Origin of the sequence: Thioalkalivibrio sp. AKL17 (assembly GCF_000377885.1) — a bacterium.
In the GTDB taxonomy this organism is placed as follows: Bacteria; Pseudomonadota; Gammaproteobacteria; order Ectothiorhodospirales; family Ectothiorhodospiraceae; genus Thioalkalivibrio; species Thioalkalivibrio halophilus.
Window position 1 is genome coordinate 375985 of sequence record NZ_KB898766.1, and the last position, 54110, is coordinate 430094.

General features: G+C 69.0%; 59 protein-coding genes, 2 tRNA genes, 1 other RNA gene and 1 riboswitch (2 of these 63 only partly in view). Of the genes, 41 read left to right on the forward strand and 21 right to left on the reverse strand.

Going from position 1 to position 54110, the window contains the following annotated elements; translation table 11 throughout:
* The 5 genes in view from D577_RS0107890 to cobJ are tightly spaced (each overlapping or abutting the next) and all read left to right on the forward strand, a layout consistent with a single transcriptional unit that may run on beyond the window.
* A protein-coding gene (locus D577_RS0107890; RefSeq protein WP_018946968.1) for an ABC transporter permease crosses the window boundary here: on the forward strand, window positions 1-44 show its 3' end. The gene continues 742 nt to the left of window position 1, outside the view; 44 of the gene's 786 nt are visible here — the last part of the coding sequence; its start codon lies off the left edge, out of view; its stop codon occupies window positions 42-44.
* Complete coding sequence (gene cobG, locus D577_RS0107895; RefSeq protein ID WP_018946969.1) at window positions 41-1465, forward strand: precorrin-3B synthase; 1425 nt, start codon at window positions 41-43, stop codon at window positions 1463-1465. The genes D577_RS0107890 and cobG overlap by 4 nt, the downstream gene beginning before the upstream one ends.
* The gene (locus tag D577_RS0107900) at window positions 1452-2093 is read left to right on the forward strand and encodes a precorrin-8X methylmutase (protein WP_018946970.1); all 642 of its coding nucleotides are present in this window, start codon (window positions 1452-1454) and stop codon (window positions 2091-2093) included. Before cobG ends, D577_RS0107900 begins: the two co-directional genes overlap by 14 nt.
* Window positions 2090-2875, forward strand: a complete 786-nt coding sequence (locus D577_RS0107905) for a precorrin-2 C(20)-methyltransferase (RefSeq protein ID WP_018946971.1) — start codon at window positions 2090-2092, stop codon at window positions 2873-2875. The genes D577_RS0107900 and D577_RS0107905 overlap by 4 nt, the downstream gene beginning before the upstream one ends.
* Complete coding sequence (gene cobJ / locus D577_RS0107910) at window positions 2872-3642, forward strand: precorrin-3B C(17)-methyltransferase (protein WP_018946972.1); 771 nt, start codon at window positions 2872-2874, stop codon at window positions 3640-3642. Before D577_RS0107905 ends, cobJ begins: the two co-directional genes overlap by 4 nt.
* Here cobJ and D577_RS0107915 read toward each other — a convergent pair.
* Entirely contained in the window at window positions 3615-4433 is an 819-nt protein-coding gene (locus tag D577_RS0107915) for a cobalt-precorrin-6A reductase (protein WP_018946973.1), read from the reverse strand. The genes cobJ and D577_RS0107915 overlap by 28 nt on opposite strands.
* A gap of 4 nt (window positions 4434-4437) precedes the next feature.
* Between D577_RS0107915 and D577_RS0107920 the strand changes: the two genes are divergently transcribed.
* Genes D577_RS0107920 through cobM form a run of 3 tightly spaced genes read left to right on the forward strand, consistent with a single transcriptional unit; the run spans window position 4438 to window position 6895 of the window.
* On the forward strand, window positions 4438-5673 hold the full coding sequence (locus D577_RS0107920; protein WP_026288975.1) for a bifunctional cobalt-precorrin-7 (C(5))-methyltransferase/cobalt-precorrin-6B (C(15))-methyltransferase: 1236 nt from the start codon (window positions 4438-4440) through the stop codon (window positions 5671-5673).
* 29 nt (window positions 5674-5702) lie between these two features.
* Window positions 5703-6131, forward strand: a complete 429-nt coding sequence (locus D577_RS0107925; protein WP_018946975.1) for a cobalamin biosynthesis protein — start codon at window positions 5703-5705, stop codon at window positions 6129-6131.
* Window positions 6131-6895 (forward strand): precorrin-4 C(11)-methyltransferase, encoded by a 765-nt coding sequence (gene cobM, locus D577_RS0107930; RefSeq protein WP_018946976.1) that lies wholly within the window; start codon window positions 6131-6133, stop codon window positions 6893-6895. Before D577_RS0107925 ends, cobM begins: the two co-directional genes overlap by 1 nt.
* Window positions 6896-6996: 101 nt before the next feature.
* On the opposite strand, the gene D577_RS0107935 is transcribed toward cobM, so the two are convergent.
* Window positions 6997-7563, reverse strand: coding sequence for a cytochrome c (locus D577_RS0107935; protein ID WP_018946977.1), 567 nt, complete (start codon window positions 7561-7563; stop codon window positions 6997-6999).
* A gap of 19 nt (window positions 7564-7582) precedes the next feature.
* The gene (locus D577_RS0107940) at window positions 7583-8698 is read right to left on the reverse strand and encodes a porin (protein WP_026288976.1); all 1116 of its coding nucleotides are present in this window, start codon (window positions 8696-8698) and stop codon (window positions 7583-7585) included.
* Between the two features lie 395 nt (window positions 8699-9093).
* Window positions 9094-9326: riboswitch (cobalamin riboswitch) on the reverse strand.
* 173 nt (window positions 9327-9499) lie between these two features.
* On the opposite strand from D577_RS0107940, the gene D577_RS0107945 reads away from it, so the two are divergent.
* Window positions 9500-10501, forward strand: coding sequence for a cytochrome-c peroxidase (locus D577_RS0107945; RefSeq protein ID WP_018946979.1), 1002 nt, complete (start codon window positions 9500-9502; stop codon window positions 10499-10501).
* A gap of 113 nt (window positions 10502-10614) precedes the next feature.
* Here the strand turns inward: D577_RS0107945 and D577_RS0107950 are convergent, their stop codons facing one another.
* Entirely contained in the window at window positions 10615-11064 is a 450-nt protein-coding gene (locus D577_RS0107950; RefSeq protein WP_018946980.1) for a DUF4399 domain-containing protein, read from the reverse strand.
* 131 nt (window positions 11065-11195) lie between these two features.
* Between D577_RS0107950 and gltX the strand changes: the two genes are divergently transcribed.
* The 4 genes from gltX (at window position 11196) to D577_RS0107970 (ending at window position 13073) form a co-directional block, all read left to right on the forward strand.
* Window positions 11196-12602 (forward strand): glutamate--tRNA ligase, encoded by a 1407-nt coding sequence (gene gltX / locus D577_RS0107955; protein ID WP_018946981.1) that lies wholly within the window; start codon window positions 11196-11198, stop codon window positions 12600-12602.
* 43 nt (window positions 12603-12645) lie between these two features.
* Window positions 12646-12721: transfer RNA gene (locus tag D577_RS0107960), tRNA-Ala, on the forward strand.
* 24 nt (window positions 12722-12745) lie between these two features.
* Window positions 12746-12973 carry a hypothetical protein gene (locus D577_RS0107965; RefSeq protein WP_024329038.1) on the forward strand — a complete coding sequence of 76 codons (228 nt, stop codon included), beginning with the start codon at window positions 12746-12748 and terminating at the stop codon, window positions 12971-12973.
* A 24-nt stretch (window positions 12974-12997) separates the two neighbouring features.
* A tRNA-Glu gene (locus tag D577_RS0107970) sits at window positions 12998-13073 on the forward strand.
* A 66-nt stretch (window positions 13074-13139) separates the two neighbouring features.
* Here D577_RS0107970 and D577_RS0107975 read toward each other — a convergent pair.
* The gene (locus tag D577_RS0107975; protein ID WP_018946982.1) at window positions 13140-13589 is read right to left on the reverse strand and encodes a bacteriohemerythrin; all 450 of its coding nucleotides are present in this window, start codon (window positions 13587-13589) and stop codon (window positions 13140-13142) included.
* A 408-nt stretch (window positions 13590-13997) separates the two neighbouring features.
* Here D577_RS0107975 and D577_RS0107980 point away from each other — a divergent pair, with 408 nt between their 5' ends.
* Both D577_RS0107980 and D577_RS0107985 read left to right on the forward strand, forming a co-directional pair.
* Window positions 13998-14618: a class I SAM-dependent methyltransferase gene (locus D577_RS0107980; protein ID WP_018946983.1), complete on the forward strand. Its 621-nt coding sequence runs from the start codon at window positions 13998-14000 to the stop codon at window positions 14616-14618.
* 74 nt (window positions 14619-14692) lie between these two features.
* Window positions 14693-14923 carry a putative motility protein gene (locus D577_RS0107985; RefSeq protein ID WP_018946984.1) on the forward strand — a complete coding sequence of 77 codons (231 nt, stop codon included), beginning with the start codon at window positions 14693-14695 and terminating at the stop codon, window positions 14921-14923.
* A gap of 60 nt (window positions 14924-14983) precedes the next feature.
* Here the strand turns inward: D577_RS0107985 and D577_RS0107990 are convergent, their stop codons facing one another.
* Both D577_RS0107990 and D577_RS0107995 read right to left on the reverse strand, forming a co-directional pair.
* Window positions 14984-15595, reverse strand: coding sequence for a YceI family protein (locus D577_RS0107990; RefSeq protein WP_018946985.1), 612 nt, complete (start codon window positions 15593-15595; stop codon window positions 14984-14986).
* A complete protein-coding gene (locus D577_RS0107995; RefSeq protein WP_018946986.1) occupies window positions 15592-16365 on the reverse strand; it encodes a CDP-alcohol phosphatidyltransferase family protein in 774 nt (257 codons plus the stop codon). Before D577_RS0107995 ends, D577_RS0107990 begins: the two co-directional genes overlap by 4 nt.
* 80 nt (window positions 16366-16445) lie before the next feature.
* On the opposite strand from D577_RS0107995, the gene D577_RS0108000 reads away from it, so the two are divergent.
* Genes D577_RS0108000 through D577_RS0108015 form a run of 4 tightly spaced genes read left to right on the forward strand, consistent with a single transcriptional unit; the run spans window position 16446 to window position 19772 of the window.
* Complete coding sequence (locus D577_RS0108000) at window positions 16446-17450, forward strand: zinc-binding alcohol dehydrogenase (RefSeq protein WP_018946987.1); 1005 nt, start codon at window positions 16446-16448, stop codon at window positions 17448-17450.
* A gap of 14 nt (window positions 17451-17464) precedes the next feature.
* Window positions 17465-17863, forward strand: a complete 399-nt coding sequence (locus D577_RS0108005) for a 6-carboxytetrahydropterin synthase (RefSeq protein ID WP_018870196.1) — start codon at window positions 17465-17467, stop codon at window positions 17861-17863.
* Entirely contained in the window at window positions 17860-18921 is a 1062-nt protein-coding gene (locus D577_RS0108010) for a glycosyltransferase family 4 protein (protein ID WP_018946988.1), read from the forward strand. Before D577_RS0108005 ends, D577_RS0108010 begins: the two co-directional genes overlap by 4 nt.
* Window positions 18918-19772 carry a class I SAM-dependent methyltransferase gene (locus D577_RS0108015; RefSeq protein WP_018946989.1) on the forward strand — a complete coding sequence of 285 codons (855 nt, stop codon included), beginning with the start codon at window positions 18918-18920 and terminating at the stop codon, window positions 19770-19772. Before D577_RS0108010 ends, D577_RS0108015 begins: the two co-directional genes overlap by 4 nt.
* Before the next feature lie 6 nt (window positions 19773-19778).
* Here the strand turns inward: D577_RS0108015 and fabA are convergent, their stop codons facing one another.
* Window positions 19779-20291, reverse strand: coding sequence for a 3-hydroxyacyl-[acyl-carrier-protein] dehydratase FabA (gene fabA / locus D577_RS0108020; RefSeq protein WP_018870193.1), 513 nt, complete (start codon window positions 20289-20291; stop codon window positions 19779-19781).
* A gap of 94 nt (window positions 20292-20385) precedes the next feature.
* On the reverse strand, window positions 20386-20700 hold the full coding sequence (locus D577_RS0108025; protein WP_018946990.1) for a hypothetical protein: 315 nt from the start codon (window positions 20698-20700) through the stop codon (window positions 20386-20388).
* Window positions 20701-20900: 200 nt separating this feature from the next.
* On the opposite strand from D577_RS0108025, the gene D577_RS0108030 reads away from it, so the two are divergent.
* From D577_RS0108030 to mnhG, 9 genes are all read left to right on the forward strand, one after another.
* A complete protein-coding gene (locus D577_RS0108030) occupies window positions 20901-22277 on the forward strand; it encodes a hypothetical protein (RefSeq protein WP_018946991.1) in 1377 nt (458 codons plus the stop codon).
* Window positions 22278-22394: 117 nt separating this feature from the next.
* The gene (locus D577_RS0108035) at window positions 22395-23084 is read left to right on the forward strand and encodes a TIGR04211 family SH3 domain-containing protein (protein ID WP_018946992.1); all 690 of its coding nucleotides are present in this window, start codon (window positions 22395-22397) and stop codon (window positions 23082-23084) included.
* A gap of 116 nt (window positions 23085-23200) precedes the next feature.
* The gene (locus D577_RS0108040) at window positions 23201-25504 is read left to right on the forward strand and encodes a putative monovalent cation/H+ antiporter subunit A (protein ID WP_018946993.1); all 2304 of its coding nucleotides are present in this window, start codon (window positions 23201-23203) and stop codon (window positions 25502-25504) included.
* A complete protein-coding gene (locus tag D577_RS0108045) occupies window positions 25501-25926 on the forward strand; it encodes a Na+/H+ antiporter subunit B (protein WP_018946994.1) in 426 nt (141 codons plus the stop codon). Before D577_RS0108040 ends, D577_RS0108045 begins: the two co-directional genes overlap by 4 nt.
* Entirely contained in the window at window positions 25923-26276 is a 354-nt protein-coding gene (locus D577_RS0108050; RefSeq protein WP_018946995.1) for a Na+/H+ antiporter subunit C, read from the forward strand. Before D577_RS0108045 ends, D577_RS0108050 begins: the two co-directional genes overlap by 4 nt.
* Window positions 26273-27787 carry a Na+/H+ antiporter subunit D gene (locus D577_RS0108055; RefSeq protein WP_018946996.1) on the forward strand — a complete coding sequence of 505 codons (1515 nt, stop codon included), beginning with the start codon at window positions 26273-26275 and terminating at the stop codon, window positions 27785-27787. Before D577_RS0108050 ends, D577_RS0108055 begins: the two co-directional genes overlap by 4 nt.
* Window positions 27784-28257: a Na+/H+ antiporter subunit E gene (locus D577_RS0108060; RefSeq protein WP_018946997.1), complete on the forward strand. Its 474-nt coding sequence runs from the start codon at window positions 27784-27786 to the stop codon at window positions 28255-28257. The genes D577_RS0108055 and D577_RS0108060 overlap by 4 nt, the downstream gene beginning before the upstream one ends.
* On the forward strand, window positions 28257-28538 hold the full coding sequence (locus tag D577_RS0108065; protein ID WP_018946998.1) for a monovalent cation/H+ antiporter complex subunit F: 282 nt from the start codon (window positions 28257-28259) through the stop codon (window positions 28536-28538). Before D577_RS0108060 ends, D577_RS0108065 begins: the two co-directional genes overlap by 1 nt.
* Window positions 28531-28929, forward strand: coding sequence for a monovalent cation/H(+) antiporter subunit G (gene mnhG, locus D577_RS0108070; protein ID WP_018946999.1), 399 nt, complete (start codon window positions 28531-28533; stop codon window positions 28927-28929). The genes D577_RS0108065 and mnhG overlap by 8 nt, the downstream gene beginning before the upstream one ends.
* Before the next feature lie 150 nt (window positions 28930-29079).
* On the opposite strand, the gene D577_RS0108075 is transcribed toward mnhG, so the two are convergent.
* Window positions 29080-29529: a hypothetical protein gene (locus D577_RS0108075; protein ID WP_018947000.1), complete on the reverse strand. Its 450-nt coding sequence runs from the start codon at window positions 29527-29529 to the stop codon at window positions 29080-29082.
* A 217-nt stretch (window positions 29530-29746) separates the two neighbouring features.
* On the opposite strand from D577_RS0108075, the gene D577_RS0108080 reads away from it, so the two are divergent.
* From D577_RS0108080 to D577_RS0108095, 4 genes are all read left to right on the forward strand, one after another.
* The gene (locus tag D577_RS0108080; protein WP_018947001.1) at window positions 29747-30415 is read left to right on the forward strand and encodes a metalloregulator ArsR/SmtB family transcription factor; all 669 of its coding nucleotides are present in this window, start codon (window positions 29747-29749) and stop codon (window positions 30413-30415) included.
* 51 nt (window positions 30416-30466) lie between these two features.
* The gene (locus D577_RS0108085) at window positions 30467-31786 is read left to right on the forward strand and encodes an MFS transporter (RefSeq protein WP_018947002.1); all 1320 of its coding nucleotides are present in this window, start codon (window positions 30467-30469) and stop codon (window positions 31784-31786) included.
* 146 nt (window positions 31787-31932) lie between these two features.
* A complete protein-coding gene (mazG, locus tag D577_RS0108090) occupies window positions 31933-32772 on the forward strand; it encodes a nucleoside triphosphate pyrophosphohydrolase (protein ID WP_018947003.1) in 840 nt (279 codons plus the stop codon).
* 92 nt (window positions 32773-32864) lie between these two features.
* Window positions 32865-33596 (forward strand): ferredoxin--NADP reductase, encoded by a 732-nt coding sequence (locus D577_RS0108095; RefSeq protein WP_018947004.1) that lies wholly within the window; start codon window positions 32865-32867, stop codon window positions 33594-33596.
* A gap of 4 nt (window positions 33597-33600) precedes the next feature.
* Here the strand turns inward: D577_RS0108095 and nadC are convergent, their stop codons facing one another.
* Genes nadC through D577_RS0108110 form a run of 3 tightly spaced genes read right to left on the reverse strand, consistent with a single transcriptional unit; the run spans window position 33601 to window position 36751 of the window.
* Complete coding sequence (gene nadC / locus D577_RS0108100; RefSeq protein WP_018947005.1) at window positions 33601-34494, reverse strand: carboxylating nicotinate-nucleotide diphosphorylase; 894 nt, start codon at window positions 34492-34494, stop codon at window positions 33601-33603.
* The gene (gene xseA, locus D577_RS0108105; RefSeq protein ID WP_018947006.1) at window positions 34491-35990 is read right to left on the reverse strand and encodes an exodeoxyribonuclease VII large subunit; all 1500 of its coding nucleotides are present in this window, start codon (window positions 35988-35990) and stop codon (window positions 34491-34493) included. Before xseA ends, nadC begins: the two co-directional genes overlap by 4 nt.
* A complete protein-coding gene (locus D577_RS0108110) occupies window positions 35987-36751 on the reverse strand; it encodes a DUF4197 domain-containing protein (protein ID WP_018947007.1) in 765 nt (254 codons plus the stop codon). Before D577_RS0108110 ends, xseA begins: the two co-directional genes overlap by 4 nt.
* 152 nt (window positions 36752-36903) lie before the next feature.
* On the opposite strand from D577_RS0108110, the gene guaB reads away from it, so the two are divergent.
* Together guaB and guaA are read left to right on the forward strand one after the other, a co-directional pair.
* Window positions 36904-38364, forward strand: a complete 1461-nt coding sequence (gene guaB, locus D577_RS0108115; RefSeq protein WP_018947008.1) for an IMP dehydrogenase — start codon at window positions 36904-36906, stop codon at window positions 38362-38364.
* A gap of 65 nt (window positions 38365-38429) precedes the next feature.
* Window positions 38430-40007 (forward strand): glutamine-hydrolyzing GMP synthase, encoded by a 1578-nt coding sequence (gene guaA / locus D577_RS0108120; RefSeq protein ID WP_018947009.1) that lies wholly within the window; start codon window positions 38430-38432, stop codon window positions 40005-40007.
* An 85-nt stretch (window positions 40008-40092) separates the two neighbouring features.
* Here guaA and D577_RS0108125 read toward each other — a convergent pair whose 3' ends face one another.
* The 4 genes from D577_RS0108125 to D577_RS0108140 form a co-directional block, all read right to left on the reverse strand.
* On the reverse strand, window positions 40093-42222 hold the full coding sequence (locus tag D577_RS0108125) for a hypothetical protein (protein WP_018947010.1): 2130 nt from the start codon (window positions 42220-42222) through the stop codon (window positions 40093-40095).
* Between the two features lie 242 nt (window positions 42223-42464).
* Window positions 42465-43316, reverse strand: coding sequence for an HDOD domain-containing protein (locus D577_RS0108130; RefSeq protein WP_018947011.1), 852 nt, complete (start codon window positions 43314-43316; stop codon window positions 42465-42467).
* Window positions 43317-43440: 124 nt separating this feature from the next.
* The gene (gene gorA / locus D577_RS0108135) at window positions 43441-44835 is read right to left on the reverse strand and encodes a glutathione-disulfide reductase (protein ID WP_018947012.1); all 1395 of its coding nucleotides are present in this window, start codon (window positions 44833-44835) and stop codon (window positions 43441-43443) included.
* Between the two features lie 184 nt (window positions 44836-45019).
* Window positions 45020-45769 carry a glutathione peroxidase gene (locus D577_RS0108140; RefSeq protein ID WP_018947013.1) on the reverse strand — a complete coding sequence of 250 codons (750 nt, stop codon included), beginning with the start codon at window positions 45767-45769 and terminating at the stop codon, window positions 45020-45022.
* 305 nt (window positions 45770-46074) lie between these two features.
* Between D577_RS0108140 and ffs the strand changes: the two genes are divergently transcribed.
* The 6 genes from ffs to D577_RS0108165 all read left to right on the forward strand — a co-directional run bounded on the left by ffs (window position 46075) and on the right by D577_RS0108165 (window position 50325).
* An RNA gene (gene ffs, locus D577_RS14045) (signal recognition particle sRNA small type) lies at window positions 46075-46171 on the forward strand.
* 95 nt (window positions 46172-46266) lie between these two features.
* Complete coding sequence (gene dnaX, locus D577_RS0108145; protein ID WP_018947014.1) at window positions 46267-48150, forward strand: DNA polymerase III subunit gamma/tau; 1884 nt, start codon at window positions 46267-46269, stop codon at window positions 48148-48150.
* Window positions 48147-48473, forward strand: coding sequence for a YbaB/EbfC family nucleoid-associated protein (locus D577_RS0108150; protein WP_018870167.1), 327 nt, complete (start codon window positions 48147-48149; stop codon window positions 48471-48473). Before dnaX ends, D577_RS0108150 begins: the two co-directional genes overlap by 4 nt.
* An 11-nt stretch (window positions 48474-48484) precedes the next feature.
* The gene (gene recR, locus D577_RS0108155) at window positions 48485-49075 is read left to right on the forward strand and encodes a recombination mediator RecR (protein WP_018947015.1); all 591 of its coding nucleotides are present in this window, start codon (window positions 48485-48487) and stop codon (window positions 49073-49075) included.
* A gap of 35 nt (window positions 49076-49110) precedes the next feature.
* Window positions 49111-49455, forward strand: coding sequence for a histidine triad nucleotide-binding protein (locus tag D577_RS0108160; RefSeq protein WP_018947016.1), 345 nt, complete (start codon window positions 49111-49113; stop codon window positions 49453-49455).
* Between the two features lie 87 nt (window positions 49456-49542).
* Complete coding sequence (locus tag D577_RS0108165; RefSeq protein WP_018947017.1) at window positions 49543-50325, forward strand: hypothetical protein; 783 nt, start codon at window positions 49543-49545, stop codon at window positions 50323-50325.
* 36 nt (window positions 50326-50361) lie between these two features.
* Here the strand turns inward: D577_RS0108165 and rsgA are convergent, their stop codons facing one another.
* From rsgA to D577_RS0108180, 3 genes are read right to left on the reverse strand one after another with little or no spacing between them, the layout of a single operon-like run.
* Window positions 50362-51294: a ribosome small subunit-dependent GTPase A gene (rsgA, locus tag D577_RS0108170; protein ID WP_018947018.1), complete on the reverse strand. Its 933-nt coding sequence runs from the start codon at window positions 51292-51294 to the stop codon at window positions 50362-50364.
* Between the two features lie 18 nt (window positions 51295-51312).
* Window positions 51313-51648, reverse strand: coding sequence for a 4a-hydroxytetrahydrobiopterin dehydratase (locus D577_RS0108175; protein WP_018947019.1), 336 nt, complete (start codon window positions 51646-51648; stop codon window positions 51313-51315).
* Between the two features lie 6 nt (window positions 51649-51654).
* On the reverse strand, window positions 51655-51960 hold the full coding sequence (locus tag D577_RS0108180; RefSeq protein ID WP_018947020.1) for a cytochrome c: 306 nt from the start codon (window positions 51958-51960) through the stop codon (window positions 51655-51657).
* 131 nt (window positions 51961-52091) lie between these two features.
* On the opposite strand from D577_RS0108180, the gene orn reads away from it, so the two are divergent.
* Window positions 52092-52661, forward strand: coding sequence for an oligoribonuclease (orn, locus tag D577_RS0108185; protein ID WP_018947021.1), 570 nt, complete (start codon window positions 52092-52094; stop codon window positions 52659-52661).
* Here orn and nadB read toward each other — a convergent pair.
* Window positions 52628-54110, reverse strand: partial view of an L-aspartate oxidase gene (gene nadB, locus D577_RS0108190; protein WP_024329067.1) — the 3' portion only. It continues 167 nt past the right edge of the window; only the last 1483 of its 1650 coding nucleotides appear in the window; its start codon lies off the right edge, out of view; the stop codon is at window positions 52628-52630. The two genes, orn and nadB, sit on opposite strands and share 34 nt — an antisense overlap.

Here is a 54110-nt window from a genome sequence, read left to right on the forward strand (position 1 = left end):
GGGCCTGGTATCTGCTGGCCCACAGCCGGAGGCTGCGCTCATGAACCGTCCGGCGGCGCCGCAGCCGCCGCGGGTACGCGGGGCCTGCCCCGGGGTGGCGGCGCCGATGGCCACCGGGGACGGCTATCTGCTGCGCCTGCGCCACCCGATCGGGGGGCTGGGGGCGGCCGCGGCGCGGGTGCTGGCGGACACCGCGCGGCGGCTGGGCAACGGCGAACTGGAACTGACCCTGCGCGGCAACCTGCAGCTGCGCGGCGTGGCGGCCGGCGACCTGGACGCGGCGCGCGCGGCCCTGGCCCCCACCGGTCTGGTGGATGCGCAGGCGGAGCGCGAGGCGCGGCGCAACGTGCTGGCGGCGCCGGTGCCGGACCTCGACCCGGAGGCGGTGGATGTGCTGGCGCTGGCGCGCGCGGTGAGCGCCGCGATCGTCGACGCGCCCGCGCTGCGGGGCCTGCCGGCCAAGGTGGGCGTGGTGGTCGACGGTGGCGGGCGTGCCTCGCTGCGCGGGGTGCCGGCGGATCTGCGTCTGGATCCGCTCGCCGGCGCGGGGCCTCGTTTCCGCCTGGCGGCCGGAGGCACCGCGGCCACGGCGACCCCGCTCGGCGAGGTGTCGGCGCAGCACGCCCCGGCGGCGGTGGTGCGCACCCTGTGCGCGTTCCTCGAGCAGCGCGCCGTGCTGGATCCGCCGCCGGGGCGGTTGCGTGACGCGGTGGGCATGCCCGGGAGCGAGGCGCTGCGCCTGCCGGGCGCGGAGAGGGAGACGCCGGGGGCGGTCGCCAACGCCGACACGCCGGTGCGCGTCGGGGGCTGGCTCGGCGCGGCGGCCGGCGGGGCGTGGGTGGGGGCGGTCTTCCCGTTCGGCGTGATCGACGCCGACCGGCTGCAGCGGCTGGCCGCGTGGCTGGAGCCGCACGGCGGCGGCCTGCGCCTGACGCCGTGGCGGGCGCTGCTGGCGACCGGCGTGGCCGCGGAGGCCGCCCCGGAGCTGCAGCGCCTGCTGCGGGAACTGGGCGCGGTGACCGAGCGGGCGGACCGGCGCCTGGCGGCGGATGCCTGTGTCGGGCGGCCGGGCTGCGCCTCGGCGCACATCGCCGCGCGCAGCGAGGCGGCCGCGCTGGTGCAGCGCATGCCGACCCTGGCCGCGAGCGGGGTGCGGCTGCAGGTATCCGCCTGCGACAAGCGCTGCGCGGCGCCGCCGCGGACGGATGGCGGGGTGGTCGAGTGGATCGCGCGGCCGGACGGCCATGCCGTGGTGCTGCGCTCGCGGCCCGGTGCGGCCCTTGAATGGAGCGGGCTGGCCCCGGCGCAGGCGCGCGTCCGGATCGCGGCGCTGGAGCGGGCGTTCGCCCGTCAACGCAATGCTGGAGAGGAGTTGCAGACCATGCTGGAACGGATCGGGCCCGAGGCCTGGAATGCCGCGGTGGACGCGGCGCTGTGCGAGGAGGACGAACGTGACGGAGACTGAGGCCTGGCGCTACGAGCGCGACGGGAAGGCGATCTATGCGGAGTCGTTCGCGATCATCCGCGCCGAGGCGGACCTGGAGCGTTTCCCGGCGGATCTGGTGGCGGCGGTGGAACGCATGATCCACAGCTGCGGCATGCCCGATCTGGCGCAGGACATCCGCTTCTCGCCGGGTGCCGGCAGCGCGATCCGGCAGGCGCTGGAGGCCGGGGCCCCGGTGCTGTGCGACAGCGAGATGGTGGCCCACGGCATCACCCGCGCGCGCCTGCCGGCAGACAACCCGGTGCGCTGCACCCTGCGCGATGCGCGCGTGCCGGAGCTGGCGCGCGAACTGGACCACACACGCAGCGCGGCGGCGATGGAGCTGTGGCGTCCCGAGCTGGCCGGCGCCGTGGTGGCCATCGGCAATGCCCCCACCGCGCTGTTCCGCCTGCTGGAGATGCTGCGCGACGGCGCGCCGCGCCCGGCGGCGGTGATCGGCATCCCGGTGGGCTTCGTCGGCGCGGTGGAGAGCAAGCAGGCGCTGGCGGACAACCCGTTCGGGCTGGAATACCTGACCGTGGCCGGGCGCCGCGGCGGCAGCGCGATCACTGCCGGGGCGGTCAACGGCCTGGGGAGGGAGCCGGCATGAGTGCGGCGGACACGAGCGGGCCCGGAACGGTCGAACCCGGAACGATCGAACCCGGGGTGCTCTGCGGGGTCGGCACCGGCCCCGGGGACCCCGAACTGATGACCTTCCGCGCCGCGCGGCGCATCGCCGAGGCGCCGGTGGTGGCGTATTTCTGCAAGCGCGGGACCACCGGGCAGGCGCGGCGCATCGCGGATGCGCACATCGGTCCCGGGCAGATCGAGGAGGCGCTGGAGTATCCGGTGACCAACGAGATCGCCCACGAAGAGGAGAGCTACCGCAGCCGCATCGAGGCGTTCTTCGACCAGTGCGCCGAACGCCTGGCGGCCCATCTGGAGGCCGGCCGTTCGGTCTGCGTGCTCAACGAGGGCGATCCGTATTTCTACGGTTCGTTCATGCACGTGCACCTGCGCCTGCGCGAGCGCTTTCGCAGCGAGGTGGTGCCCGGGGTGATCTCGCCGATCGCCGCGGCGGCGCAACTGCCGGCGCCGCTGGTGATGCGCGACGACACCCTGAGCGTCGTGCCGGGGACGCTGCCGGAGGCGGAACTGGAGGCGGCGCTCGCGCCCGCGCAGGCTGCGGTGATCATGAAGCTCGGCAAGCAGCTGCCGAAGATCCGCCGCGTGCTGGAGCGCCTGGGGCTGACCGCGCGCGCCTGGTACATCGAACGCGCGAGCTTTGACGAGGAACGCGTGCGGCCGCTGGCCGAGGCGCTCGAGGAGACGCCCGGGGAGGCGCCGTATTTCTCCCTGATCGTGATCCACGGCGAGGGGGTACGGCGATGAGCGGGCGTCTGACCGTGGTCGGGGTCGGGCCGGCGGGCCCCGAATGGATCACGCCGGAGGTGGCCGCGCTGCTCGCCGATGCCACCGATCTGGTGGGCTACGGGCCGTACCTGGAGCGCGTGGCCGGGGCGCATCACCGCGTGCATGCCTCCGACAACCGCGAGGAACTGGCGCGCGCGGCGCATGCGCTGGACATGGCCGCCGAGGGGCGCGATGTGGCGGTGGTCTCCGGGGGGGATCCCGGGGTGTTCGCGATGGCCGCGGCGGTGTTCGAGGCCCTGGAGGGCGCGCCGCCGGGCCGCTGGGATGCGGTGGCGGTGGAGGTGCTGCCCGGGGTGTCGGCGATGCAGGCGGCCGCGGCGCGGCTGGGGGCGCCGCTGGGCAACGATTTCTGCGCGATCTCGCTGTCGGACAATCTCAAGCCGTGGTCGCTGATCCGGCGCCGGGTGCGGCTGGCGGCCGAGGCCGACTTCGCCATGGCCTTCTACAACCCGATCTCGCGCGCGCGACCGTGGCAGCTGGGTGCGGCGCTGGACATCGTGCGCGAGGTCCAGGGCCCGGACACCCTGGTGGTGCTGGCCACCGCGGTGGGCCGCGGCGAGCGGGAGGAGCTGCGGGTCGCCACCCTCGGCGAGGTGGATCCGGCGGCGGCCAACATGAGCACGCTGGTGATCGTCGGTGCCGCCTCCACCCGGGTGCTGGAACGCCCCTCCGGCCGGCGCCATGTGTACACCCCGCGCTATGTCGAGTCGGCGGAGTCGCGGTGAACGCGCGCGAGGCCTTCCAGCCACTCCAGGGCCGCCTGCGGGGCGTGGAAGCGGGGTACCCCGGGGGCGTCCGGCGGCCGGTCCACCATCACCACCGGGATGCCGCGTTCGCGCGCGGCCTGCAGCTTGGGGGCGGTGGCCGCGCCGCCGCTGTCCTTGGTGACCAGCACGTCGATGGCGTGGGTCTCCAGCAGCCGGTGCTCGTCGGCCAGGCTGAACGGGCCGCGGGCCCGCAGCCAGGTGACCCGGGGCAGCGCCGGCGGCGGTTCCGGCGGGTCGATGGTGCGGATCACGTAGTCCAGCTCGGGTGCGGCCGCGAAGGCCTCCAGGTGCTGGCGCCCGGTGGTGATGAGCACGCGCCGGCCGAGGCCGGGGAGCGCGCGGGCGGCGGCCTCCAGGTCGGACACGCGCAGCCAGTGATCCCCGGGGCCGGCCTGCCACGGCGGCCGGGTCAGCCGGGCCAGGGGTACGCCGGCGTGGCGCGTGGCGGCGACGGCATTGGCCGACATCTGCCGCGCGAACGGGTGGGTGGCGTCGACCACGGCGTCGATGGCGTGGTCGCGCAGCCAGGCGGCAAGGCCCTCGGCGCCGCCGAACCCGCCCGTGCGCCGCGGCAGTCGCGAGGGCGCCGGTTTGCGCGTGCGTCCGGCCAGCGACACGGTGGCGTGCAGCCGCGGGTGGCCGTCCAGCAGCGGTTCCAGCGCCGCGGCCTCGGTGGTACCGCCCAGCAGCAGGATCTGCCGCGGGCGCGCTGCCCGGGGGGCGGTATCGGTGGATGAACGGGAGCTCATGAGGATGACCAGTCTAGCCACGAACGAGGAGCGAGCGCCATGGCTGAACATCGTCGGTGTGGGCGCGGAAGGGCTCGCCGGGCTGGCCCCGGATGCCCGCATGGCGCTGGACACGGCGGCGACGGTGATCGGCGGCGCCAGGCATCTGGAGATGCTGCCGGAGCGGCCGGGGCAGGAGCGCCTGGTGTGGCCGTCGCCGCTGGAGACCGCACTGGACTGGATCGAGGCGCGCGCCGGGCAGCCGCTGTGCGTGCTCGCCAGTGGCGACCCCTTCTGGTTCGGGGTGGGCGCGACCCTGTTGCGGCGTTTTCCGGTCGTGCAGACCTGCGTCTGGCCGGCGCCCTCGGCGTTCAGCCTGGCCGCCGCGCGCATGGGCTGGCCGCTGCAGCAGACCCGCTGCCTGTCGGTGCACGGCCGGCCGATGGAGGCGCTGCGGCCCTGGCTGCATGACGGCGCGCGACTGCTGGTCCTGAGCCGCGACGGGGATACCCCGGCGGAACTGGCGCACTGGCTGACCGGGCTCGGCTTCGGCGATTCCACCCTGACCGTACTGCAGTCGCTGGGCGCGGACCGCGAGGCGGTCGTCCGCGCGCGCGCCGGGGCCTGGCCGGAGGTCGCGATCGAGGCGCTGAACACCGTGGCGCTGGAGTGCCGGGCCGATCCGGCGGCGCAGGTGCTGGCGGCCAGTGCCGGCCGGCCGGAGGCGCAGTTCGAGCAGGACGGACAGATTACCAAGCGCGAGGTGCGGGCGGTGGCGCTGGCCCTGCTGGCGCCCGGTCGCGGCGAGCGGCTGTGGGACGTGGGCGCCGGCTCCGGTGCCATCGGCATCGAGTGGATGCTGGCGGATCCGGCCAACACCGCCGTGGCCATCGAGCCGCGTGCGGAGCGCCTGGAACGCATCGCGCGCAACGCGAGCACGCTGGGGGTGCCGGCGCTGCGTCCCATCCATGGGCGGGCGCCGGAGGCACTGGGAGACCTGCCGCCACCCGACGCGATCTTCATCGGCGGCGGGCTGACCACGCCGGGGCTGGTGGAGCACTGCATGGACCAGCTGGGCCCGGGCGGGCGGCTGGTCGCCAGCAGCGTGACCGTGGAAGGGGACGCGGTGCTGGCGGCGGCGCACGAGCGCCACGGCGGCGAGCTCACGCGGATCAACGTCAGTCGCGCGGAGCCGCTGGGCGGCATGGCCGGCTGGCAGCCGCTGCGGCCGGTGACCCTGTGGTCGCTGCGCCGGAGCTGAGGGAAACGCCGAGCGGGGCGCGTGTCCGGGTGATCCCCGGCGTCGGCTTCGCCTCGGCCTGCACGGCCGGCGAGCTGGAGGCGCTGGTCCGCGAGGTGCTCGCCGAGGCGCACGCCATGTTGCGGGCGGGGGGCGGCGAGGCGATCGAGATCCGGCAGCTGGCGGCCCCGGGGCACAAGGGCGACAGCCCGGTACTGTGGACGGCCGCGCGCGACCTGGAGCTGGAGCCGGTGTTCGCGTCGGCGGTCGCGCTGGCCGAGCACGACGCTGCCCTGTCCACGGACTCCTCGCGCTCGCGTGCCGTCGCCGGGGTCGGTTCGGTGGCGGAGGCGGCGGCCCTGGCGGTGGCCGGCGACGGGGCGCGCCTGCTGCTGCCGCGGCGGCTCTCCGCGCGGGCGAGCTGCGCGGTCGCGGTGCGCACGGTGAACGGGACGGACGAGCTTTTCGAGGAGGGGTGATGACGGTTCATTTTGTCGGAGCGGGGCCGGGTGCGGCCGATCTGCTGACCTTGCGCGGGCGCGATCGCATCGCGGCCTGCCCGGTATGCCTGTACGCCGGTTCGCTGGTGCCGGAGGCGGTGCTGGAGCATGCCCCGGAGGGGGCGCGCGTGGTCAACACCGCGCCGCTGACGCTGGACGCGATCATGGAGGAGATCGAACGCGCCCACGCGGCGGGCCAGGACGTGGCGCGCCTGCACTCCGGCGATCTTTCGGTCTACAGCGCGCTGGGCGAGCAGATCCGCCGGCTGGAGGCGGCCGGGATCGATTACAGCATCACGCCCGGCGTGCCGGCATTCTCCGCCGCCGCCGCCACCCTGGGGCGGGAACTGACGGTTCCGGAGGTGGCGCAGTCGGTGGTGCTGACGCGCACGCCGGGACGGGCGTCCTCCATGCCGGAGCGCGAACGGCTGGCGAGCTTTGCCGCCACCGGGGCGACCCTGGCGATCCACCTGTCGCTGCACAATATCGAGACCGTGGTCGAGGACCTGCGGCCGCACTATGGCTGCGACTGCCCGGTGGCGATCGTCTTCCGCGCCAGCTGGCCGGACGAGACCGTGGTGCGCGGTTCGCTGGGGAATATCGCGGAACGGGCGCAGGCCCTGACCACACGGCGCTCGGCGCTGATCCTGGTGGGCCCGGCGCTGGACCCGGGGGATTTCCGCGACAGTGCGCTGTACGACCCGGCGCATGTGCGCCGTTACCGCGGCATGGACGGGGACTGAGCGGCGCGTCCCGGATCGTCAGCAGGCGGGGATGCCCCGGTCACAGGCAAGGACCGGGACCGCCGGGCGGCGGCCCCGGTTTCCGCGTTTTCCCGCGTAGTTCAGCGGCGGCGGAAGTTGTCGTGGCAGGCGAGGCACTGGTGGCGCACGCCGTTCAGGGCCTCGGTGGCGCGTAGCTGAAAGCCCTCGTCCTCCAGGTCGGAGGCCGCCTCGACCTTGCGTTGCAGTTCAGTGGTGGCCTCGCGGTACGCCGCCTTGTAGTCGGCGAACTCCGGGTCCTCCCAGGCCGCGGGCAGGGTCCCGGGTTCGCCGTCGGGCGCCGGTGTCTCGCGGGCGAACCAGGTGTCGATGTCGGCGGCCCCGCGCGCGAGTTCGTCGGCCAGCTCGGGCAGACGTTCGGCGAACGGTGCGTCGTAGCGCAGGATCTGCTCGATGCTGCGGTAGGTGGCCGAGGTGCCCTGCATGTTCTGCTGACGGAAGCGCTGGAAGGCCTCGGTGGCGTCCACACCGGCCGGGTCGTCCAGGGTCTCCGCGTAGTCTTCGCCCCAGGGGCCCGGCATCGGCACGCTGATCTCGTCTTCCGCGCCGGCGGTACCGGTCGCTGCGAGCAGCAGGACCAGCGACAGGCCGGCCGTCAGCGGCCGGCGCGTGGATGGCATCCGTTTCATGGCGATTCTCCCTGTTCGTTCAGAAGCGGAACTGGTGCTGCAGGTGCAGCTGCCAGTTCGAGGTGTCGGTGTCGCGGTCCAGCCACATGAGCTGGGTCTTCTGCCGCTGCCCCCGGTGGTACCAGTTGAGGCCGGCGCCCCATTCGCGCTGCCAGCGCTCGTCCCCGTCCAGATCGTCGCCGGCGTCGTGGCGCAGTACCGCGTGGCGGGCGGCGAACTCGAGGCCCTCCAGCGGCAGCGACTGCGCCAGTTCCAGTTCGGCCCCCAGGTCGTGGTAGCTCGCGGTGCGGTCGGGGGAGACATCGCGGCGGAAGGCCGCTAGCGACAGCGAGGTATGGCCGAACTTGACCACCGCGTCGGCGGTGGCGGTGACCCAGTCGGCGCGCTGCCGGTCGACCGTGTCTTCCTGCCCGCGGCTCCAGTCACGCAGGTGGTTGCGGCTGGCGGCCTGCAGGCCGGCGCCCAGGGCTACGGTTCGCTCCACGGCCCGGCCCACCGTGGTGTTGTCGCGCGGGACCGACCCCACCGGGGCCCAGGCGCCGCGGGCGCTGAACAGGTGTCCGGAGGTGGAGGGCCGGTCGTCGCGCTGATCGAGACGGCCGCGGCCATCGAATATCCCGACCGCCCAGGCACGGTCGTCGCCCGCGCCACCCAGCAGGGCGAGCCCGGTATCGCGTCCGGCCGGGATCTCGAACTGGTTGCCGGCGATGCTCAGTTCGGTGAACAGGCGGTTGGGACCGCCGATGTCCCGCGCCAGGCCGAAAGGCACGGTGAACTGGCCCGCCCGCAGGCTCAGCGATTCGCCCGGGCCGTATTCCAGCCAGACGTCACGCATGGACACCTCGCCGTTGCTGAAATCCGGCTGCAGGCGAAAGCTCAGTTCGGGGTGAAACAGGGTGCCCGAGGTGTCCAGCCAGGCGCGCCGGAAATCGAATTCGCTGCTGGAGTCGTCCGGATCATGTTCGTAGCTGTAGCGGCCCAGGATCAGCGGGTCCAGGGTGACCTGCAGGTCGTCCTCCGCGTCGCCGAATTCGAAACCGGCCTGCGCCGGCGCGATGCCCGTGGCCGTCACCAGGCACAGGGTAGCCAGGGCCGGCACGGCAGGCCGCCCCGGTCGGAGATGGATAGCTTTCATTGTTGTGATGCTCCCTTGGGGAGACACTGATTGCATCGCACGCCCGCGTTGGTACCTCCTGTTTTCCGAGACAAGGCGCGTCGTGCAGCGGGTAGTGGTTCTACCCGCAAGCGGCGCAACGCAGGACCGGGGAACATGAGGCACCAACCCCGAAGGGGCTCGGCCGCTTTTGCGCGCGCACGGCGTTGCGGCTCCCTTGTGCAGAATGACTGCACGGCGGTCACCGCGCCTTGTTCGCACGCAAAAGCGACTCGAGCGCGGGCGTGCGATGCAATCAGTGTCTCCCCGGGCGCGCGACCCCGCACGCCGTGGATGAAACGACGCCGGCAGTCGGGCAAGGGAGCAGGGGGAAGGGGGCGGACACGCCGGCCCCGTCCCGCTCGGCCGCCCGCCGCGGCGTCGGGTTTCCTCCAGGCCGGTCTCCGGACTCGCGAAGGGGGTGCAGGGCATCCCGGGCGGATCGCCTTCCCGCGGGCATCCCGTGGATGCGCCGCAGTGGCACTGGATCCGCCTGTCTCCGCCTACCGTTGCGGGGGCAGTGCCGGCATTGCGAACGTTCATTCACGCACCGGCTTCCCGATTATCCCCGGCGTTACAACGCCGGGGCACCTGAAGGCGAGCGGACTCTAACCGGGGGGAGGCGTCGCTGCAAATCGCCGACAGGTTGATCCGTGTCAACTTTAAGCGGGATTACGCTGCCAGGGGCCCTTCTACAGCAAACACTTCTTTTAGACTGAGTCCACGCATTCTCTTCCGCGCCCCGGCAGGGGATGTGTCCGCCAAAATAAAAAGGAGTGCACCATGCAGAACAACCGCATCTTCCGTGGCCTGCTGCTGTCGGCCTGTACTGCGGTGGCCCTGGGGCTGTCCGCCCCCGCGTTCGCCGGTGACTACGACGAATACCGTGACATGTTCGAGCCGCTGCCGGCCCTGCCGCCGATCCCGGCCGACAATTCCCTGACCGACGAGAAAGTGGAGCTGGGCAAGTTCCTGTTCTTCGAGCCGCGGATCTCCAGCTCGGGCGTGATCTCCTGCGCCACCTGCCACAACCCGGCGCTGGGCTGGGGCGACCGCATCCCGCGCGCGGTCGGCCACGACGGCCAGGTCGGCGAGCGCAACAGTCCGACGGTGCTGAACTCCGGCTTCTTCGAGGCCCAGTTCTGGGACGGCCGCGAAGATGACCTGGAAGGCCAGGCCCTGGGTCCGATCCAGGACGCCGTGGAAATGGCGATGCCGCTGGAAGAGGCGATCGCGCGCCTGGAGGAGTTCCCCGAGTACATCGAGATGTTCGACGCGGCGTACCCGGACTATGACGGCGACAACGTCGTGAACACCGATCACGTGGCCAAGGCCCTGGCTTCGTTCCAGCGCACCCTGAATACGCCGAACTCCGATCTGGACCGCTGGCTGGTGGGTGACGAGGATGCGATGACCGAGCAGCAGAAGCGCGGCATGGCCCTGTTCGCGGACAACGGCTGCGTGGCCTGTCATCGCGGCCCGGCGCTGACCGACTCGAATTTCCACCGGATCCAGGTGCCCGGCTCCGAGGACAAGGGGCGCTATCTGGTGACCGGGGAGGAACGCGACAAGTACGCCTTCAAGACCCCGACGTTGCGCAACGTGGCCCTGACCTACCCCTACATGAACAATGGCGAGACGGAAACGCTCAAGGAAGCCATTGAGATCATGGGTCAGGAGATGCTGGACACCGACTTCACGGAAGACGAGCTGGAAGACATCGAGGCGTTCATGCACGCCCTGACCGGCGAGATGCCTGATATCACCATCCCGGCCCTGCCGTGATGCACGGGGGGTCGCGCAGCGCCTGAGCGTTGATGCGAATCCCTGCATCGAAGCCCCCTCCATGCGTGGAGGGGGCTTTTTTGTGCGTTATGGAGCCCGTGTGGCCGTAACGGTTATTCGACGGTGATGGTGATCTCTTCGGAGACCAGTGGGGGATCGAAGCTGATATGGCGGTAGTCCATGAACAGGAGCTGCAGGGTGTGAGTCCCGGGCTCCAGTTCGATTTCCCCTTCGGTCTGGCCACCTCCGAAGTGGTGCTTGTGATCGGTGAATGGCAGGGAGGCGTCGAGATCAACCTCGTCCAGTGGTTTGTTCACGAGCAGGTGATGATGACCGGTGTCGTCGGCCTCCACACCAGCCGGAGCGATGCCCATGCCACGCAGGCCCATCTGGACGTGTACCGGGCCTTCCACGGTGTCACCGTCCTGCGGGCTGATGAAATAGACCTCGGCATCCTCCGGGGCGGCGATACGTTCGAGGTCGGCAAGGGCCCCGGAGGCCAGGGCCAGTCCGCCGGCCAGGAGGGCCAGGCTGGATACTCGGGGAAACGGGAAGCTTCTCATGGCAGTTCCTTGGATCCGCATTCGGGTCTGCTGGGGGTTCCATTCGAGTGTAGTCCATGAAAGGCGTATGGGGTCGGGTCGTTCTGCTACCCTAGGCGGCCCTTTTGACTACCGGAAGCGAGTGTTCGCGCATGGCCTTTCGTACCCGTTTTGCCCCCAGCCCGACCGGTTATCTGCACATCGGCGGTGCCCGCACCGCGCTGTTCTCCTGGCTGTACGCCCGTCACCACGGTGGCGAATTCGTGCTGCGCATCGAGGACACCGATCTCGAACGCAGCAGCGCGGAATCGGTGAATGCGATCCTCGAGGGCATGAACTGGCTGGGGCTGACCTATGACCACGGCCCGTTCTACCAGACCGAGCATTTCGACCGGTACCGCGAGGTGATCGACCAGCTGCTGGCCTCCGGCCACGCCTATCGCTGCTATTGCACGAAGGAAGAGCTGGACGTGATGCGCGAGGAGCAGAAGGCGCGCAAGGAAAAGCCTCGCTACGATGGCCGCTGCCGTGCGCGTACCGAACCGCGCGAGGGCGTGGATCCGGTGATCCGTTTCCGCACCCCGGACGAGGGCGCGACCGTCGTTGATGACATGGTGCGCGGCAAGGTGGCGTTCCAGAACAGCGAACTGGATGACCTGATCATTGCCCGCTCCGATGGTTCGCCGACTTACAACCTCACGGTGGTGGTGGACGACATGGACATGGGCATCAGCCATGTGGTGCGTGGCGACGACCATCTCAACAACACCCCGCGCCAGATCAATATCCTCAAGGCCCTGGGTGTGGAGCCGCCGCGCTACGGCCACCTGCCGATGATCATGGGCCCGGACGGCGCCAAGCTGTCCAAGCGCCACGGGGCGGTGTCGGTGATGCAGTTCCGCGAGGAGGGCTACCTGCCCGAGGCGCTGCTGAACTATCTGGTGCGTCTGGGCTGGGCCCACGGGGACCAGGAGATCTTTTCGCTGGACGAGCTGGTGCGGCTGTTCGATATCGAGGACGTCAATCAGTCGGCCTCGGCCATCAACCCCGACAAGCTGCTGTGGCTGAACCAGCACTACATCAAGAGCCTGGACCCGGACCACGTGGCGCTGGAGCTGGGCTGGCACCTGGGCCAGCTGGGCGTGGATCCCGCCGAGGGGCCGGAACTGCGGCAGGTGGTGCTGGCGCAGCGGGAACGGGCGCGTACGCTGCGCGAGATGGCCGAGAACAGCGTGTATTTCTATCGCGACTTCGACGAATACGATCCGAAGGCCGAGCGCAAGCAGCTGACGCCGGAGGCCCGCGAGGTGCTGCAAACCCTGCACGACGGCTTCAGTGCCCTGGGTGCCTGGGAGAAAGAAACGCTGCACGAAGTGGTGCAGCATACGGCCGAACGCCTCGACCTCAAGCTCGGGAAGGTTGCTCAGCCATTGCGTGTGGCGCTGACGGGCGGTACTGTATCGCCTCCGATCGACGACACGCTCGTACTGATCGGGCGCGAGCGCTCGCTGGAACGGATCGAGCGGGCCATCGCGAAGATTTCCGCGCAAGCGGGTTGACAGAAAAAAGGGGTGTGGCTACATTACGCACCTCGCCGGTTACGGGGCCATAGCTCAGCTGGGAGAGCGCCTGCATGGCATGCAGGAGGTCGGCGGTTCGATCCCGCCTGGCTCCACCATTACGGCGAATGGCAGGATCAGCGATGCATCGTTTTGGAATGATCTCCATCTACGTTGGGCTGGTTTTGTCGATTGTGGGATTGTTCGGCGGTTTCGGGTTGATGTTTGCCGGTGAGCAGACATGGTCCAAGCCACTGGTCGCAATGGTCCCGCTGGGGTTCCTGCTGGTTTTCAACGGTGTGGTGACAACCATCCTGCATCGTCCGAAAGGCAGCCGCGGAAGTGAAAGGCCGCAAGGACCTCCTGACTAGTTTGCAACATGACGTTGCCTCTGCGTCCCCATCGTCTAGAGGCCTAGGACACTGCCCTTTCACGGCAGCGACCGGGGTTCGAATCCCCGTGGGGACGCCATATTCCGGAGGCCCGGATCCAGTACCGCTGGATCCGGGCCTTTTTCGTTCTGGTCCGGAATCGGAATCAGCCGCCGAAGATCTTTTTCTTCCAGCGCGACAGCCAGCTCCCTTCCAGGATCGGTCGGACATAGGGGACATAGTCGAGGTCATCGCGCTTGATGTGGTTCATCAGCCACAGGCCCAGATCCGAGCGGATCTTGCGTGCCACGCCGAACGTGTCGTGCCCCTGCTCCAGTTCCCCGCGCAGCTTCTCGATGCGTGCGGCAAAGGCCTCGTGCACCTTGCGGTGGGCATCCAGGGCCGGGTAACCGGCCTTCTCCATCAGGCCCTCTTCGAACACCAGGTGGGACGAGGTGTAGTCGAGCAGTCCGTCCACCACCTCGCGCACTTCCTGTTCGTTCTCGGTGGCGATCGCATGTTCGGTCTGCTGCAGGTATTCGAAGATCCGCTTGTGCTGCTCGTCGATCACATCCAGGCCGAGTTCCAGATTGGAGCTCCAGTTGAGGCTGGTCATGGGGAACACCCTTTCCGATAGTGGAGATATAACCCTCTACCATGTAACAGAACGAGCCGGGTTGCGCATCGCAGAGGGGATCCAGACCGCTTCTTTGTTGATCCGTGTCAATTGAAGGGGCGGCGGATGGGAAGGGCGAAAAAAAGAAGCCCGGCCGGAAGCCGGGCTCAAAGTACTGAAACAACCGTGTGACGGAGGGAGTCGGTTGTCTCGGTGTACCGGTCGGGGACCGGGTCAACACCATGCAGTGGCCACATCGTGACCGGGGTTACGGAAACACCCGTGGAGGGTTTTTCGTCACCACTCGTTAGCTGTGACGGGATAACCGGAGAGAGGTTCCGGTTGCGGGTGCGACATGCGATACAGTTCACGGTTTCTCTGGCGGTGAATCAATACGGAACGACGGACATGCGCGGACTGGAACAGATCCCCTGGCTCTACGATGGCTTCATGGTGCTGGCCGATGCGCTGGGCCTGCGTCGCTGGCGGACACGCCTGGTCTCCGGGGCCCGGGGACGGATCCTGGAGGTCGGTTGCGGAACCGGGCGCAACCTGCCGCTGTATCCGCAGGGGGCGGAAGTCATTGGCGTGGAGCCGGATTTCCTCGCGTTGCGGAGTGCGCGGCGTCGCGCTCCCGATGTCCCGCTGGTGGTGGCCCGCGCCGAGGCCCTGCCGTTTGTCGGGGAGCGTTTTCATACGGTGGTTTCCGGGCTGGTGTTCTGTTCGGTGCAGGATCCGCCGGCTGCTCTGGGCGAGGTGCGCCGGGTCCTGCGGGCAGACGGGGAACTGCGGATGCTGGAGCACGTGCGGCATACACGGCCGATGCTCGCCCGCATGCAGGACCGGGTGCAGCCGGCCTGGACCTGCGTGGCGGGGGGCTGTCATCCCAACCGGGATACCGAGGCGAGCGTGGAGGCGGCAGGGTTTGCCATCGATCCGCAGGATCGGGTCGCGCGGGGCGTGATGCGGCGGTTCACGGCGCGCCCGGTGGCAGAGGCAAAGATGGCCGGAGACGAGGCTCAAGGATGACCGGGACCTGCCGTTAGGGCCGGTGCGGGCGGTTTGTGTATTCGGAAGTGCCCGCCAATGCGAAGGAGGTGCCCATGGATGTCAATGCAGCGGTTTCTCAATCCGTGCAGCTGCAGCAGGCAAACCTGATGCAGCAGAAAGATATCGCGGTGATGAATCGTGCCATGGAGGCCGAAGAGGCTGCGGTGACGCAGTTGATGGAAGGCATGCCCGAAGCTTCGGGGAATGCCGGTGTGCAGGCGACGGCCGGCGCGGCAGAGGCGTTGCCCGACAACGTCGGTACGCTGGTCAACACCACGGCCTGAAGGCAGTCTCGGAGACCCGGCTCGGGTCTCCGAATTTTCCCGGGCGGTTGCTGCGGGCAGCTACTGCCGCTGCGCTTCGAATTCGATGATCAGTTCCACCGTGTCCCCCACGATGTCCCGGATCAGACCGTAGTCCATGCCGAAGTCGCTGCGCTGGAATTCGCCCCGCATCGAGGCGCCCAGCACGTAGGGGCGGGAGAAGATGCCGCCCAGCGGAAACGGGTAGCGTCCGACCTTGTTGATGGTTACGTCCAGGGTGATCGGCCGGGTTTCGCCCAGTAGTTCCAGATCACCGGTCAGCTGCCCGCTGTCCTCCCCGGTGGGTTCGTAGTCCGTGGCGGTGAAGCGCATCTCCGGATGGTTTTCCACGTCGAGGAAGTCATCGCTGCGCAGATGATCGTCGCGTTCCTCGTGGTTGGAGAACACGCTGTCGGTCTGTACCACGAAGTACCCTTCTCCCAGGTCGCCCGTGTCCGGATCGAACATGAAGGCCCCCTCGGCCTCGAGGAACATGCCGAGCACCCGGGCGTATCCGGCATGATCCACCAGAAACCCGACCGCGAAGTGCTCGGGGTCGATCTCCCATTCGTCCATCGCCAGGCTGGCGCCGGGCAACATCCACGCCAGGGTCAACAGGGCCGTGGCGGCCAGGGTGGGGAATCGATGGCTCATGGTGTCTCCTCCGGGGCCTGTGGGCGTGAACCGGACTTCTTCCGATACAGATAGACGATATCCACGGCAAATGAAACCGTCAGCGCGGCGAGGGCGAAGCCCGCGGCGGCGATGGCAACTGACGTCGAAACCGTCGGGGCGAGGGCGACCAGCAGGGCCGGGGTTTGCAGCACGCATACCGCCTGGCGGCGCCGGCTGGGCGGCAGCTCCGCGCGCAGCCAGGGCAGAACGCGCCCGGCCAGCACGAACAGATAGCGCATGGCCCCGATCGCCAGCACCCAGGGGCCAGCGGGTCCGGGCTGCCACGCAAGCACGGACAGCGCGAGGATGAGTGCTGCGTCCAGTTCCATGTCGAAGCGCGCACCGAATGCCGACGCGGTGCCGCTGCGCCGAGCCACGGCCCCGTCGAGCCCATCCAGTAACAGCACCAGCAGGGCGAGGACGACGACCCAGGCCAGTCCGGCATCGGGCAGGGGGAGCGCGGGCATCGGTGCGAGGAGCGCCAGGCCCCCGACCGGGGCCGCGAGGGCCGCGCGCATCAGGGTTACGCGGTTGCCGGGGCCGGGGACCGCGGGCAGACCGCCGGCGTGCCTGGCACCGGTCACCAGCAGCCCCCACAGCAGCGCCCAGAGCAGGGCGGTTGCGGGCAGCAGAGCGGGGGCGACCGGGGTCAGGGCCGTAATGAGCGTCGCAACGCCCAGCGCCAGCAGTCCGCCGAGAACCAGATCGGTGGCGCGGAGCGGCCTGTGCAGGGCGGTGGGGGCGGGCATGGACGGGCTTTCCTCGGCTACACTGCAGGCTTCATTCACCGGGAGGATGGCGCAGTGTCCCTCTGGTCGCGAAAGCCCGCATGAACCGCGCACGAGCCTTCTGGATCACCGCGCCCGGCGAGGGCGAGATCCGCGATGCGCAATTGCCGCCGCCGGCCTCCGGGGAGTGCCGGGTGCGGGCCCGCTATGGCGCGATCTCGCGCGGCACCGAGTCGCTGGTGTTCCGCGGGCGGGTACCGCCGGATCAGTACACCGCGATGCGGGCACCGCTGCAGGAAGGGGACTTCCCGGCGCCGGTGAAATACGGCTACATCAGCGCGGGCGTGGTCGAGTCCGGCGAGCGTGCCGGCGAACGGGTGTTCTGTCTGCACCCGCACCAGGACCGTTACAACGCACCGGATTCCATGCTGGTGCCGATCCCGGACGCCGTCCCGGACGCGCGCGCGGTACTGGCGGCGAACATGGAAACGGCCGTGAACATCGTGTGGGACGCCGGGGTGGGTCCCGGCGACCGGGTGGCGGTGATCGGTGCGGGCGTGGTCGGGTTCCTGTGCGCCTGGCTGATCCGTGCGATCCCGGGCGCCCGGGTGGATCTGATTGACCCCGAGCCCGCGCGGGCGGAACCGGCGCGGGCGCTGGGGCTGACCCTGCACACACCGGCGGCGGCCCGCGAGACCCTGCCGGCCGCGTCGCGCGATGCGGTGATCCATTGCAGCGGTCAGGGCGACGGGCTGGTGCAGGCGCTGGAGCTGGCGGGCACCGAGGCCCGGGTGGTGGAGGCCAGCTGGTATGGCGATGCGCCGGTCAGCCTGCCGCTGGGCGCCGGGTTCCATTCGCGGCGTCTGGAGCTGCGCAGCAGCCAGGTGGGCCGTATCCCGCCGGCACGCGCCGCGCGCTGGGATTACCACCGGCGTCTGGCGCTGGCGCTGGAGCTGCTCGCCGATCCGGCGCTGGAGGTCCTGATCAGCGGCGAGGATCGTTTCGAGGATCTGCCGCGGGTGATGCCGCGGGTAGCCGGGCCCGAGGCCGCCACGACACTGTGCCATCGCATCCGTTATCCCGATCCCGACCCCGTGTGGGTCTAAGGAGCGACTTCTGTATGTACAGCCTGAACGTCCGCGACCACTTCATGATTGCCCACAGCTTCGCCGGCGAGGTGTTCGGTCCCGCGCAGAACCTGCACGGCGCCACCTACGTGGTGGACGTGACCTTCCGCCGGGCCGAGCTGGATGACGATGGTCTGGTGGTCGACATCGGCCGGGCCGGCGAGGTGCTGCGCAGCATCCTGGCCGAACTGAACTACCAGAACCTGGACGACCGACCCGAGTTCGAGGGGCAGAACACCACGACCGAATTTCTCGCCCGGGCGATTCACGGACGCATCGCCACCGCCATCCACGAGGAGCGTCTCGGCGCTTCCGCACGGGGCCTGGACGCGGTCTGCGTGACCCTGCACGAATCCCACGTGGCCTGGGCCGCCTACGAGGCGGCTCCTTGAGCGAGGCCGCCGATCTGCGCCTGCTGGTTCCCGGGGCGCTGGATCAGCCCACCGGTGGCTACCGGTTCGATGCGCGCATGCTGGCGGGCCTGCGCGAGCGCGGCTGGAAGACGGCAGTTGACGAGCTTCAGGGCGACTTCCCCGGACCTTCCGCGGACGCTGCGGCGGCGCTGGATGCGGCCCTGGCGGCGGCCCCCGACGGCCAGCGGGTGCTGGTCGACGGCCTCGCGGGCGGCGCCTTCCCCGAGGTGCTCGAGCGCCACGCGCAGCGGCTGCGTCTGCTCGCGCTGGTGCATCACCCGCTCGGGCTGGAGACCGGCCTGGAACCCGCGCGCAGCCGCGAGCTCCTCGCGCTGGAGCGGGCCGGGTTGCGAAGCAGCCGCGGGGTCGTCACCACCAGCGCGTACACCGCCGACGTGCTGGCTGACTGGGGTATCGAGCGTCCGCTTCTACGGGTGGTCCCGCCCGGTGTGGAACGTCAGGCGGCGGCATCGGGGCCCGGTCCCGGCGAGCCGCCCCGCCTGCTGGCGGTGGGGGCCCTGATCCCGCGCAAGGGGCAGCACCACCTGATCGCCGCGCTGGCCGGACTGACGGATCGCGCCTGGCATCTGGTACTGGCCGGGCCGGCGGATCGCGACCCGGGATTCGTGCGTCGCCTGCGCCAGCAGATCGAGGATCACGGTCTGCGGGACCGGGTCACCGTCACCGGAACCTGCGACGAGGCCGGCCTGGACGCCTGGTTCGACGGCGCGTCGCTGTTCGTCCTGCCCAGCGCATACGAGGGTTTCGGCATGGTGTACACCGAGGCCATGGCACGTGGCCTGCCGGTGATCGCCACCACCGGCGGTGCGATCCCGTACACCGTGCCCGCGGCCGCCGGCGCGCGCCTGCCGCCGGGCGACGTCCCGGCGTTGCGCGCCACGCTGGCGGATTATCTCGATCGCCCGGAAGCCTGGCGCGCCACCGGGGCCGCCGGCCGGCGGGCCGCGCGGCAGATGCCCGACTGGCCACAGGCGGTCATCGCGATGGATCGGGCGTTGCGCGAGTTGACGCCATGAGCGAGCACTTCGATCGCGAGTGGCTGGGCCTGCGCGAGCCCGTGGATCATGCGGCGCGCCCGGCGTCCCTGGCCGACGCGCTCGCGGAGTGGGTGGTGCGAGTTCGGGGAGCGCACGAGGCACCGTTGCGGGTGCTGGATCCGGGTGCCGGCACCGGTTCGAATCTGCGCTGGCTGGCTCCCCGGCTTCCGGACCCGCAGCTCTGGACCCTGGTGGATCATGATGCCTCCCTGCTGGACACGGCGCGCCGCGACGCCGGCGGTGAACGCGTGGAACACCTGCGGGTGGAGGACTTCGCTGCCGCGCCTCCGGCCTTGCCGGGCGCGGCGCCCGACCCGTTGCTGGTGACCGGCGCGGCGCTGCTGGATCTGGTCTCGGCCCGGTGGCTGGATGCACTGGTCGCTGCCTGTGCCGCGCGCGGGGCCGCGGTCCTGTTCGCGCTGAGCTACGACGGCCGGATCGAATGGTCGCAGCCGGACCCGGAGGATGCGGCCCTGCTGGCGGCGGTCAATCGCCACCAGGGCACCGACAAGGGTTTCGGGCCGGCGCTGGGGCCGGGGGCGGCGATGCACCTGGAGCGAGCGCTGGAGCGTCATGGTTATCGCGTGGAGGCGGCCGCCTCACCGTGGGAGCTGGATGCGGCCAGGCCGGCGCTGGTGCGGGCCCTGATCGACGGCTGGGCCGAAGCGGCGGCTGCCATGGAGCCCGCGCGGGGCGGGGACTTTCGGGCCTGGGCCGGGCGGCGCCGGGATGCAGTGATCGGCGATGGCTGCCGCCTGCGCGTCGGGCATCGGGACGTTCTGGGGCTGCCCCCGGCCCCGGGACGGGGCTCGGGCGCGGCTGCCGGGTGACGCCGCTCAGAAATTCTCGGTGGAGGTGAACAGGCCGACGCGCAGGTCACTGGCCTCGTAGATCGTGCGGCCGTCCACCTGCACCGTGCCGTCGCCGATTCCCAGCACCAGCTTGCGCGAGATCACCCGCTTCATTTCCACATGGTAGGTGACCCGCTCCGCGGTGGGGAGCACCTGGCCGGTGAACTTCACCTCGCCCACGCCCAGCGCGCGTCCGCGCCCCGGATTGCCCAGCCATGCCAGATAGAAGCCCACCAGCTGCCACATCGCGTCCAGCCCGAGGCAGCCGGGCATCACCGGATCGCCCGGGAAGTGGCAGGCGAAGAACCACTGATCGGGGTGGATATCCAGCTCGGCCACCATCTCGCCCTTGCCGAACTGCCCGCCGTCGCTGTTGATCTCCGTGACCCGGTCCATCATCAGCATGTTGGGCACCGGCAGCTGAGCATTGCCCGGGCCGAACATGTTGCCGTAGCCGCAGGCCAGGAGTTCGTCGCGATCGTACTGATTCTTCTGCATTGAAAGATGCTCGGGGGAAAAGCCCGGTATTGGACCGAAACCGGCGGGCAAAAGCAATTCCCGCCGCGTTGCACGGCGGCGGGAAAAGGCCGGTTCAGGCGTCGGCCGGGTAGCGCAGCAACTCCGCAAGGGTAAAGAAACGGTCCCCGCGCAGATAGCCGGCCTGGACTTCCGGGACCAGGGCGCCGGGGCGCCCCCGGGCGTCGCGTTCGGCCACCCACTCGGCGGGCAGGGTGTCCAGGATGTGGGCGCTGGCCAGGCGCCCGTCCTCCAGATGGCTGGCATGGACCTGGCCGTTGCCCCGGTGACGAAAGGCCGGAATCCAGCCCGCGGTGAAGCCGGTGTCCAGCCATTCCGGTTCCTCGCGGGTGGTCACCGACGGGCCGGACAGGAGATCGAGATCAAGCATCGCGGATCCTCCGAAGATTTAATCGGGGTATCGGCGCGGCCCCGCGGAACTTGAGGCCGGGACGATCGCCCTGCGTCGGTGGTGCGGGCGGCGAGCCGGGTACGGGTCGTGCATAATCGTGATCATCATACAGACCGCGAAACCGTTCCCGGGGACGCCGGCCTTCCGGTCGCTTCGGGTGCGGACCGAAAGGGGGAAGAGTGGCGGTTACCGTCCTGCTGTGGATCCTGGCGATCGTGATCGCCATCGGCGTGCTGGATCTTGCGCGCCAACCGCTACGGCGTTTTCTCGTGGCGCTGGCGGGTGCGGTCGCACGGGGTGTGTGCGCCCTGCGACGCCAGGTCCTGCATCTGCGGGATGCGGTGCGCGACTGGCATGGGGGGCATCTGGAGCGCCTGGAGGCCGAACGCATCCATTCCGCGGTAGAGGCGCTGGAGCGTCGTTATGCCGAGATGGTCGGGCATGACCTCGCCCAGTTGCCGGCATTGCGGCAGCAGGCGCGCGACACGCTGCGCGTGCTGGACGAGGCCTATCAGCGCGACGAGCAGCGGCTGATCCAGGAGCCCGAATGGGTCGAACGGCTGGAGGCCCTGGCGCGCGGTCCTGCCAGTGATACGCCGGAAAGCCGGCGCCTGGCGCAGGACATGGAGGACACCATACTGCGTATCGCCCGCTCCGGGCTGGAGGAGCAGCGTCGTTCCGCCAGCGCGCTGCTGTCGGCCCGGCGGCGCGCCGACAGCCCGTTGCGCGAGATGGTCGGCAGTCTGGAGCGGGTGCAGGAACGCCTGGCACGGCTCGAACGCCAGGGCGAGCGTCTGGACCGGGCACTGAACCGCTGCGAGGAGGTCGACCGTCCGGTCCGGCGCGCCCTCCCGGCCCATGCCCAGGCGGCGACCCAGTGGTTGATGGGGGCGGCCGGGCTGGCCCTGGCCGCGCTGGCTGTGGTGATCCACCAGCATGTGTTCGGCCCGGCGCTGGCCGGCATGTTCCCCGAGCCTTCGGATACCGGGATGCTCCTGGCACCGGGATCCGAATGGATGCTGTATTTGCTGCTGGGCATCGCGGTGCTGGCGGGGTGGATCCTGGCCGAGACCCGGGGCGTGACTCGCGTCCTGCCGCAGGCCCTGATGGAGGGCGGAGGATGGGCGCCCCGGGCGTTGGCTGCGCTGTCCATCGCGGTACTGATCCTGGTGGCCGGCGTGTCAGCACTCACCGGTTTTCATCTCGACTGGCTGGTGTACCAGCACGAACTGGTGTCCCTGCTGCTGGAAGGCGAGGAGCGCGGCCTCCCGCCCGGCATCCGTCATGCCGAACAGCTGGTGGGGGCGGCGCTGGGGCTGCTGATTCCGCTGCTGCTGGCGCTGGTGCCGGTGTGGGTGGTGGGCTTTCTGCAGGCGACCCGCATCCTCGCCGGGGGTGTGCTGAGTGCCGGGCTCGGCGTGCTCGCGGGCATCCTGTACCTGGCGGCGGTAGGGGCCTGTCAACTGCGGCGTCTGCTGCCGGCGACCTTCGAGCTGATCATCTTCGTGCCGGCCGCCATCCGGCGCTGGCTGGCCGCGCGCCGCAACGGGGCGTGAACCGTGTCACCGGAAGCCGGAGGGATGCGTGTACATTGGTCAGTGTTTCCCTAGAATGATCCCTCTTCCGAAACATCGCCGCGCCCCGCTCGGGCGCGGCCAATGACGAGGCAAGGCATGGTGCGCAGGTTGCAGATCCGAAACGGGCTGGTGGTGCTGTCGCTGGCGGGGGCCCTGATGGTCGCAGGCACTGCGCCGGCTGCGGCGCAGACGCGATACGTCTCGGACAGTCTGGAGACGGCCGTTTACAGCAGTCCGCAGGGCGGGCGGATCGTCAGTTCGGTGGATGCCGGTGACCAGGTGCAGGTGCTGGAGGACGACGGCGGCTACAGCCGTATCCGTCTGCCCAGTGGCAACGAGGCATGGATCCTGACCCGCTACCTGCAGGACGAGCCGCATGCGCGCGAACGCCTCGCGGAGGTGGAAGAGGAACTGGCCGAGATCCGTTCCGGCGCCGACGACCAGGAAGGCCGCATCGCCGAACTGCTGGACGAGCGCAATGCACTGCAGCGCGAAGTCGAAGAGCAGTCCGAACGCATGGCCGGCATGCAGGAAGAGCTCGAGGAGCTGCGCGACATTGCCGAACGGCCACAGGAAATCCAGCGGCGCAACGAGCGCCTGGAAGAGGAACTCCTGGAGACTCGCGAGGCCGCCGAGGACTACCGGCGTCAGGTCGAAGTGATGCGCGCCGACAGCGACCGGCGCTGGTTCATGACCGGGGCTGCAGTCGCCGTGGGCAGCGCGATCCTGGGGATCATCCTCACACGCCTGCCGACCCGCCGTCGGCGCAGTGACTGGCTGAACTGACCCTCCGGCCGGGGGTGGGGTCTGTTGCGCTGTCGGGGCTGACCCGGTAGCCTTCCCGCTTCCGTGACGGGCGCCCGGCGGGCGCTCCCCGATCCCCTTTCAGGACCCCCGTCTGGATGCTGTTCGCGATTCTTTCAATCTTCGTGGTGGCGGCGCTGGCGCCCGTGGTGCATCGGGCGACCGGGCGCCACAGCGGCTGGGTTCTGGCCCTGCTGCCGGCGGCCCTGTTCGTTTATTTCGCGAGTTTCGTCCCGACTGTGGCGGCCGGCGAAACCGTGCGTCTGGCTTGGCAGTGGATGCCCGGGCTGGACGTCCAGTTCTCCTTCCTGATCGATGGCCTGTCGCTGATGTTCGCCCTGCTGATCGCGGGCATTGGCGTTTTCGTGGTCAGTTATGCCGGACGCTATCTGGAAGGCCACCGGGATCTCGGACGTTTCTATGTCCTGATCCTGTCGTTCATGGGCTCCATGCTGGGGCTGGTCCTGGCGGACAACATCATCCTGATGTTCATCTTCTGGGAGCTGACCAGCATCACCTCCTACCTGCTGATCGGCTTCAATCACGAGCAGCTGAAGGCGCGCAAGGCCGCCCTGCAGGGCCTGATCGTGACCGTCGGCGGTGGCCTGGCCCTGCTGGCCGGATTGGTGCTGCTGGGCATGGCGGCGGGCTCCTGGGAGCTTTCGGAGATCCTCGCCGGCGAAGATTCGCTGCACGAGCATGCGCTGTATCTGCCGCTGGTGATCCTGATCCTGCTGGGTACCTTCACCAAGTCGGCGCAGTTCCCGTTCCATTTCTGGCTGCCGAATGCGATGGCCGCGCCCACGCCGGTGTCGGCCTACCTGCATTCCGCCACCATGGTGAAGGCGGGCGTGTACCTGATGGCCCGCCTGAATCCGGAGCTGGGCGGCACCGAACTGTGGACCTGGACACTCGGCCTGTTTGGCGCGGTGACCATGTTCACCGGCGCCTGGATGGCCATCCAGAGCACCGAGATCAAGAAGCTGCTGGCCTACTCCACGGTGATGGCGCTGGGCACGCTGACGATGCTGATCGGCATCGATTCGCCCTACGCCGCGATGGCCGGCGCGACTTTCCTTCTGGCGCACTCGCTGTACAAGGGCGCGCTGTTCATGCTCGCCGGTTCCATCGACCACGGCACCGGCGAGAAGGAAGTCCCGAACATGGGCGGGCTGCGCCGCGCGATGCCACTGACCGCCGCCTTCTCGGTGATTGCCGCGCTGTCGCTGGCCGGGCTGCCGCCGCTGTTCGGTTTCGTCGGCAAGGAGCTGATGCTCGAGGCGGCGCTGGGTGCGCCGGACGCGCTGGGCGTGGTCCTGCCGCTGCTGGCGGTGGCTTCGGCGATCCTGGTGGTGGCCGTGGCCGCCATCGTCGGCCTGCGGCCGTTCTTCGGCGCACGCCCGGAGTACGCGCGCACGCCGCATGAATCGCCCGGTGCGATGCTCGCCGGTCCGGCGGTGCTGGCCACCCTGGGCCTGATCTTCGGCATCTTCCCGGCCCTGGCGCAGCCGCTGGTGGTGGCCACGGCCACCTCCATCCACGGCGCCGATCCGGAGATGCAGCTCAAGCTGTGGCACGGCATCAACCTGCCGCTGGGCCTGTCCCTGCTGAGTCTCGCCGCGGGTCTGGTCATCTATCGCTTCTGGGATTCGGTGCGCGCCGGGATCGGCCGGGTCATGGCGCCGGCGTTCCGGGTTGCGCCGGAGCGCGGCTACGATCGTTTCATGGACGGGCTGGTGTGGTTCTCGGCGTTCCAGACCCGCGTTCTGCAGAACGGCTACCTGCGCACCTACGTGATGGTGACCATGCTGACCACCGTGGCCCTGGTGCTGGCGACCTTCGCCACCCTGGGCGGGCTTGAGATCACGGTCAGTTTCGCCGACATCCTGGTCCACGAGTGGGTGATCGCCGCGCTGGTGGCGCTGGCGGCGCTGTTCGTGGCGACCACCAACTCGCGTCTGGCGGCGGTGGCCTCGCTGGGCATCATCGGTTTCGGTGTGTCGCTGATCTACGTGTTCTTCAGCGCGCCGGACCTGGGCATCACCCAGGTCCTGGTGGAGACCCTGACCGTGATCCTGCTGGTGCTCGTGCTGTTCCGCCTGCCCGGGTTCCTGAAGTTCTCCAATCCGCTGACGCGGGTGCGTGACGTGATCGCCTCGCTGGTGGTGGGCGTGACCATGACCGCGGTCCTGATGGCCACCCTGGGCGTGCAGTACTTCCCGGCGATCTCCGAATACCACATCGCCGAGTCCGAGCCGTCGGCCTACGGGCGCAACATCGTCAACGTGATCCTGGTCGACTTCCGCGCCCTGGATACCCTGGGCGAGCTGTTCGTGCTCGCGCTGGCGGCGGTGGGCGTGTACGCGATGATCAAGTTCCGCGCGGAGGACCGCAAGTCATGATGGCCGGCTCGCTCATCCTGCAGACGGGGACGCGGCTGCTGCTGCCACTGCTGCTGCTGTTCTCGGTGTTCCTGCTGCTGCGTGGCCATGACGAGCCGGGCGGCGGGTTCATCGCCGGTCTGGTGGCGGCGATGGCGTTCGCGCTGTACATGTTCGCCTTCGATGTCTACAAGGCGCGCGCCATCCTGCGCATCGACCCGCGCAACATGCTGGGCATCGGTCTGCTGCTGGCGACCGTGTCGGGAGTGCCCGCGCTGTTGCAGGGGCGTGCCTATCTGACCTCGCTGTGGTGGGACGTGGAGGTCCCGCTGTTCGGCGAGCTCAAGCTCTCCACCCCGCTGGTGTTCGACATCGGCGTGTACCTCGTGGTGATCGGCACCGTGCTGACCATCGTCCTGGCCCTGGCGGAGGCGGAAGAATGACTGCGGAACCCCTGCTCGCGATCCTGGTGGGCGTGCTGTTTGCCACGGCCACCTACCTGATGTTGCGGCGCAGCCTGGTCAAGCTGGTGATCGGCCTGATCCTGCTGTCCAACGCCGCCAACCTGCTGATCTTTGCCACCTCGGGGCTGACCCGGGGTGCGCCGCCGCTGATCCCCGAAGGCATGCTCACGCCCGAAGGGCCGGTGGCCGACCCGTTGCCGCAGGCCCTGATCCTCACCGCGATCGTCATCAGCTTCGGTGTGCTCGCCTTTGCGGTGGTGCTGATCCATCGCGCCTATGAGGTCGTGGGTGCAGATGACCTGGACGAAATGAAGGATACGGACACGTGAGGATCGAGGTCGCCCTTCCGGTCATCATCCCCCTGTTTTTCGGGGCCCTCGCGCTTGCCGTCTGGCAATGGCGCGGGGTCCAGCGCGCGGTGGGCGTGCTGGGCAGCGCGGCGCTGACCGCGTCCGGTATCTGGCTGCTGGTCGCGGTGTGGAATGATGGCGTCCTGGCCATGCACATGGGGAGCTGGCAGGCGCCGTTCGGCATCGTGCTGGCGGCCGATCTGCTGAGCGCGACCATGGTCCTGCTCACCGGGGTGATGGGGCTGATCGTGGCCCTGTACTCGCTGGTGTCGATGACGCCGGATCACGAGCGCTTCGGCTACCACCCGCTGCTGCAGCTGCTGCTGGCCGGGGTGGCAGGGGCCTTCCTGACCGGGGACATCTTCAACCTGTATGTGTGGATCGAGGTCCTGCTGGTCGCGTCCTTCGCCCTGCTGATCCTGGGCGGGGAACGCGCACAGATGGAGGGGGCGATCAAGTACGTCACCCTCAATCTCATCTCCTCGCTGATTCTGCTGGCGGCGGTAGGCCTGACCTACGGCATGTTCGGTACCCTGAACATGGCGGATCTTGCCGCGAAGATGGGCGAGGCCGAGAATACCGGGCTGGTAACCGTGGTCGGCGTACTGTTCATGGTCGCCTTCGCCATCAAGGCCGCAGCCTTCCCGCTGTTCTTCTGGCTGCCGGCCTCCTACCACACCCCGCCGGTGGCGATCTCCGCGATCTTCGCCGCACTGCTGACCAAGGTCGGGGTGTATGCGCTGATCCGCTTCTTCACCCTGATGTTCACCGAGGCCCCGGAGGTCACCCAGACCATCCTGCTCTGGGGTTCCGGCTTCACCATGCTGGTAGGCGTGCTGGGCGCGGCGGCGCAGTTCGAGTTCCGCCGCATCCTGGCCTTCCACAGTGTCAGCCAGATCGGCTACATCATCATGGGGCTGGCGCTGCATACGCCGCTGGCGCTCGCCGGATCGCTGTTGTTCATCATCCATCACAGCGTGGTCAAGACCAACCTGTTCCTGATCAGCGGGATCTCCTATTTCGCCCGCGGGACGCACGAGCTGAAGGACCTGGGTGGCCTGTACCGTACCCACCCCGGGCTGTCGGTGCTGTTCCTGATTTCGGCCCTGTCGCTGGCCGGCCTGCCGCCACTGTCCGGCTTCCTGGTCAAGCTGATGCTGGTGCGCGCCGGTCTGGAGATCGAAGCCTACTGGATCGTGGGCATCGCCCTGCTGACCGGCCTGCTGACGTTCTACTCGATGGTGAAGATCTGGGCCGAGGCGTTCTGGAAGGCCGATCCACGTGGCGAGGAGGCCCCCGCCAACGGGGCCGCCTGGCCCGGCCGCGGCGGCCTGTGGCTGCTGTACGGTCCGGTGGCGGCGCTGGCGGCGCTGGCGGTGCTGATGGGCGTGGCGGCCGAGCCGTTCCTGCAGCTGTCGATCGCAGCGGGTGAGCAGATGCTGGATGTGGATGCCTATGTCGAGGCGATTCTGGGGGCCGACGCGCGATGAACCTGCTCGCACTCAACCTGCTGCTGGCGGTGGCCTGGATGATGCTGACCGGCAGCTTCACGGCCAACAGCCTGCTTGCCGGGCTGGTTTTCAGCTATCTGGCGCTGTGGGTCGCGTTCAACCGCAAGGCGGATCACAGCAGCTTCTTCTGGAAGGTGCCGAAAGTGATCTCGTTTATCGGCTTCTTCATCTATGATCTGGTCAAGGCCAACCTGGTAGTGGCCTGGGACGTGCTCACGCCCACCCATTTGATGAAGCCCGGCGTGATCGCATTCCCGCTGCGCGCCCATACTGATGCCCAGATCACCGTGCTGGCCAACCTGATCTCGGTGACACCGGGCACCCTCAGCCTGGATGTCTCCACCGATCGCAAGGTGCTGTACATTCATGCGATGTATCTGCAGGACGAGGACAAGCTGAGGCGCGAACTGCAGGACCTGGAAAGCCGCGTGATGGAGCTGATCGACTGATGCCGATTCTCGACTGGGCCGTGACCGCGACCTTCGTGATCCTCAGCCTGGCGCTGGTGATCATCTTCATCCGTCTGATCAAGGGACCGAGCCTGCCCGACCGGGTGGTGGCGCTGGAGCTGATCGCATCGTTGACGGTCGGGTTCATCGCGACCCATGCGGTGGCCACGCGCATGGCCAACTTCCTCGACGTGGCCGTGGTCCTGGCACTCACCGCGTTCCTCGCCGCGGTGGGCTTCGCGCGTTATCTGGAAAAGGGAGGGGAGCGTAGTGATGATTGAACTGCTCACCGCGTTCCTGTTGCTGCTGGGTTCGTTGCTGATGCTGCTGGCTGCCCTGGGCGCCCTGCGCATGCCGGACCTGCTGACGCGCATGCACGCGACGACCAAGGCGGGTGCTCTGGGGGGCGGGACCATGGTGGTAGCCGTCGCCGTGTTTTTCGATGATGGTGCGGTAACCGCGCGGGCGCTGGCGATCGTGGTGTTCATCATCCTCACCGCGCCGGTGGCCGCGCACCTGATCGGTCGCGCCGGGTATTTCGTCGGCATCCCGCTGTGGGAAGGCACCCTCAAGGACGAACTGAAGAATCGCTACGATCCCGAGACCCATACCCTTGCCTCGGAGGATTCCGAGGCCTCGTCCGGCTCCACCGAAAAACGCGACCACGACTGACTTCCCGCTCCCCGCAGGACGCCCGTCGGACTCGGTGATCCCCGCCGGAGCCGCTCGCGCAGAACCGCTCGCGCACAAAAAAGCCGGGGCCCGAAGGCCCCGGCAAGTTCACGCTTCTCGTACGAAGGGGTGTCCGGAGAGATGCCCGAATCAGGCTGCGTGGGTCTCCTTGGCCTCGCGCGCGGCCTTCGCCTCTTCGGGATCGTAGGCCGCGCCGGACCACAACATCTCGTAGGCGATCTCCTCGTTGCCGTTCTCGCACAGGTCCAGGACCTCCTGGAACAGCGGCTGGAAGGTCTCGCTGCGGTGCGACTCCTCGTGCTCCTCGAAGCTGCGCCAGAAGGTGATGATCAGCGCTTCCTTGTCCTTCATCGGGCTCTCCACGGCCTGGCCGATGGTGGAACCCTCGTTGGACACCGAGCCCGAGTTCAGGGCCACGAAGCCGCCGACAAAGCCGCTGTCCGAGTGGTAGGTCTTCACGTTCTCGCACAGTACGGCCACGCGTTCCTGCAGGTCGTCGATGCTGTATTCCGGCTTGAGGATGACCCGGTTGATGGTCACCACGCCGTCCGGCGGAAAGTTCTGGATCAGGTTGCTCATAACGTCCTCCTTGGTTTGAGGAAGATGCCCGGGGGCATTGTGGCTTCATTCAGCGAATCAGAATGTGCTGAATGAATTGTTGACCAATTTACTCAGAAATAGGTGGCACGCAACAAAGGCACAAGGGCCGAAGGGCCTGTGGAAACCGGGGTTGTGTCGCCGGGCCGGTCTCGGTATCGTTCATTCCAAAGAATATTGGAATGATAGTTACACCGGGATGGACGAGCGCGAACTGAAGGATGTGCTGTACGAGCAGGTGGCGCGGATTACGCGCGCCGCGGCCAGCCCCAGGCGCCTGGAGCTGATCGAGGTGCTGGTGCAGGGCGAGAAGACCGTCGAGCAGTTGGCGGCGGACACCGACATCAGCGTCAAACTGGCCAGTGCCCACCTCAAGGCCCTGCGCGAGGCCCGTCTGGTGGAGGCTCGTCGCGCCGGGCGTCATGTCCACTATCGTCTCGCTGGCCGCCACGTCGCGGACTTCTGGGTGGTGCTGCGTTCGCTGGCCGAGGAGCGCCTTCTGGAACTGCAGGCAGCCACCCGCGAGCTGACCGAATGCGCCGACGAGCTGGCCCCGGTCGCGGGCCACGAGCTGCTGGAGCAGGCGCGGCGCGGCGAGGTGGTGGTGCTGGACGTGCGTCCCGGGGTCGAGTACGCGGCCGGGCATCTCCCCTGCGCGCGCTCCATCCCGCTGCAAGAGCTGAATCAGCGCCTGCAGGAACTGCCGGCCGACCGCCCGGTGGTCGCTTACTGCCGTGGCCCCTACTGCCTGATGGCGAAAGAGGCCGTCGCCCTGCTGCGCGAGCACGGGATCGCTGCGCAACGCGTGGAGGAGGGCGTGGCGGAATGGCGCCACGCGGGCCTGCCGCTGACCGACGAGCGGGACTGACGCGGCCGGGCCCCGGCCGCGAGACAACGCATTTCCAGAGGAAACCGGAACATGGACAAGCACAAGGCCGCCGAGGCCTACGATCACATTACGCATGGCATCCGCGAAAACCTCGGGCAGTTCAGCCAGCAGCTGATCCAGGTTTTCTTCGTCGGCCTGACGATCGGGATGATGCGTACGGTCATCCCGGCCCTGGCCGAGGAGGAGTTCGGCGTCGCCGAGGGCTCGTTCATGCTGCTGACGGCCTTCGTGGTGGCCTTCGGTATCGTGAAGGGGGCGCTCAATTTCGTCGCCGGCCGGCTGTCCGAGCGCATGGGCCGCAAGAATGTCCTGCTGCTGGGCTGGCTGTCGGCCATCCCGATCCCGTTCATGATCCTGTACGCCCCGACCTGGGGCTGGATCGTGGCGGCGACCGTGCTGCTGGGCGTGAACCAGGGTCTGGCCTGGTCGATGACCCAGACCGCCAAGATGGACATCACCCGGGCCGACGAGCGCGGCTTCACCATGGGGATGAACGAGTTCTCCGGCTATGTCGGGGTGGCGGTCGCCGGGATTGTTACCGGCTACATGGCGGCGGCGTTCGGTCCGCGTGTCGGTCTGCTGATCTTCGGTCTGGTGGTGATCGCGCTGGCGATCCTCATGACCGTGCTGCTGGTGCGCGAGACCCTGGATTGGGCGAAGGCCGAAGGGGCTCGCCACGCCGCCGGCCGCAACGACGGGCCGGTGGCGCGCTATCCGCAGAACATCGCGGATTCACCCACGACCTGGCAGGTGTTCACCCTGATGTCCTGGCGCGATCGCCGCATGGCCGCGTTTTCCCAGGCCGGCCTGGTGGAGAAGTTCGTGGATGCCCTGGTGTGGGTGTTCTACCCGGTGTTCCTCTATCAGCAGGGGCTCAGCCTTGCGGCCATTGGCTGGGTGGTCGGGATCTACGGTTTCGTCTGGGGTGGTTCCCAGTTCGCCACCGGACGGCTGTCTGACCACATTGGCCGCATGAAGCCGATCGTCTGGGGCATGTGGATCTGCGGTGCCGGGGTGGCCCTGACCCTGCTCGGCCAGGGCGTGTTTTGGTGGTCGTTCGCTGCGGCCGTGACCGGCTTCGGCATGGCGTTGCTGTATCCCAACCTGAGTGCCGCGGTGGCCGACATCGCGCATCCGAACTGGCGCGGTTCGGCGATCGGCACCTACCGTTTCTGGCGTGACCTGGGTTACGGGATCGGTGCGCTGGGGCTGGGTATCGTGGCCCATGTGGGCGGTACGGTGGACTGGGGTTTCTGGTTCGTGGCCATCGCCATGTTCTTGTCCGGTGCAGCCGTCTGGTGGTGGGGCGAGGAGACCCATCCGCGCCTGAACCCGGCCGACCCGCAGTAGGCCACCGCCGGGGTCGCAGCGGGCCGCACCGACCCCCGGCCGGAGCCCGGTCGGAGCCCGGCGCGTGCAGGCACGCCGGGCCGGCTTTTCCGTCACGGGATCGGGGCGTTGGCGCGGGCCGACCGCGGTCCGTACACTGCCCGCACATGACGGAATCCAACCCCCTGACCCGGCTGCGCGAGATCATGGCGCGACTGCGCGACCCCGAGCACGGCTGTGCCTGGGACCGTGCGCAGACTGCCGCGAGTATCGTCCCGCATACCCTCGAAGAGGCCTATGAGCTGGCCGACGCCGTCGCGCGTGACGCCTGTGACGCGGCCTCCACCGCCGAGCTGCGGGAAGAACTCGGGGACCTGCTGTTTCAGGTGGTCTTCCAGGCGCGCATCGCCGAGGAAGCCGGGCGCTTCGATCTGGATGACGTCGCGCGCGGGATCGCCGACAAGCTGGTGCGGCGCCATCCGCACGTGTTTGCCGGCCACGCCTTCGGTGACGATGCCGAACGCGAGGCAGCCTGGGAGGCCGACAAGGCCGCCTCCCGCGAGCAGCGGGGCCATGCCAGCGCGATGGACGACATCCCGCTGGCGCTGCCGGCGCTGGCCCGCGCGGTCAAGACCCAGCGGCGGGCCGCGCGTGACGGCTTCGACTGGGACGACGCCGGGCCTGTGGTCGACAAGATCCATGAGGAGATGGCCGAGGTGAACGAGGCCGTGGCCGCGGGTGCCGATCCGGACGCGGTGGCCGAAGAGGTCGGCGACGTGCTGTTCGCGGTGTCCAACTGGGCGCGCCACCTGGGCGTGGATCCCGAGGGCGCCCTGCGCGGGAGTACCCGCAAGTTCGAGGCGCGCTATCGGCGCATGGAGGCCCTGGCCGAAGGCCGGGGCCAGTCGTTGTCCGCGCTCGATTTCGCCGAGCAGGAGGCGCTGTACCAGCAGGCCCGTCGCCAGCTGCGCGGCGAATCGGACGAACCCGAAGACCCGCAAGCCTGAGCGCGCGGACCGTCAGCCCGCCGTCCGCCCCGGGCCACCGTGCCGGTGGACCAACCCCCTGAACGATCCCGACAACCCACAAGGAATCCCGAATGGAACATGGCCCGGACTCGTTGCCCGACCACTTCATGCCGGCGCGCATCGAGCGCATCGAGCAGGTGACCCCGCTGATCCGGACCTTCACCCTGGCGGCGGATCCGCAGCGTTTTGTCTCGCGTGCCGGGCAGTGGCTGGATCTGGTGATCCCGCAGGGCGAGGCGAAGCCCTTCGTCGGCGGCTATTCGGTGGTCTCCGCGCCGCGCGATGACGGCCGCCTGGAGCTGGCCATCAAGTACGCCGATCACCATGCGGCTACCCATCACCTGCATACCGCGGCGCGCGAGGGCGACACCGTCTACATCACGCCGGGGCAGGGGGGGTTCTTCTTCGAGCGCGGCATGGCCGACAACGTGGTGCTGCTGGGGGCCGGCATCGGGGTGACGCCGCTGTTCAGCATCCTGCGCTACGTGCACGAATCGGCCCCCGACGTGAATGCGCACCTGGTCTACAGCGTGGCGCGTCAGGACGAGGTCCTGTTCCCCGAGGAGCTGGAGCGCCTGGCGCAGGCCGACAACATCGACGTGACCCTGACCGTGACCCGCGAGGCGGAGGACTGGCTGGGGCACACCGGGCGGATCTCGCATTCGTTGCTGGAGTCGCTAAAGCTGCCGCGCGATGCGCTGTTCTATTTCTGCGGCTCGCGCGAGTTCATCGAGGACATGGCCACGCTGCTCGGCGAGTGGGGCATCCCCGAGGCGCAGCTGAAATACGAGAAGTGGTGGTAGGGCGTCAGACGTCGCTGTCGAGACGCAGCGACAGGTCCACCGCCCGCAGGTGCTTGGTCAGCGCCCCTACCGAGATGTAGTCCACCCCCGAGTCGGCCACTTCCAGCAGGGTCGCGGCGGAGACCCCGCCGGAGGCCTCGGAGATCGCACGCCCGCGGATGCGCCGCACCGCTTCGGCGCGATCCGCGGGTTCCAGCTCGTCCAGCATGATCACGTCGGCCCCGGCGGCCAGCGCCTGGTCGACCTCGTCGAGGTTTTCGGTCTCCACCTCCACCCAGCGCCCGGCGCCCAGCGTGCGCGCCTGCTGCACCGCGGCGGCGATGGAGCCGCAGGCGGCGATGTGGTTTTCCTTGATCAGCACCGCGTCCCACAGGCCCAGGCGGTGGTTGTGGCCGCCGCCGATGCGCACCGCGTACTTCTGCGCGTGGCGCAGGCCGGGCAGGGTCTTGCGGGTGTCGAGGATGCGCGCGTGGTGGTCCTGCAGGCGCGCTACCCAGCGAGCGGTTTCGGTGGCGGTGCCGGACAGGGTCTGCAGCAGGTTGAGGGCGGCGCGCTCGCCGGCCAGCAGCGCGCGGGCCGGGCCCTCGATGCGGGCGATCCGGGTCTCGGCCGCGCAGGCCTCGCCCTCGGCGACCGCCCATTCGATGCGCAGGTTCGGGTCCAGGCGGGCAAGCACGCGTTCCGCCCAGGGCTGGCCGCAGATGACGGCGTCCTCGCGCAGCCACAGCGAGGCGCGCGCATGGCGCCCGGCCGGCACCAGCGCTGCGGTCACGTCGGCGGCCATGCCTCCGGGGCCGAGATCCTCCTCCAGTGCCGCGGCCACCTCGCGTTCCAGTGCGGCGGGGTCGGGTGCGGCAGGGCCGCGGACGAACGGGTCGCGGGGGGCGGTGTCGGTCATGACGGGTCTCCGTCGGAGCGGGATGCCGGGCGGTTGCTGGCGGTCCCGGGGGCTGCCTTGCGGTCTGACTCGGCGCCGGCATCCGTTCCCTGCGGATGTGTACCCGTTACGGCCAGCTCCAGCGAGCCGCGGGCCAGGCGGGCATGGACCGCGCTGCCGGTGGAGACCGCCGCGGCATCGCGCAGGAGCTCGCCGGCCTCGGTGGCGAGGATGGCGTAGCCGCGTTGCAGCACCGCGGTCGGGTCCAGGGAGCGCAGCTGGCGCCGGCTGGCCTCGAACTGGCGTCGTTGCGCGTCCAGTTGCCGGCGGGTCGTCCCCTCGAGACGTGCCTGCAGGCGTCGCAGGTGTTCGCGCCGCGCGGCCAGATCCCGATCGGGCCGCTGGTGCTGCAGGCGGTTGTGCAGGTGCTCCAGGCGCAGCCGGGCCTGCTGCAGGCGCGCCCCGGGGGAGGCGCCGGCCAGCCGCAGCCGAGCCCGATGCACCCGTTGCTCGGCCCGTTCATGGTTCAGGCGCCAGGCTCTTTGCAGGCGTTCGCGCTGTTCATCCAGGCGCTGGTCGTGGCGCTCGAGGAGCTGGCGCGGATGGCGGCGCTGCAGCCGTGTGGCCAGGGCCTCCAGGCGCGCGCGGTCGGTGGTGATGCGGCGCTCCAGGCGTTGTTCCAGGCGGGCGCGGATCTCGCCGAGCTGCTGGCGCAGGGCCGGGCCGTCGGGGCTGACCGCCTCGGCCGCGGCAGTGGGGGTGGAGGCGCGCAGGTCGGCGACGAAATCGGCGATGGTGACGTCGCTTTCGTGGCCCACGCCGGTCACCACGGGGATCGGACAGGCGGCGATCGCGCGCGCCACGTTCTCCTCGTTGAATGCCTGCAGGTCCTCCAGCGAGCCGCCGCCGCGGGCCAGCAGTAGTACGTCCACTGCCTGCTCCGCGCCGGCGCGTTCCAGCGCGGCGACGATCTGGTCGGCGGCGGCCGCGCCCTGCACCGCGGTGGGGTAGAGGGTGACCGGCAGCAGCAGCGGGAAGCGCCGCGCCAGGGTGCGTTCGATGTCGTGGCGCACGTCGCCCTGGGCGGAGGTGATGACCCCCAGGCGGTGGGTCCAGGCGGGCAGCGGGCGCTTGCGCGCCGGGTCGAACAGGCCCTCGGCCTCCAGTTGTTTCTTCAGGCGCTGGAAGGCGGCCAGCAGGCGTCCCTCGCCGGCTGGCTCCAGGCGTTCGACCACGATCTGGAACTGCCCGCGGGCCGGGTAGATGCCGGCGCGCCCGCCGACCTGCACCGCATCTCCGTCGGCGAAGGGCGCCGCGCGCCGCGCGTTGCCGCGGAACAGCACGCAGTTGACGCTGGCGTTCTCGTCCTTCAGCGAGAAGTACTGGTGGCCCGACGGGTAGCGGCGCAGGTTGGAGACCTCGCCCTCGACCCGCACCGATCCCAGCCCGTCGCGCAGCAGTCCGTCCGCGCACTGGTTCAGCTGGGCCACGGTCAGGACCGCGGCGGAATCATTCATTCGCCGCCTCCGAACACGCGTTCCAGAAGTTCGGTGCCGCGCCCGACCGGGTCGGCCCGCAGCGCCGCCTCTTCCTTCGCCAGGGTGTCGAACAGACCGGACATCGCGTAGCCCAGTACGTGGTCCACCGGATCGAACGCGATGTCGGCGACGAACGGGATGTCCTCGACCTCGGCCAGCAGGTCGTTGTAGGCGCTGATGGCACCGGATTCGCGCAGGGCTTCGTCGATGACCGGTTCCATGCGCGCGGCCAGCGGGTCGCTCATGCGGGTCTCGAAGTGGCGGGTGGCGGCATCGTCGGGGCCCCGGATGATCTCGCGGGCCTCGTCCAGGGTCAGGTCCTCGATGGCGTCCAGGAACAGCTCGCGGGCCTGCGGGGCGGCGTCCTCGGCGGCCCGGTTCATGCGTTCGTGCAGGTCGTCGACCGGGCCCGCCGCACCGAAGCGGTCGAGGGTGTCGCGCGTGGACTGCACCAGCCCGGGCAGCGGGATGCGCACCTCCGGATTCCCCCAGAAGCCGTCGTGGCGCGCCAGTTCGCCGGTGGCGTTGCGGGTGGCGATGGACAGCGCCTCGCGCAGGGCGTCGATGCGCTCGTCCTGGCTTAGAGCGCTGCCATTGTCGCCCCCGGTCAGGCTTCCCAGGGCCTCGCGGCCGCGTTCCCACCAGTCGGCGCCGGCGGGTGCGGCGGCCAGCAGCGCGGTTGCCGGCAGGAGGCGGAACAGGAACCGGCGGCGGCCGGCAAGACGGGATGTCGATGACATGTCTGGACCCTTCGGAATGCGGAGATACAAGGGTAACTTCGCAGCGCTGCGGATGCGACGCACCTGCCCGATCCGCCTTTACCCGTCAAGCCCCGGATTCTATACTGTTCGGCTCTTTCCTCCCGGTCCCCGGGCCCTGTCTGGAGTGGTGCATGCGGATACTCGGTGAAGCCCTGACCTTCGATGACGTTCTGCTGATTCCCGGGCACTCGAACGTCATCCCGCGCGACGTCGATATCTCCACCCGGATCAGTCGCGGCATCACCCTCAGCGCGCCGCTGGTCTCCGCGGCCATGGATACGGTGACCGAGGCCAGCCTGGCGATCGCCATGGCGCAGGAGGGTGGCATCGGCATCGTGCACAAGAACATGCCGGCCGAGGCCCAGGCCCGCGAGGTCTGGCAGGTCAAGAAATACGAAAGCGGGGTGATCAGCGAGCCGATCACCGTGGGGCCCGACGCTTCCATCGGCGACGTGGTGCGGCTGACCCGGGACAGCCACATCTCCGGCGTGCCGGTGGTGGACGGCAACGATCTGCGCGGCATCGTGACCTCGCGCGACCTGCGCTTCGAGACCCGCATGGAGGCCCCGGTCTCCGAGATCATGACCCCGCGCGAACGGCTGGTGACGGTGCGCGAGGGTGCCGGGCGCGAAGAAATCCTTGGTCTGCTGCACAAGCACCGCATCGAGAAGGTGCTGGTGGTCAACGACGCCTTCGAGCTGCGCGGCATGATCACCGTGAAGGATATCCAGAAGTCCACCGAACACCCGTATGCCAGCAAGGACGAGCGCGGCCGCCTGCGCGTGGGCGCTGCGGTGGGCGTGGGCGAGGGCACCGACGAGCGCGTCGCCGCGCTGGTCGAGGCCGGCGTGGACCTGGTCGTGGTGGATACCGCGCATGGCCACTCGCAGGGCGTGCTCGACCGCGTGGCCTGGGTGAAGAAGCACTACCCGGACGTGCAGGTGGTGGGCGGCAACATCGCCACCGCCGATGCGGCGAAGGACCTGGTGGCCGCCGGCGCCGACGGAGTGAAGGTCGGTATCGGCCCGGGCTCGATCTGCACCACCCGCGTGGTGGCCGGGGTCGGCGTGCCCCAGATCACCGCGATCTCCGAGGTGGCCGGGGCCCTGGAAGGGACCGACGTGCCGCTGATCGCGGATGGCGGCGTGCGCTTCTCCGGCGATCTCGCCAAGGCGGTGGCCGCCGGCGCCCATTGCGTGATGCTGGGCTCGATGTTCGCCGGCACCGAGGAGGCGCCGGGCGAGGTCGAGCTCTACCAGGGGCGCTCGTACAAGATCTACCGTGGCATGGGTTCGCTGGGGGCGATGCAGCAGGGTTCCTCCGACCGCTACTTCCAGGATCCGAACGCCCCGGCCGACAAGTTCGTCCCCGAAGGCATCGAGGGCCGGGTGCCGTACAAGGGCTCGATCGTCGCCATCATCTATCAGCTGATGGGCGGCCTGCGCTCCTCGATGGGCTACGTGGGCGCGCAGAACATCGCCGAAATGCGCAGCAAGCCACAGTTCGTGCGCGTGACGGCCGCCGGCATGCGCGAGAGCCACGTGCACGACGTGGCGATCACCAAGGAAGCCCCGAACTATCGCATGGACTGATTCGGCCCGCCGGCCGGATCCCCGACACAGACCCCGGCCACCCGGCCGGGGCAGTGGATGACCTCATGACCCAGGATCTGCACGCCCACCGCATTCTGGTACTGGACTTCGGTTCCCAGTACACCCAGCTGATCGCCCGTCGCGTCCGCGAGACCGGAGTCTATTCCGAGGTCCATGCCTGGGACATGCCGGCGGAGGACATCCGCGCGTTCGCGCCCACCGGCATCATCCTTTCGGGCGGGCCCGAATCGGTGAACGTCGAGGCACCGCCGCGCGCCGAGGACGTGGTGTTCGAGCTGGGCGCGCCGGTGCTGGGCATCTGCTACGGCATGCAGACCATGGCCGCACAGCTGGGCGGGCGCGTCGAACCCTCCGAACGCCGCGAGTTCGGCTATGCCCAGGTGCGTGCCCGCGGCCATACCCCGCTGCTGCGCAATATCGAGGACCACACCACGCCCGAGGGCTACGGGATGCTCGACGTGTGGATGTCGCACGGCGATCACGTGACCGAGCTGCCGGAAGGCTTCCGCCTGATGGCCTCCACCGACTCCGCGCCGATCGCCGGCATGGCCGACCCGGACCGCGGCTTCTACGGCGTGCAGTTCCACCCCGAGGTCACGCATACCACCCAGGGGCAGCGGATCCTCGAACGCTTCATCTACGAGATCTGCGGCTGCGAGGCGCTGTGGACCGCCGACAACATCATCGAGGACATGGCCGCGCGGGTGCGCGAGCAGGTCGGCGACCAGCGCGTGGTGCTGGGCCTGTCCGGCGGGGTGGATTCCTCGGTGGTCGGCGCGTTGCTGCACAAGGCGATCGGTGATCAGCTCACGTGCGTGTTCGTGGACACCGGCCTGCTGCGCGAGGGCGAGGGCGACCAGGTGATGGCGACCTTTGCCCGTCATCTGGGCGTGAACGTGATCCGCGTGGATGCCGAGGACCGCTTCATGAGCGCCCTGGCCGGTATCGAGGACCCCGAGGCCAAGCGCAAGATCATCGGCGGGCTGTTCATCGACGTCTTCGACGAAGAGGCGGGCAAGCTCGAGAACGTGAAGTGGCTGGCCCAGGGCACGATCTACCCGGACGTGATCGAGTCGGCCGACTCCAAGACCGGCAAGGCCCACGTGATCAAGTCGCATCACAACGTGGGCGGCCTGCCGGAGAACATGAAGCTGGGGCTGGTCGAGCCGCTGCGCGAGCTGTTCAAGGACGAGGTGCGCAAGATCGGCGTCGAGCTGGGCCTGCCTACCGAGATGGTCTACCGCCATCCGTTCCCCGGGCCCGGCCTGGGCGTGCGCATCCTCGGCGAGGTGAAGAAGGAATACGCCGATCTGCTGCGTCGGGCGGATGCGATCTTCATCGAGGAACTGCGCAAGGCCGACCTGTACGACAAGACCTCGCAGGCGTTTGCGGTCTTCCTGCCGGTCAAGTCGGTGGGGGTCATGGGCGACGGCCGGCGCTACGACTACGTGGTCGCGCTGCGCGCGGTGGAGACCATCGACTTCATGACCGCCCGCTGGGCTCATCTGCCGTACGAATTCCTCGACCACGTCTCGCGGCGCATCATCAACGAGATCCCCGGGATCTCGCGCGTCACCTACGACATCTCCGGCAAGCCCCCCGCTACCATCGAGTGGGAGTGACCGGAACGGGCGGGCATCGCAGCCGGGGCTTCATGATCCGGCAGTCGAGCGATGCCCATGCCGCAGGTGACGGCCAGGACAGCCATTACCGGCTCGTCCCGTCTTGCTCTCCCTCCTCCTTCTCGGGCTCTGGTTCGCCCGGCTGCGGGTCGGGCCAGGGCGGGGCAACCGGGACGGCGACCTCGACGTCCTCGGCCATGCCCTTGCCGGTCGCCGATTCCATCGCGATGTAGTAGTACAGGTCGTCGAATTCGTCGCCCTGTATGTCCCGCCGGCCCTGCGCATCCAGCCACTTGCGGAACGCCTGCTCGTCCATGGCCCCCAGGTCGTCGATGGTCTCCCGGCCGAAATGCCCGTTGCCGCGCGGCCCGTGGACCAGCTCCAGCGCCGGGCGGTACGGGGACGGCGCACGCCGGAAGGCACGGCGACCGCGCTTGTACCTGGCGTTGTTGATCTTTGGGTCGCTCTCGCGTTTGCGAGTGACACGCATGAGGCCGGTATTGCCCCCGTACCACATGGCGCCGCGCCCGACGATGCACAGGTTGTTGTATTTCATCCGGCTGGCGCGGTTCCAGTCGCGGTCATAGCCCCCGCCGTCCGGAAAGAAGCTGGGGATGCCGAGGTTCTCCCCGTCTACGCTGAACAGCACGTCGGAACGGTCGTCGCCGGCGGTGACGATGAAGTCGTCCACCGCGTACAGCGAACCCTCCCGGTCCACCGAGACGGTCATGTACTCCTTCCGGTAGTACTGGACGTCGCCCAGGTGCTCGATCGTCACGGGATCGCCCAGGCGGATCCTGGAGATCGAGAATTGCAGGTCGTGCGTGCAGATCAGGTCGCCGGTGGAGGTGAAGTCGATCTGCGTCGGGTACAGGAACGCGGCCTTGCCGGCCTCGCCCCACACCGCCCGCTCGCGCATCACTTCGACGTCCTGGTCGAAATGTACGTCGATCTCCTGGGTGCCGTCCCAAAAGGGGAAGTCCTGTCTCCGCGACAGGCCGCTCGGACGCATGCTGGCAATGACTTCCTCGAGTCCTCCGCTGCCGTCCAGGGGCGTCCGGACGATACGCAGGTTGCGGTAGTCGCTGATGTAGAGCCAGCCGTCGCGGGCGGCGACGCCGCGAGGCTCGGACAGGCCGCGCTGGTAGCCCTTTTCGTGCTCGGTCCCGGCGAACACCTCGATCTCGCCCGTGCGCCGGTCGCCCCGATAGATGCAGTGATGGTGGGACGCCGCGATGAACACGATCCCCTCGTCGTCCGGGTGCGGGCAGATCTGCCAGCAGTGCCCGATGTCCTTGCGAACCGTCTCGAAATGGTCGGGGTGGTGCACCGTCCAGACATGCGGGTTGCCCGGCGCCGGAGTGATCAGGTCTTTCTTGTTCCGGACCCCCCACAGGGTTTTCATCGTGCCGTGGACGTCCACCTCCACCACACGCCCCGGGGCGCTCAGGATCACGGCGGTCTGGTCCTCGTCGATGAATCCGGAGCAGGTGGACTGGATCGTGCTTTGATTCCGGTGGCCGTCGCGGAACAGGCCTACTTGCAGGTGCAGGGGTTTGAAGTAGTCGTGCCGGCGGTACTCGTGCTTGAAGTGACTCGCGACGTGGCCCTTGTCGGTATACTGGAATTCCGAGCGCTGATAGACGGTGCAGAACGTCATGCGCTGCGCCCACAGGTCGTGCTCGCCCGGCCGGCCCCGGACAATCAGGGGGTCACGGCGCTTGTGGTAGCTGGGGGTGATGTCGGGGAACCGCCCCGGATACCAGACGTAGCCGACACCGCGCCAGATGTCTCCGTCGCCCGGATTCCGGGTAAAGCGCACGGCTACCCAGCGCGGGGTTTCCAGCGACGCAGGCGCCCCGATGTAGACCGGCTCGCAGCGCGGCCAGACGGCAAAGTCGCCGTTGTCGCGGATCTCGGTCGTCAGGATGAGGGCATCGGTCGGCTCGAACTCCAGGTCGGCAGGGAGCGTCCCGGTAAAGGTCGTCCCGGTCTGCCACTCGCCTGCCCAGATGCGCTCCTGTTCGGGGCCCTTGTAGAGGACGACACGCCCCGTGCGGGCTTCGTCGACATTCTGTCCGCGCTCCCGCGTGATGCGGGCCTCGATGTCGTAGGGAAGGTCGATCTCGGTGGCGCGCCCGCGACGCTGCGTTTGTCGATAGGACCTGGTCCCGGTTTCGGGGCTGTAGAACTGAACAAGATGGCGTTCACTCATGGGGATCTCCGGACGGCGCTGGCAAACCGGATCCGCTTACCCGCGCGTTACCTCCGAACAGAGAGCTGGCCGGAGCGATTCGGGCGTCGATCTCCCTTATGTAGCCCGGGCTCGCGCGCGAGCGTGCGCATTCATCCGTGTTTCCTTAGACCAATTCGGGGCGATTTTCCGCTGTCGGCGGATTTGACGTTGTGGGTGGCCTGCCGGAGAACCTGTAGCCAGGGCGGGACGAGCGCGCTGCGCTACTCGAAGATCTGGTTGATGTGCTTGAGCCCGGCCTCGTCGGTGTCCCAGTCCAGGGTCAGACGGTCGGGATCGCCGGTCAGCCGGCGGAAGGCCGGGATTTCGTGGCGGTCCACCGCCGCCAGGCGGTGCCCGGTAGCGCCGTAGGATTCGACGTTGGCGGCCTGCAGGATGTCGGTGTAGGAGACGGGTTCGCTGTCTCCGGGATCCTGGCGGATCTTTTCGTGGTCCCCGACCGCGCGCACGATCTCCGGGTCGAAGTTCCAGCTCTTGAGCATGGCACGGCCCATCGCGACGTGGGCCGCGTCGATGGCCGCCTGCACCGCGCGCGGGTCCTCGTAGATGACTTCCACCTTCTCCGCGCGCCGCAGGATCGGAACCGCGCCGATGTCGTGGACCAGTCCCGCGAGCAGCGCGATGTCCGGGTCGAGGTGCCGCTGCTTGCGCGCCAGCAGGTAGCTGAGTATGGCGACCTCCAGGCTGTGTTCCCACAGCTGCTCCATGCGCTCGCGGATCGCCTCGTTGCCGGTCTGGAAGACCTCTTTCATGGAATGGGTCAGCACGACCTGCCGCACCCGCTCCATGCCCAGGCGGGTGACCGCCGAGTGGATGGTGGAGCAGCGATGGAGTCCGCGGTAGGCGGGGCTGTTGGCCTGACGTACCAGGCGGGAGGCGAGTGCGGTGTCGCGCGAGATCAGGTTGACCAGATCGGCGATCGTGCTGTTGTCGTCCTGCACGATGAACAACGCCTGGACCGAGATGTCCGGCAGGGTTGGAATATCCACCAGCTGCCGGTCCAGGTCCCCGCGCAGTTTTTCAAGGAAGTTTTCGACGTCCGTGCGGGTAGCCAAAAGATGCACTCCGGGCGGCTTTTTCCGTAGCGCGGAGTATGCCACAGGCGTGCGCGTTCGGGGGGTCCCGGGCCTGCCGGACGTCTGTCCGGGCGCGACCCGCGACCCTGTGGCGCGGGGGAGCTCAGGCGGCTTCGGCCAGACCCTCGGCGCGACCGGGACGGCCCTGCTTGAGGGTCACCAGTTCCTCGGCGCTGGTCGGGTGCAGCGGGATGGTCAGGTCGAGGTCGCGCTTGGTGGCGCCCATGCGCACCGCGACCGCGAAGCCCTGCAGCATCTCGTCAACGTGGGGGCCGATCATGTGGATGCCGACCACCCGTTCGTCGTCCCCGGCGCACACCAGTTTCATCACCACCGGCGGGACCTCGCCCTCGGCAAACGCCCGGTCCAGCCCCCCGAAGCTCGTCTCGTAGACCCGCACCGAGTCGCCGTGGCGCTCCACCGCCTGTGGCTCGGTCAGACCGACCATGCCGGCGGTCGGGTGGGTGAAGGTCACCGTGGGGATCTGTTCGTAGTCCACCGGCACCGGGTCGTTTTCGGGGGCATACCAGTGCTCGGCCAGACGCCGCCCGGCGGCGATCGCCACCGGGGTCAGCGGGGCCTTGCCGATGATGTCGCCCAGGGCGTAGATCCCCTCGACATTGGTGGCCTGCCACTCGTCCACCGGGGTGGTGCCGTCGCGTGCGAGCTCGACCCCGGCTTCTTCCAGCCCCATGTCCGCGGTGGCCGGTTTGCGGCCGACGGCCCACAGCACCTGCTCGAACGGGCCCAGTTCCTGTCCGCCTTCCAGCTGCACAGTGACCGCGCCGGGCTCGCCGCCGAGTCCGGCCACCTTCACGCCGAGGTGGCGGCCGATGCCCTGGTGCTCCATGTGCTGGTCCAGGGCCGCGCTGATGGCGGGGTCGAACATCTCCAGCACGCGGTCCTCCATGGCGACCACATCGGTCTTCACGCCCATGGAGCGCAGCATCCCGGCCATCTCCAGGCCGATGTAGCCGGCCCCGATCACTGCGATGGATTCCGGCAGTTCGGTCCACTGGAAGAAGTCGTCCGAGGTCGCGCCCAGTTCGGCCCCCTCCAGCGGCGGCACCACCGGCGCGCCGCCCATGGCCAGCACGATGCGGTCGGCGCGGTATTCGGTGCCGCTTTCGCTGATCACGCGGTCGCTTCCGTTCAGCCGGGCACGCTCGGCGATGTGGGTCACGCCCAGCTTCTCCAGGTGGCCAGCCCAGAAGTCGTTGAGGTTGCCGAGCAGCTTTTGCCGGCGCTCGGCCAGCTCGCCGTAGCGAATGCCCCGGATGTCCACGTCGACGGCAAATTCGCCGGCCTGGCGGGCCTGGCCCATGTGTTCCGCGGCGTACCAGGTGAGCTTTTTGGGCACGCAGCCCTCGTTCACGCAGGTCCCGCCCAGCGGCTTCGGGTCGAACACGGCGACGCGGGCGCCATGGGGCGCGGCGCGCTCGGCCACCGCCAGGCCGCCGCTGCCGCCGCCGATCACGATGATGTCGTAGTGTTCCATGCTCTGTTCCCTGTTCGTTGTCAGTCTGATTCGAAGTCTGCCACGGCGAGCGCTCAAGGAGCGGTCGCCGGGGTCCGCCATCCGTGTCCGCACGTCCGGCGAACCGTCGTGAAACCTGCGGACACGGATGGCCACCCGGGGTGGCCGGGGCCGGAACGGGCGCGGGCCCGTCCCGGCCGGGGGCTTACGCTGCCCGGCGCTCGCGGTGGATCCACTGCTCCAGATCTTCGGAGCCGCCGATGCGGTGGCCGCCGACGAACACCTGGGGCACGGTCATCGCGCCGGTGGCGGCGCGCAGGCTGCGCAGACTGGCGTCACGGCCGAGGACGATCTCCTCGTAGTCCAGGTCCGCGTCCTCCAGCATCTGCTTGGCGCTGGCGCAGTAGGGGCAGCCCGGCTTGGTGAAGACCACCACGTCCTCGGGGCAGGCCGCATCCGGCGCCACGTGCGACAGCATGGTGTCGGCATCGGAGACCACGAAGGGGTCGCCCGGTTCATCCGGCTCGATGAACTGTTTCTCGATCACGCCGTCGCGCACCAGCATGGAATAGCGCCAGGAACGCTCGCCGAAGCCCAGGTCGCTCTTGTCCACCAGCATGCCCATCTTCTCGGTGAACTCGCCGTTGCCGTCCGCCAGGAAGGTGATGCGGTCGGCCTCCTGGTCGGCCTGCCAGGCCTCCATCACGAAGCCGTCGTTCACCGAGATGCAGACGATCTCGTCGATGCCGTGTTTCTTCAGCACCGGCGCCAGCTCGTTGTAGCGGGGCACGTGGGCCGAGGAGCAGGTCGGGGTGAACGCGCCCGGCAGGGCGAACACCACCACGTTGCGGCCGCTGAAGATGTCCGCGCTGCGGACGTCGTTCCAGTCGTTGTCCTTGCGGCAGCGGAAGGTGACTTCCGGGACGCGCTGACCTTCGCGATTTTCCAGTTCCATGTTCTCTCTCTCCTGTTGCAGATTGCGGTTACGGAAACGGGTGAAAAGTCATGTGCCGGCCCGTGGCCGACGACAGGTGCAAGATTAAGGGCGCTCGATTGGTAAATCCAATCTTGATTGGTTAATTGATAGTTAGGCTCACCCTATCGTCGCGGCTCCGCCCGGCTTGTGCCCATGATGCCGGGGTCGGCGTTCGGGCGGAATCCTCTCCGGAGTGGCGGGCCGCGGAACTTGACGCAACGGCCCGAAACCCGGACCCTTGCGCATCTGGCCGGACTCGCGGCCAACAGCGTTATGGTGGTCCGTATCAGTCCCCTCGCGACGACAGGTTGTGAACCCCGCCAGGCCCGGAAGGGAGCAACGGTAGCAACTGCGTCGGGCGCCGGGGTGTGGCGGGTGCGGGCCACCTCCCTTCCAGTTTCGCTTTCCGGTGGGGCCGTGTGCCCGGAGGTCACGGTGACTGCTCCATTAATCAGCGTTTCCTTAATGGGGGAGGCATGAGTCACCAGGTTCTGGCCCGCAAGTGGCGGCCCGCGCGTTTCGGGGATCTCGTCGGTCAGCCGCATGTGGTGCGCGCACTCACTAACGCCCTGTCCGGGGAGCGGCTGCATCACGCCTATCTGTTTGCCGGCACCCGCGGGGTGGGGAAGACTACCGTCGCGCGGATTCTCGCGCGCTGTCTCAACTGCGAGACCGGGGTCACCGCCGAGCCCTGTGGTCAGTGCCGTTCCTGCGTGGAGATCGCCGAAGGCCGGCACCTTGACCTGATCGAGGTCGACGCCGCGTCGCGCACCCGGGTGGACGACACCCGTGAGCTGCTGGACAACGTGTCCTATGCCCCCACCACCGGCCGCTTCAAGGTGTACCTCATCGACGAGGTGCACATGCTGTCGGAGAAGAGCTTCAACGCGCTGCTCAAGACCCTGGAGGAACCGCCGGAACACGTGAAGTTCCTGCTGGCGACCACGGATCCGCAGAAGCTGCCGGTGACGGTGCTGTCGCGCTGCCTTCAGTTCAATCTCAAGCCGATGCCGGCGCCCCTGATCGCCGAATACCTGACCGGGGTGCTGGAGACCGAGGGCGTGACCGCCGAATCCGGCGCCCTGCTGCGTCTGGCCGAGGCGGCCGAGGGCTCGATGCGCGACGCCCTCAGTCTTACCGATCAGGCGATTGCCTACGCGGGCGAGGAGCTGACCGAGGGCGCGACCTGCGACATGCTGGGGCTGCTGCCGCGCACCCGACTTACGGGGCTGCTGGATGCGGTGTTCGCCGGTGACGGCGCGGCCCTCGTCCACGGTCTGGCCGAGCTGGATACCCTGGGGCCGGACTGGTCTCGCCTGCTGGACGAACTGGCCGCGCTGTTGCACCGGGTGGCGGTGCTGCAGGTGGCGGGCGAGGTGGCCGACAGTGGCGAGGCGGGGCTGGATTGGGTCCGGGATGCCGCCGGCCGCGAGGATCCCGAGCTGATCCAGCTCGCCTATCAGATCCTGATCCACGGCGTCCGTGACCTGCCGTATGCCCCGGACCCGCGAATGGGGGTCGAGATGACCCTGCTGCGGCTGCTGGCCTTCCGCCCCGAGGGGGCGCCGGACACGGAGCCCGGGGGCGCCCCGTCGGGAGGTACGACTGCCGGCCGGAGCGCGGGCACGGGGAGCTCCCCGGCTGCAGCGCCGGTATCCCCCTCGGGATCGGGATCGGGATCGGGGTCGGCGGTCGCATCGCGCCCGGTCCCGCCGGCGGAGGAAGAGGAAAAGGCCGGAGATGCGGCCGTGGCTCCGGACCGGGATTCGGTGCCCGCGGCGTCGCGCGCCAGCCCCCGGTCGGAATCCGGGGGGGCGGCCGCGGTACGGGAACCGCGGGCCGAAGCGAAGCCGGAACCGGCCGCGGGCGCCGGTGCCGTGCCACCGTCGTCGGAGCCCGTCGGGGATCCCGACGGTCCGGCCGTGCCTGCCGGCGAGTTCGACTGGCATGCGTTCGCTGCACGTCTTCCCGCAGGCACCGCGCGCGAGCTCGCGTTGCAGGCCGAATTTCGTTCGCTGGACACGGAGCGGCTGACCCTCGCCCTGCCACCCGACTACCGCATGCTGTGTACGGAACGGGCCAGGGAACGCTTGTCCAGGTCCCTGGAGGCGCATCTCGGTCGCAGCGTGCGTCTGGAGATCGTGGACCAGGAAGAAGCCGGCGGCGACACGCCGGCCGCGCGTCTTGCGGCAAATGCCGAGGCGCGTCAGGCTGAGGCCGAGTCCGCCATGCGGCAGGATCCGGTGGTGCAGGCGCTGCATGAACGCTTCGGCGCCGAGCTTGGCCCGGTGCGCCTGCACGATGACGACCCGACACTTAATCAGGACCCCGGAGCAGCGGGACAGGAGAACCGAAAATGATGAAAGGCGGCATGGGCAACATGATGAAGCAGGCCCAGAAAATGCAGGAAGAAATGCAGCGCGTGCAGGCCGAGCTGGCCGAGATGGAGGTCGAGGGTCAGGCTGGCGGCGGGCTGGTGAGCGTGACCCTGACCGGCAAGCACGAGGCGCGCAAGGTTCGGATTGATCCGAGCCTGTTTCAGGATGATCCGGACATGATCGAGGACCTGGTGGCCGCGGCGATCAACGATGCGGTGCACAAGGTGGACACCACCAGCCAGGAACGCATGAGTGAACTGACCAGCGGCATGGGCCTGCCGGCGGGCATGAAGCTGCCTTTCTGAGCCGGGTCGCGGTGGATACCGAACTCGACGATCTGGTGCAGGCGCTGCGCTGTCTGCCGGGCGTGGGCGGCAAGTCCGCCCGGCGCATGGCGCTGCACCTGCTGGAACGCGACCGCGAGGGCGCGCGGCGCCTGGCGCGGGCAGTGGACGCCGCGGTGGAGAACATCGGCCACTGCTCGGTGTGCCGGACGCTGACCTCGGCCGAGACCTGCGAACGCTGCCTCGATCCCGATCGCGACGACCAGGTCCTGTGCGTGGTCGAGAGCCCCGGCGACGTGATGGCGATCGAGGCGGCCACCGATTTCAACGGTCGCTTCCACGTGCTGCTCGGACGGCTCTCGCCGCTGGACGGGATCGGCCCGGAGGAGCTGGGGCTGGACCGGCTGGAGGAACGTCTGCGCCAGCAGGGCACCGAGGAGCTGATTCTCGCCACGAACACCTCGGTGGAGGGTGAGGTTACCGCTCACTATCTGGCCGAGATGGCCGGGCGCCTGGGAATCCGCGCCACGCGCATCGCGCAGGGGATCCCCAGCGGCGGGGAGCTGGAATACACGGATGCGGGGACCCTGGCGCACGCCTTGTCGGGGCGCCGCGATTACTGATATAAACCGCGCCGGCCGGGCGCGGTGGAGGCACCATGGAAGACTGTATCTTCTGCAAGATCGTCGCCGGGGAGATCCCCGCGACCATCGTCCGCGAGACCGATGACGTGATCGCCTTCGAGGATCTGCATCCCCAGGCGCCGCACCATGTGCTGGTGATTCCGCGGCGGCACATCGCCACCCTGAACGACCTTGCCGCCGAGGATGCCGTGACGGTGGGCAACATGGCCCGGGTTGCGGCGGAGGTCGCGGCCGAACGCGGCTTTGCGGAGGCCGGATACCGGACTGTGATGAATTGCAACCAGCAGGGCGGTCAGACGGTCTATCATATACATATGCACCTGCTCGGCGGTCGGCCCCTCGGCTGGCCCCCGGGCTAGCGAACGCGACGGTCCGGGGAGGCCGGCGCGGTGACAAACGGGGGAACGGGCGTGACACAACGCGGATATCATGACGGGACAACGGCCATGGGCGGGGGGGAAAATGCCCCGGGCCGTGCGCGCGTCGTTGCCCGGCTGGCGGTGCCGCTGATGCTGGTCGTGGTTTTCGCGACGCCGATGGTTGCGGCGGCCGAAGACGACACCACCCGCTATTCTCTGACCCGCACCCTGAATCTCGACGGCGGCGATCAGGTTGCGGCCGTGGGCGACCTGTCCTCCTTTTCCGGCGCGGCGGGTGCGGGCGGGGAGGCCCGGCCCGACCCGCGTTACCGCCTGATGCTGGATGCCGACGCGGTGTCGCGTCCGGCGGACGACATCACCGGCCTGGGCGATCGTTTCGAGGCGACCGGGGCTTTCCGTCAGCGCCTGGGGGCCAGTGGCCTGGGGTACGGGATCGATCTGGGCTTCGGCATGGAGTCGCGCAGTGCGCCGGGGCAGCTGCGGGAGGATGCGGGTACCACTTCCTATTTCACCGACTTCAGTTTCGGACCTACCTTCGAGTCGGGCGGTTTTGACAGCCAGCTGCGGGTCGGCGTGCGTCAGCCGCTGGCGGGCGATTCGCGGGAAACGGTCGGTGCGGGGGCTGGCCTGCAACCGCGCGACCACACGCGCGGCGCCAGCTATCTGAGCCTGGACGGCAGCCTCCGCCTGCGCAACGACAGCGAGCTGTCGATGAGCCTGTTCTACGATGACTATTCGCTGGAATCGTCCGAAGGCTGGATGGAGGAGCGGCTGGAATTCGACGGCATGCGTCCCGAATCCGGCGGTTCCTCGTCGGTGTTCGGCGTGGAGATGGGCCTGACCTTCTGATTCGTTCTGAATCGTGCCGCGGGGCCGCTGCCGGGCTCAGTCCCGGCGCCGGGTCTCCGCCCGCAGCTCCTGCCAGGCCTCCAGCCGTTCCCGCGGCAGCTCGCAGGCGGCGACCGCCACTCCCACCGCACACCCCGGTTCGGCCGCGTGCCGGCAGTCGCGAAAGCGGCATTCCCGGGCCCGTTCGGCGATGTCCGGGAAGCCGCGCTCGAGCGCGTCAGCGTCGTCCAGCTCCGGTGTGAAGTCGCGCACCCCGGGGGAATCGATCCACGCGCCATTGCCCGCCAGCGGATACCAGCGCGCCGTGGTCGTGGTGTGGCGCCCTTCGCCGGTCTGCCCCAGGGTCGCGGTTTGCAGGGCCTGGTCCGGCGCGTTGCCGGCGCGGCGCAGCAGCGCATCGATCAGCGATGACTTGCCGGTGCCGGACTGGCCAACCAGGATGTTGCTGCCCCCCTCGGCGGCCGCCGCCAGGGCGTCCAGCCCGGTGCCTTCGTGCACGCTGACCGGCAGCGCGTGCAGGCCCAGATGGCCGTACTGCCGGTCCAGCCGCCGCGCCCCCCCGGGGTCCAGCTCGCATTTGTTGAACAGCAGTCGTGGCTCGGCTGGCAGGTTGTGGATTGCGACCAGGAAGCGGTCGATCAGGAAACGTGCCGGGGCCGGTTCCGGCGCCACCACGATCCAGACCCGGTCCACTCCGGCGGCGATGGTCTTGCGGCGGCCGTAGCCGTCGCGCCGCACCAGCGCATTGCGGCGCGGCTCGCGGCGCAGGATGCGGTGGCCGTCGGTTTCCACGCGGTCCCCGCAGACCAGATCCCCCGTGCGGCGCTGCAGCTGCACGCGATGCAGATGGCCGTCCTCGTCGAGGAGGTCGGCCCTCTGGTTGAGGCGGGCGGCGACACGCGCGCGGGCGGGCAGGGGATCCGCGGTCGTGCTGTCCGCGGATCCCGGGTTCCGGGCGGACCGGCTCATGCAGGCTGCATCGACGGGTCAGTCGAACAGCGCATCCACGCGCGCGGCGCAGATGAAATCGTTTTCGGTCAGTCCGCCCACCGCGTGGGTGGAGAACTGGACCCGGCAACGGTTGAAGCCGACTTCCATGTCGGGATGGTGATCCTCGACATGGGCGATCCAGGCCACCGCGTTCACGAAGGCCATGGTCTCGTGGAAGTTGCGAAAGCGGAACTCGCGCCGGATGTCCTTCGTGTCGCCGCCCAGTTCCCAGGATTCGTGCAGCTGGCCCAGGGCCCGGGTCGCCTCCTCGGCCGGCATCGGGTCGGTAAAGCCTTCGCAGGCCTGGCAGTGACGCGTCTTCAGGTCGCTCATGGGGGTTCAGTCGAATCCGTAGTATTCATCGTTGAGGTAGGCCACGATGGCTTCGATCTCGTCATCGAAGAAGGCGGTGCCGATGTTGGCATCGCATCGCCGGACCATCGCGACGAGTTCTTCGCGGTCACCGACCATGCGTCCGTCGCGGGTATAGATGTCGGAGCCGTCACCGCCGTGCATGTCGGCATGGCAGCTGACGCAGTTGTTGTCGTGCAGATCCTGGCCCATCCGGATGTCGTCGGCCTGCGCGGTGGCGGCCATGCCGCCGGCCAGCGTCAGGGCGGCCAGACTGGTGGTGAGGTGTCGCATGTGGCCCTCCTTCTTCGTCGGTGCCGGTCTTGTTCGTTGTTCGATGCGACGGGCCCCCGGGGCCCGTCCCCATGATGATAGACTGCATCGCGCCATCATAGGGCACCACCGAGTGCCGCAGAGGAGAGACAATGACGGCGAGTGCGGAAAATCTGATCTGGATCGATCTGGAAATGACCGGCCTGGAGCCGCAAACGGACCGGATCATCGAAGTGGCGACCATCGTAACCGACAAGCACCTCGAGATCCTGGCCGAGGGACCGGTGATCGCGGTGTTCCAGTCGCCGGAGGTCCTGGACGGGCTGGACGCCTGGAACCAGCGCACGCACGGCGAATCGGGCCTGCTGGATCGCGTCCGCCACAGCGACCACGACGAGGCCGCCGCGGAGCGCGAGACGCTGGCGTTTCTGGAAAAGTGGGTACCGAAGGGGCAGTCGCCGATGTGCGGCAATTCCATTTGTCAGGACCGGCGTTTCCTCGCCCGCTGCATGCCCGAGCTGGAGGCCTGGTTCCACTATCGCAACCTCGACGTGTCCACGCTCAAGGAGCTGGCGCGGCGCTGGGCGCCGGACGTGCTCCAGGGGCTGTCGAAGAACGCTTCGCACCAGGCCCTGCAGGACATCCGTGACTCGATCGACGAGCTGCGCCACTACCGCGAAAAGTTCATTCAGCTCCCGCCGGCCGCGCGCCCGGCCAGCTGACCGGCGGGCGAGGGCGGCACCAGAACCGTGGGGATGCCGTCCAGTTCCGGGTCACGCTCGGGGTAGTCCAGCAGATAGTGCAGGCCGCGGCTCTCGCGTCGGGCCAGCGCGCTCTGCACGATGATCTCGGCCACCATGCCGAGGTTGCGCAGCTCGATCAGGTCGGGCGAGATCCGGTAGTGGCTGTAATATTCGTGGATCTCTTCCTGCAGGATGCGGATTCGGCGCTGCGCGCGCAGCAACCGGCTACGGGTGCGCACGATCCCGACATAGTCCCACATCAGCCGGCGCAGTTCGTCCCAGTCGTGCGCCACCACCACTTCTTCTTCCGATTCGGTTACCCGTGATTCGTCCCAGGCCGCCGGTACCGGCAGGGCCTCCGGAGCGGGCAGATCGGTCTGCGACAGGATGTGCTCGGCCGCGGCGCGGGCGTAGACCAGGCATTCCAGCAGCGAATTGCTGGCCATGCGGTTGGCGCCGTGCAGCCCGGTGCACGAGACCTCGCCGGCGGCATACAGGCCCGGAAGATCGGTCTGGCCGAAATGATTCACCACAACCCCGCCGCAGGTGTAGTGCGCGGCGGGAACCACCGGCAACGGCTCGCGCGTCATGTCGAAGCCGTATTCGAGGCAGCGTTCGTGAATGGTAGGGAAGTGCTCGCGGATGAAATCCGCCGCCTTGTGGCTGATGTCGAGATAGACATGGTCGATCCCGAGGCGTTTCATCTCGTGGTCCACCGCGCGCGCCACGATGTCGCGCGGGGCCAGTTCGGCGCGCTCGTCGAAGCGCGGCATGAAGCGTTCCCCGTCCGGCAGCTTCAGTAGCCCGCCTTCGCCGCGCACTGCCTCCGAGATCAGGAACGACTTGGCCCGGGGGTGGTACAGGCAGGTCGGGTGGAACTGCATGAATTCCATGTTGGCGATGCGGCAGCCGGCGCGCCAGGCCATCGCAATCCCGTCGCCGGTGGCGCCGTCGGGATTGGAGCTGTAGAGATAGACCCGGCTGGCGCCCCCGGTAGCCATGATCACCGTGGGCGCCATGATCGTCTGTACCTCGCGGGTCGCGGTATCCTGGACATAGGCCCCGACCACACGGCGCACGCCGTCCACCCGCGAGGTGATCAGATCCACCGCCACATGGCGTTCGAGTACGTCGATGCTGGCGGTGTCGCCGGTGCTGCGCACCAGCGCGTCCTCGATCGCGCGGCCGGTGGCATCGGCGGCATGTGCCACGCGGCGGGCGCTGTGCCCGCCCTCGCGCGTCAGATGCAGCCGGCTGCGGCCCTCGAACGATTCGCGCGTGAACGGCACCCCGAGGTTGAGCAGCCACTGGATCGCCTCGGGCCCGGCCGCGACGGTGCGGCGCACCGCGTCCGCATCGCACAGCCCGGCACCGGCGTCGATGGTGTCGTCGATATGGGCGTCGAAGGAATCCTGGCGGTCGAGCACT

Bases quoted from the DNA above. Each gene is read 5' to 3' on its own strand.
- cobG (WP_018946969.1), top strand. From the start codon at position 41: ATGAACCGTCCGGCGGCGCCGCAGCCGCCGCGGGTACGCGGGGCCTGC.
- D577_RS0107905 (WP_018946971.1), top strand. From the start codon at position 2,090: ATGAGTGCGGCGGACACGAGCGGGCCCGGAACGGTCGAACCCGGAACG.
- cobJ (WP_018946972.1), top strand. From the start codon at position 2,872: ATGAGCGGGCGTCTGACCGTGGTCGGGGTCGGGCCGGCGGGCCCCGAA.
- D577_RS0107915 (WP_018946973.1), bottom strand. From the start codon at position 4,433: ATGAGCTCCCGTTCATCCACCGATACCGCCCCCCGGGCAGCGCGCCCG.
- D577_RS0107920 (WP_026288975.1), top strand. From the start codon at position 4,438: ATGACCAGTCTAGCCACGAACGAGGAGCGAGCGCCATGGCTGAACATC.
- cobM (WP_018946976.1), top strand. From the start codon at position 6,131: ATGACGGTTCATTTTGTCGGAGCGGGGCCGGGTGCGGCCGATCTGCTG.
- D577_RS0107935 (WP_018946977.1), bottom strand. From the start codon at position 7,563: ATGAAACGGATGCCATCCACGCGCCGGCCGCTGACGGCCGGCCTGTCG.
- D577_RS0107940 (WP_026288976.1), bottom strand. From the start codon at position 8,698: ATGAAAGCTATCCATCTCCGACCGGGGCGGCCTGCCGTGCCGGCCCTG.
- D577_RS0107945 (WP_018946979.1), top strand. From the start codon at position 9,500: ATGCAGAACAACCGCATCTTCCGTGGCCTGCTGCTGTCGGCCTGTACT.
- D577_RS0107950 (WP_018946980.1), bottom strand. From the start codon at position 11,064: ATGAGAAGCTTCCCGTTTCCCCGAGTATCCAGCCTGGCCCTCCTGGCC.
- gltX (WP_018946981.1), top strand. From the start codon at position 11,196: ATGGCCTTTCGTACCCGTTTTGCCCCCAGCCCGACCGGTTATCTGCAC.
- D577_RS0107965 (WP_024329038.1), top strand. From the start codon at position 12,746: ATGCATCGTTTTGGAATGATCTCCATCTACGTTGGGCTGGTTTTGTCG.
- D577_RS0107975 (WP_018946982.1), bottom strand. From the start codon at position 13,589: ATGACCAGCCTCAACTGGAGCTCCAATCTGGAACTCGGCCTGGATGTG.
- D577_RS0107980 (WP_018946983.1), top strand. From the start codon at position 13,998: ATGCGCGGACTGGAACAGATCCCCTGGCTCTACGATGGCTTCATGGTG.
- D577_RS0107985 (WP_018946984.1), top strand. From the start codon at position 14,693: ATGGATGTCAATGCAGCGGTTTCTCAATCCGTGCAGCTGCAGCAGGCA.
- D577_RS0107990 (WP_018946985.1), bottom strand. From the start codon at position 15,595: ATGAGCCATCGATTCCCCACCCTGGCCGCCACGGCCCTGTTGACCCTG.
- D577_RS0107995 (WP_018946986.1), bottom strand. From the start codon at position 16,365: ATGCCCGCCCCCACCGCCCTGCACAGGCCGCTCCGCGCCACCGATCTG.
- D577_RS0108000 (WP_018946987.1), top strand. From the start codon at position 16,446: ATGAACCGCGCACGAGCCTTCTGGATCACCGCGCCCGGCGAGGGCGAG.
- D577_RS0108005 (WP_018870196.1), top strand. From the start codon at position 17,465: ATGTACAGCCTGAACGTCCGCGACCACTTCATGATTGCCCACAGCTTC.
- D577_RS0108015 (WP_018946989.1), top strand. From the start codon at position 18,918: ATGAGCGAGCACTTCGATCGCGAGTGGCTGGGCCTGCGCGAGCCCGTG.
- fabA (WP_018870193.1), bottom strand. From the start codon at position 20,291: ATGCAGAAGAATCAGTACGATCGCGACGAACTCCTGGCCTGCGGCTAC.
- D577_RS0108025 (WP_018946990.1), bottom strand. From the start codon at position 20,700: ATGCTTGATCTCGATCTCCTGTCCGGCCCGTCGGTGACCACCCGCGAG.
- D577_RS0108035 (WP_018946992.1), top strand. From the start codon at position 22,395: ATGGTGCGCAGGTTGCAGATCCGAAACGGGCTGGTGGTGCTGTCGCTG.
- D577_RS0108040 (WP_018946993.1), top strand. From the start codon at position 23,201: ATGCTGTTCGCGATTCTTTCAATCTTCGTGGTGGCGGCGCTGGCGCCC.
- D577_RS0108045 (WP_018946994.1), top strand. From the start codon at position 25,501: ATGATGGCCGGCTCGCTCATCCTGCAGACGGGGACGCGGCTGCTGCTG.
- D577_RS0108050 (WP_018946995.1), top strand. From the start codon at position 25,923: ATGACTGCGGAACCCCTGCTCGCGATCCTGGTGGGCGTGCTGTTTGCC.
- D577_RS0108060 (WP_018946997.1), top strand. From the start codon at position 27,784: ATGAACCTGCTCGCACTCAACCTGCTGCTGGCGGTGGCCTGGATGATG.
- D577_RS0108065 (WP_018946998.1), top strand. From the start codon at position 28,257: ATGCCGATTCTCGACTGGGCCGTGACCGCGACCTTCGTGATCCTCAGC.
- mnhG (WP_018946999.1), top strand. From the start codon at position 28,531: ATGATTGAACTGCTCACCGCGTTCCTGTTGCTGCTGGGTTCGTTGCTG.
- D577_RS0108075 (WP_018947000.1), bottom strand. From the start codon at position 29,529: ATGAGCAACCTGATCCAGAACTTTCCGCCGGACGGCGTGGTGACCATC.
- D577_RS0108080 (WP_018947001.1), top strand. From the start codon at position 29,747: ATGGACGAGCGCGAACTGAAGGATGTGCTGTACGAGCAGGTGGCGCGG.
- D577_RS0108085 (WP_018947002.1), top strand. From the start codon at position 30,467: ATGGACAAGCACAAGGCCGCCGAGGCCTACGATCACATTACGCATGGC.
- mazG (WP_018947003.1), top strand. From the start codon at position 31,933: ATGACGGAATCCAACCCCCTGACCCGGCTGCGCGAGATCATGGCGCGA.
- D577_RS0108095 (WP_018947004.1), top strand. From the start codon at position 32,865: ATGGAACATGGCCCGGACTCGTTGCCCGACCACTTCATGCCGGCGCGC.
- nadC (WP_018947005.1), bottom strand. From the start codon at position 34,494: ATGACCGACACCGCCCCCCGCGACCCGTTCGTCCGCGGCCCTGCCGCA.
- xseA (WP_018947006.1), bottom strand. From the start codon at position 35,990: ATGAATGATTCCGCCGCGGTCCTGACCGTGGCCCAGCTGAACCAGTGC.
- D577_RS0108110 (WP_018947007.1), bottom strand. From the start codon at position 36,751: ATGTCATCGACATCCCGTCTTGCCGGCCGCCGCCGGTTCCTGTTCCGC.
- guaB (WP_018947008.1), top strand. From the start codon at position 36,904: ATGCGGATACTCGGTGAAGCCCTGACCTTCGATGACGTTCTGCTGATT.
- guaA (WP_018947009.1), top strand. From the start codon at position 38,430: ATGACCCAGGATCTGCACGCCCACCGCATTCTGGTACTGGACTTCGGT.
- D577_RS0108125 (WP_018947010.1), bottom strand. From the start codon at position 42,222: ATGAGTGAACGCCATCTTGTTCAGTTCTACAGCCCCGAAACCGGGACC.
- gorA (WP_018947012.1), bottom strand. From the start codon at position 44,835: ATGGAACACTACGACATCATCGTGATCGGCGGCGGCAGCGGCGGCCTG.
- D577_RS0108140 (WP_018947013.1), bottom strand. From the start codon at position 45,769: ATGGAACTGGAAAATCGCGAAGGTCAGCGCGTCCCGGAAGTCACCTTC.
- dnaX (WP_018947014.1), top strand. From the start codon at position 46,267: ATGAGTCACCAGGTTCTGGCCCGCAAGTGGCGGCCCGCGCGTTTCGGG.
- D577_RS0108150 (WP_018870167.1), top strand. From the start codon at position 48,147: ATGATGAAAGGCGGCATGGGCAACATGATGAAGCAGGCCCAGAAAATG.
- D577_RS0108160 (WP_018947016.1), top strand. From the start codon at position 49,111: ATGGAAGACTGTATCTTCTGCAAGATCGTCGCCGGGGAGATCCCCGCG.
- D577_RS0108165 (WP_018947017.1), top strand. From the start codon at position 49,543: ATGGGCGGGGGGGAAAATGCCCCGGGCCGTGCGCGCGTCGTTGCCCGG.
- rsgA (WP_018947018.1), bottom strand. From the start codon at position 51,294: ATGAGCCGGTCCGCCCGGAACCCGGGATCCGCGGACAGCACGACCGCG.
- D577_RS0108175 (WP_018947019.1), bottom strand. From the start codon at position 51,648: ATGAGCGACCTGAAGACGCGTCACTGCCAGGCCTGCGAAGGCTTTACC.
- D577_RS0108180 (WP_018947020.1), bottom strand. From the start codon at position 51,960: ATGCGACACCTCACCACCAGTCTGGCCGCCCTGACGCTGGCCGGCGGC.
- orn (WP_018947021.1), top strand. From the start codon at position 52,092: ATGACGGCGAGTGCGGAAAATCTGATCTGGATCGATCTGGAAATGACC.